44 protein-coding genes (2 of these 44 cut by a window edge) are annotated in these 57,671 nt (G+C 54.4%); 28 read left to right on the plus strand and 16 right to left on the minus strand.

From position 1 onward, the window contains the following. The 5 genes from trkA to GFH31_RS07655 form a co-directional block, all read left to right on the plus strand. Nucleotides 1-489: the 3' portion of a Trk system potassium transporter TrkA gene (trkA, locus tag GFH31_RS07635; RefSeq protein WP_101572019.1), read on the plus strand. 852 nt of this gene lie to the left of the window's left edge; the window shows 489 of its 1,341 coding nt (coding positions 853-1,341); its start codon lies beyond the left edge, outside the window; its stop codon occupies nt 487-489. Nucleotides 490-571: 82 nt separating this feature from the next. After that, nucleotides 572-2,077 (plus strand): GH3 auxin-responsive promoter family protein, encoded by a 1,506-nt coding sequence (locus GFH31_RS07640; RefSeq protein WP_101572016.1) that lies wholly within the window; start codon nt 572-574, stop codon nt 2,075-2,077. Further along, nucleotides 2,074-3,252, plus strand: coding sequence for a glycosyltransferase (locus tag GFH31_RS07645; RefSeq protein WP_306345973.1), 1,179 nt, complete (start codon nt 2,074-2,076; stop codon nt 3,250-3,252). Before GFH31_RS07640 ends, GFH31_RS07645 begins: the two co-directional genes overlap by 4 nt. A gap of 72 nt (nt 3,253-3,324) precedes the next feature. Next, a complete protein-coding gene (locus GFH31_RS07650) occupies nt 3,325-3,939 on the plus strand; it encodes a deoxynucleoside kinase (protein WP_055202901.1) in 615 nt (204 codons plus the stop codon). Beyond that, the gene (locus tag GFH31_RS07655) at nt 3,936-5,300 is read left to right on the plus strand and encodes a methyltransferase RsmF C-terminal domain-like protein (RefSeq protein ID WP_118655557.1); all 1,365 of its coding nucleotides are present in this window, start codon (nt 3,936-3,938) and stop codon (nt 5,298-5,300) included. Before GFH31_RS07650 ends, GFH31_RS07655 begins: the two co-directional genes overlap by 4 nt. Nucleotides 5,301-5,391: 91 nt before the next feature. Here GFH31_RS07655 and asnA read toward each other — a convergent pair whose 3' ends face one another. The 4 genes from asnA to GFH31_RS07675 all read right to left on the minus strand — a co-directional run bounded on the left by asnA (nt 5,392) and on the right by GFH31_RS07675 (nt 10,997). Beyond that, nucleotides 5,392-6,429 (minus strand): aspartate--ammonia ligase, encoded by a 1,038-nt coding sequence (asnA, locus tag GFH31_RS07660; RefSeq protein WP_101572012.1) that lies wholly within the window; start codon nt 6,427-6,429, stop codon nt 5,392-5,394. Between the two features lie 18 nt (nt 6,430-6,447). Then, nucleotides 6,448-7,737 carry a tyrosine--tRNA ligase gene (gene tyrS, locus GFH31_RS07665; protein WP_153497732.1) on the minus strand — a complete coding sequence of 430 codons (1,290 nt, stop codon included), beginning with the start codon at nt 7,735-7,737 and terminating at the stop codon, nt 6,448-6,450. Nucleotides 7,738-7,846: 109 nt separating this feature from the next. Then, nucleotides 7,847-9,718 carry a DNA polymerase III subunit gamma/tau gene (locus GFH31_RS07670; RefSeq protein ID WP_153497733.1) on the minus strand — a complete coding sequence of 624 codons (1,872 nt, stop codon included), beginning with the start codon at nt 9,716-9,718 and terminating at the stop codon, nt 7,847-7,849. Between the two features lie 64 nt (nt 9,719-9,782). Beyond that, nucleotides 9,783-10,997: a 6-bladed beta-propeller gene (locus tag GFH31_RS07675; protein WP_101572006.1), complete on the minus strand. Its 1,215-nt coding sequence runs from the start codon at nt 10,995-10,997 to the stop codon at nt 9,783-9,785. A 368-nt stretch (nt 10,998-11,365) separates the two neighbouring features. Between GFH31_RS07675 and clpB the strand changes: the two genes are divergently transcribed. The 7 genes from clpB to GFH31_RS07705 all read left to right on the plus strand — a co-directional run bounded on the left by clpB (nt 11,366) and on the right by GFH31_RS07705 (nt 20,256). Then, nucleotides 11,366-13,957: an ATP-dependent chaperone ClpB gene (gene clpB, locus GFH31_RS07680; protein WP_153497734.1), complete on the plus strand. Its 2,592-nt coding sequence runs from the start codon at nt 11,366-11,368 to the stop codon at nt 13,955-13,957. Between the two features lie 809 nt (nt 13,958-14,766). Continuing rightward, complete coding sequence (locus tag GFH31_RS07685; protein WP_153497735.1) at nt 14,767-15,096, plus strand: TIGR04076 family protein; 330 nt, start codon at nt 14,767-14,769, stop codon at nt 15,094-15,096. 542 nt (nt 15,097-15,638) lie between these two features. Then, a complete protein-coding gene (locus tag GFH31_RS07690; RefSeq protein WP_228385735.1) occupies nt 15,639-16,682 on the plus strand; it encodes a 6-bladed beta-propeller in 1,044 nt (347 codons plus the stop codon). A 41-nt stretch (nt 16,683-16,723) separates the two neighbouring features. Beyond that, the gene (locus GFH31_RS07695) at nt 16,724-17,836 is read left to right on the plus strand and encodes a 6-bladed beta-propeller (protein WP_153497737.1); all 1,113 of its coding nucleotides are present in this window, start codon (nt 16,724-16,726) and stop codon (nt 17,834-17,836) included. A 383-nt stretch (nt 17,837-18,219) separates the two neighbouring features. Further along, entirely contained in the window at nt 18,220-18,501 is a 282-nt protein-coding gene (locus tag GFH31_RS13060) for a hypothetical protein (RefSeq protein ID WP_410488885.1), read from the plus strand. 22 nt (nt 18,502-18,523) lie between these two features. Then, entirely contained in the window at nt 18,524-19,717 is a 1,194-nt protein-coding gene (locus GFH31_RS07700; protein ID WP_118458124.1) for a 6-bladed beta-propeller, read from the plus strand. Between the two features lie 8 nt (nt 19,718-19,725). Then, the gene (locus GFH31_RS07705) at nt 19,726-20,256 is read left to right on the plus strand and encodes a hypothetical protein (RefSeq protein WP_153497738.1); all 531 of its coding nucleotides are present in this window, start codon (nt 19,726-19,728) and stop codon (nt 20,254-20,256) included. 131 nt (nt 20,257-20,387) lie between these two features. Here the strand turns inward: GFH31_RS07705 and GFH31_RS07710 are convergent, their stop codons facing one another. After that, a complete protein-coding gene (locus GFH31_RS07710; protein WP_228385826.1) occupies nt 20,388-21,917 on the minus strand; it encodes an ATP-binding protein in 1,530 nt (509 codons plus the stop codon). Nucleotides 21,918-22,119: 202 nt separating this feature from the next. On the opposite strand from GFH31_RS07710, the gene folB reads away from it, so the two are divergent. The 3 genes from folB (at nt 22,120) to GFH31_RS07725 (ending at nt 25,679) form a co-directional block, all read left to right on the plus strand. Next, complete coding sequence (folB, locus tag GFH31_RS07715; RefSeq protein ID WP_055202885.1) at nt 22,120-22,476, plus strand: dihydroneopterin aldolase; 357 nt, start codon at nt 22,120-22,122, stop codon at nt 22,474-22,476. A gap of 129 nt (nt 22,477-22,605) precedes the next feature. After that, nucleotides 22,606-25,188, plus strand: coding sequence for an adenosylcobalamin-dependent ribonucleoside-diphosphate reductase (locus tag GFH31_RS07720; RefSeq protein ID WP_153497739.1), 2,583 nt, complete (start codon nt 22,606-22,608; stop codon nt 25,186-25,188). A 167-nt stretch (nt 25,189-25,355) separates the two neighbouring features. Then, nucleotides 25,356-25,679, plus strand: a complete 324-nt coding sequence (locus tag GFH31_RS07725) for a DUF3467 domain-containing protein (RefSeq protein WP_055203553.1) — start codon at nt 25,356-25,358, stop codon at nt 25,677-25,679. 22 nt (nt 25,680-25,701) lie between these two features. Here GFH31_RS07725 and ruvB read toward each other — a convergent pair whose 3' ends face one another. Genes ruvB through GFH31_RS07740 form a run of 3 tightly spaced genes read right to left on the minus strand, consistent with a single transcriptional unit; the run spans nt 25,702 to nt 27,934 of the window. Continuing rightward, nucleotides 25,702-26,706 (minus strand): Holliday junction branch migration DNA helicase RuvB, encoded by a 1,005-nt coding sequence (gene ruvB, locus GFH31_RS07730; RefSeq protein ID WP_153497740.1) that lies wholly within the window; start codon nt 26,704-26,706, stop codon nt 25,702-25,704. Nucleotides 26,707-26,753: 47 nt separating this feature from the next. Next, complete coding sequence (locus GFH31_RS07735; RefSeq protein WP_118655716.1) at nt 26,754-27,323, minus strand: UbiX family flavin prenyltransferase; 570 nt, start codon at nt 27,321-27,323, stop codon at nt 26,754-26,756. A 2-nt stretch (nt 27,324-27,325) separates the two neighbouring features. Further along, nucleotides 27,326-27,934 carry a polysaccharide deacetylase family protein gene (locus GFH31_RS07740; RefSeq protein ID WP_055202880.1) on the minus strand — a complete coding sequence of 203 codons (609 nt, stop codon included), beginning with the start codon at nt 27,932-27,934 and terminating at the stop codon, nt 27,326-27,328. Nucleotides 27,935-28,252: 318 nt separating this feature from the next. Between GFH31_RS07740 and GFH31_RS07745 the strand changes: the two genes are divergently transcribed. Then, nucleotides 28,253-29,647, plus strand: a complete 1,395-nt coding sequence (locus GFH31_RS07745) for an aminopeptidase P family protein (protein ID WP_101572077.1) — start codon at nt 28,253-28,255, stop codon at nt 29,645-29,647. 342 nt (nt 29,648-29,989) lie between these two features. Here GFH31_RS07745 and GFH31_RS07750 read toward each other — a convergent pair whose 3' ends face one another. From GFH31_RS07750 to GFH31_RS07760, 3 genes are all read right to left on the minus strand, one after another. Beyond that, nucleotides 29,990-32,026: an alpha-galactosidase gene (locus GFH31_RS07750; RefSeq protein WP_153497741.1), complete on the minus strand. Its 2,037-nt coding sequence runs from the start codon at nt 32,024-32,026 to the stop codon at nt 29,990-29,992. 239 nt (nt 32,027-32,265) lie between these two features. After that, the gene (efp, locus tag GFH31_RS07755; protein WP_055202873.1) at nt 32,266-32,835 is read right to left on the minus strand and encodes an elongation factor P; all 570 of its coding nucleotides are present in this window, start codon (nt 32,833-32,835) and stop codon (nt 32,266-32,268) included. Between the two features lie 87 nt (nt 32,836-32,922). Beyond that, nucleotides 32,923-35,238 carry a patatin-like phospholipase family protein gene (locus GFH31_RS07760; protein WP_055202871.1) on the minus strand — a complete coding sequence of 772 codons (2,316 nt, stop codon included), beginning with the start codon at nt 35,236-35,238 and terminating at the stop codon, nt 32,923-32,925. A 73-nt stretch (nt 35,239-35,311) separates the two neighbouring features. On the opposite strand from GFH31_RS07760, the gene pheS reads away from it, so the two are divergent. From pheS to thiC, 6 genes are all read left to right on the plus strand, one after another. Next, on the plus strand, nt 35,312-36,334 hold the full coding sequence (gene pheS / locus GFH31_RS07765) for a phenylalanine--tRNA ligase subunit alpha (RefSeq protein WP_055202869.1): 1,023 nt from the start codon (nt 35,312-35,314) through the stop codon (nt 36,332-36,334). A gap of 20 nt (nt 36,335-36,354) precedes the next feature. Next, nucleotides 36,355-38,082, plus strand: a complete 1,728-nt coding sequence (locus GFH31_RS07770; protein WP_118458132.1) for a tetratricopeptide repeat protein — start codon at nt 36,355-36,357, stop codon at nt 38,080-38,082. Between the two features lie 2 nt (nt 38,083-38,084). Beyond that, a complete protein-coding gene (locus GFH31_RS07775) occupies nt 38,085-39,287 on the plus strand; it encodes a murein hydrolase activator EnvC family protein (protein WP_055202864.1) in 1,203 nt (400 codons plus the stop codon). Between the two features lie 31 nt (nt 39,288-39,318). Continuing rightward, the gene (gene ybeY / locus GFH31_RS07780) at nt 39,319-39,813 is read left to right on the plus strand and encodes an rRNA maturation RNase YbeY (protein ID WP_153497742.1); all 495 of its coding nucleotides are present in this window, start codon (nt 39,319-39,321) and stop codon (nt 39,811-39,813) included. Next, nucleotides 39,810-41,681 carry a tRNA uridine-5-carboxymethylaminomethyl(34) synthesis enzyme MnmG gene (gene mnmG, locus GFH31_RS07785; RefSeq protein ID WP_153497743.1) on the plus strand — a complete coding sequence of 624 codons (1,872 nt, stop codon included), beginning with the start codon at nt 39,810-39,812 and terminating at the stop codon, nt 41,679-41,681. The genes ybeY and mnmG overlap by 4 nt, the downstream gene beginning before the upstream one ends. A 76-nt stretch (nt 41,682-41,757) precedes the next feature. Next, nucleotides 41,758-43,281 (plus strand): phosphomethylpyrimidine synthase ThiC, encoded by a 1,524-nt coding sequence (thiC, locus tag GFH31_RS07790; protein ID WP_101571984.1) that lies wholly within the window; start codon nt 41,758-41,760, stop codon nt 43,279-43,281. Nucleotides 43,282-43,428: 147 nt separating this feature from the next. On the opposite strand, the gene GFH31_RS07795 is transcribed toward thiC, so the two are convergent. From GFH31_RS07795 to GFH31_RS07815, 5 genes are all read right to left on the minus strand, one after another. Further along, on the minus strand, nt 43,429-44,091 hold the full coding sequence (locus GFH31_RS07795; protein ID WP_118458135.1) for a hypothetical protein: 663 nt from the start codon (nt 44,089-44,091) through the stop codon (nt 43,429-43,431). Nucleotides 44,092-44,140: 49 nt separating this feature from the next. Continuing rightward, entirely contained in the window at nt 44,141-45,829 is a 1,689-nt protein-coding gene (locus tag GFH31_RS07800; RefSeq protein ID WP_101571980.1) for a glutamine--tRNA ligase/YqeY domain fusion protein, read from the minus strand. Nucleotides 45,830-45,911: 82 nt separating this feature from the next. Then, nucleotides 45,912-48,050, minus strand: coding sequence for a S46 family peptidase (locus tag GFH31_RS07805; protein ID WP_153497745.1), 2,139 nt, complete (start codon nt 48,048-48,050; stop codon nt 45,912-45,914). Between the two features lie 34 nt (nt 48,051-48,084). Then, complete coding sequence (nadA, locus tag GFH31_RS07810; protein WP_262884473.1) at nt 48,085-49,029, minus strand: quinolinate synthase NadA; 945 nt, start codon at nt 49,027-49,029, stop codon at nt 48,085-48,087. Between the two features lie 500 nt (nt 49,030-49,529). Further along, nucleotides 49,530-50,591 carry an Mrp/NBP35 family ATP-binding protein gene (locus GFH31_RS07815; RefSeq protein WP_118458143.1) on the minus strand — a complete coding sequence of 354 codons (1,062 nt, stop codon included), beginning with the start codon at nt 50,589-50,591 and terminating at the stop codon, nt 49,530-49,532. A gap of 333 nt (nt 50,592-50,924) precedes the next feature. Between GFH31_RS07815 and sppA the strand changes: the two genes are divergently transcribed. From sppA to GFH31_RS07845, 6 genes are all read left to right on the plus strand, one after another. Then, the gene (sppA, locus tag GFH31_RS07820) at nt 50,925-52,721 is read left to right on the plus strand and encodes a signal peptide peptidase SppA (protein WP_153497746.1); all 1,797 of its coding nucleotides are present in this window, start codon (nt 50,925-50,927) and stop codon (nt 52,719-52,721) included. A 118-nt stretch (nt 52,722-52,839) separates the two neighbouring features. Continuing rightward, complete coding sequence (gene lpxK, locus GFH31_RS07825; protein WP_101571973.1) at nt 52,840-53,913, plus strand: tetraacyldisaccharide 4'-kinase; 1,074 nt, start codon at nt 52,840-52,842, stop codon at nt 53,911-53,913. Next, nucleotides 53,870-54,673, plus strand: coding sequence for a purine-nucleoside phosphorylase (locus GFH31_RS07830; RefSeq protein ID WP_055202844.1), 804 nt, complete (start codon nt 53,870-53,872; stop codon nt 54,671-54,673). The genes lpxK and GFH31_RS07830 overlap by 44 nt, the downstream gene beginning before the upstream one ends. 57 nt (nt 54,674-54,730) lie before the next feature. After that, the gene (locus tag GFH31_RS07835; RefSeq protein WP_101571970.1) at nt 54,731-55,219 is read left to right on the plus strand and encodes a single-stranded DNA-binding protein; all 489 of its coding nucleotides are present in this window, start codon (nt 54,731-54,733) and stop codon (nt 55,217-55,219) included. A 25-nt stretch (nt 55,220-55,244) separates the two neighbouring features. After that, nucleotides 55,245-55,592, plus strand: coding sequence for a translation initiation factor (locus GFH31_RS07840; RefSeq protein ID WP_101571968.1), 348 nt, complete (start codon nt 55,245-55,247; stop codon nt 55,590-55,592). 2 nt (nt 55,593-55,594) lie between these two features. Beyond that, nucleotides 55,595-57,671, plus strand: the 5' portion of a protein-coding gene (locus GFH31_RS07845) for a DUF2268 domain-containing protein (protein WP_228385736.1). The gene runs 770 nt beyond the window's last position; 2,077 of the gene's 2,847 nt are visible here — the first part of the coding sequence; the start codon lies at nt 55,595-55,597; its stop codon lies off the right edge, out of view.

Genomic DNA, 57,671 nt, shown 5'->3' on the forward strand with positions numbered 1-57,671 from the left:
ACCGACGCCATGATCGAAGAGGGCCTCAGCAACATGGACGCTTTCCTGGCCGTCACCGGGCGCGCCGAAACCAATATCCTGGCGGCAATGCTGGCCAAACGCCTCGGCGTAAAAAAAGTGATCGCCGAAGTGGAAAACCTCAACTACATCAACCTGGCCGAGAATATGGGTATCGACACGATCATCAACAAAAAACTGATCATGGCCAGCAACATCTTCCGGTTCACGATGAGCACCGACGTGCAGGCGATCAAGTGCCTGACCGGATGCGACGCCGAAGTGCTGGAATTCATCGTCAAACCGAATTCGCCGGCCACCAAGGGAAAAATCAAAGACCTCGATTTCCCGCACGACGCGATCATCGGCGGGATCGTCCGCGGCGACAAAACGTTCATCGCCGTCGGCAATATGGAGATCAACGCCTACGACCGCGTGGTGGTCTTTTCGCTGCCGTCGGCCATCTCGCGGATCGGCAAGTTCTTTAACTGACGATCCGTTTTTTTGATTATTTTGCACCCCCGTATTCCCGTCGAACGGAATACGATCCTGTAAAACAACGACTTTACCAATTATGCCTCTGCTCACACAGCTCGTACGCCTGTTTTTCCTACGCCGCCTACGGGAAATCGACCGCTTCCGGTCGCACCCTGCGGAAGTACAGCAACTACAACTGCAAAAACTGCTGCGACAGGCATCCGCAACCGCTTTCGGAAAGGAATACCGTTTCGACGAGATCCGCGACGGACGTCAATTCGGCGAACGGATTCCCGTGACGGACTACGCGGCGTTCGGCAGCTACATCGACCGTATCCGCCGCGGCGAGAACAACGTCACGTGGCCCACGGACATCCGCTGGTTCGCCAAATCGTCCGGAACGACCGCATCGAAAAGCAAATTCATCCCGGTCAGCCGCGAAGGTCTGCGGAATTGCCATTTGCGGGGTCCGATGGACATCGTCTGCATGGTCGCCGACCGCTATCCGGAAAGCCGCGTATTTTCGGGCAAAACGCTGACGCTCGGCGGCAGCCACCGGCTCGAAAATACCGGAGGGACGGCCCAGGAAGGCGACCTGTCGGCCATCCTGATCGAGAATACCCCGCGATTCGGCCTCCGGATGCGGGTTCCGAAACCCGAGACGGCGCTGATCGCCGATTTCGAACGGAAAGTCGAAGCGATCTGCCGGGAAACCGTCTCGCAGAACGTCACCTCGTTCGCCGGCGTCCCGTCGTGGAATCTCGTGATGCTGAAAAAAATACTCGAATATACCGGCAAGAACAACATCCTGGAGGTATGGCCGAACATGGAACTGTTCGCCCACGGCGGTATGAACTTCAAACCCTACCGCGAGCAGTACCGCCAGATCATCCCGTCCGACCGGATGAAATACATCGAAACTTACAACGCCTCGGAAGGCTTTTTCGCCATCCAAGACGATCCGGCGACCGACGACATGCTGCTGATGCTCGACTACGGGGTCTACTACGAATTCCTGCCGATGCAGCACCTGAACGATCCGTCGCGCGCAGTCCCGCTGGAAGGGGTCGAACGCGGCGTGAACTACGCCCTGATCATCTCGACCTGCAACGGCTTGTGGCGGTACATGATCGGAGACACGGTCGAGTTCACCTCGCTCGCCCCGTACAAGATCAAAATTACCGGCCGCACCCGCCATTTCATCAACGCCTTCGGCGAAGAGGTGATCGTCGACAACGCCGAAACGGCGCTGCAGGCCGCGTGCGAAGCCACCGGCGCCCGGATCGCCGAATATACGGCCGGCCCGGTCTACATGACCGGCCAATCCAAAGGATCGCACCAGTGGATCGTCGAGTTCAGCGTGCCGCCCGCCGACACGGAACGCTTTGCCGACGAACTGGACCGCGCGTTGCAGCAGGTCAACTCCGACTACGAAGCCAAACGTTTCAAAGATACCACGCTGCTGCGCCCCACGCTGACCGTCGCGCCGGAAGGCACTTTCTACCGCTGGATGAAAGAGCGAGGCAAAGTCGGCGGCCAAAACAAAGTCCCCAGACTCTACAACGACCGCACTTATATCGACCAATTAATCCGCCTGCTATGAACGAAATGAAATCCGCCGTTATCGTCGGGACGGCCTATCCGTACCGCGGAGGGCTGGCCGGAATCAACCAGACGCTGGCCCGCACGTTCATCCGTTGCGGCATTCGCTGCCGGATTTTCACATTCACGGTGCAATATCCTTCTTTTTTATTCCCAGGTAAGAGCCAGTATGCGGACGGCCCGGCGCCGGAAGGACTCGACATTACGCGGATGCTGAATTCGGTCAATCCGTTGAGTTGGATCCGCACCGGTCTGAAAGTACGGCGCGAACGGCCCGACGCGGTGATCGTTCGCTATTGGATTCCGCAAATGGCCCCGGCCCTGGGCACCGTATGCCGGATCGCGCGGCGAAAAGGGATCAAAACCATCGCGCTGCTCGACAACGTCGTTCCGCACGAAAAACGGCCGATGGACACGCTGCTGACCCGTTACTTCCTCGGATCGATCGACGGGTTCGTCTACATGTCCGAACAAGTGCACAGCGACCTGCAGTCGTTCCGACCGGACAAACCGGCCGTCTTCTCGCCGCATCCGATGTACACGAACTACGGCGAAAAAATCGAACGGGAAGAGGCCTGCCGCCTGCTGCGGCTCGACCCCGGACTGCGCTATACGATGTTTTTCGGTTTCATACGAGACTACAAAGGACTCGACCTGTTGCTCGACGCATGGGCCCTGCTCAGCGAACAGGGCAAAACAGCCGGACACCGGCTGATCATCGCCGGCGAATATTACAGCGGCAAGGAAACTTACATGAACCAGATCGAACGGCTCGGGATCGGGGACGAGATGATTCTGTTCGACTACTTCGTGGCCGACGAAGAGGTGGCCCGTTTCTTCTCGGTCAGCGACCTGGTCGTACAACCGTACCGTAGCGCCACGCAAAGCGGCGTAACGCAGGTGGCTTACTTTTTCGACGTCCCGATGGTCGTGACCGGCGTGGGCGGACTGCGCGAGATCGTCCCGGACGGAGAGGTCGGTTTCGTGGTCGACCCGAAACCGCAGGCCATCGCCCGGGCGATCGACCGTTACTACTCCGAAAACCTGTCCGAAAAATTCAGGGAGAACATCCGCAACTACAAAGTCCGATTCACCTGGGAACGGATGGCCGAAAATTTTCAAAAGCTTTACCGGACGATCTGCGAAAACGCGAAAAAAACCGAGAAAGCCGGATAAACCGGATAAAAATAATAAATTTGCAAAAATGTGTTTCCCGGAAAAAGATCCGGGCACCTCGAAAAATTTGAAATGTATATCGCCATTGCCGGAAATATCGGGTGCGGAAAGACCTCGCTGACCAAGATCCTCTCCGAAAGAACGGGCGCCAAAGCCTATTTCGAGGAGAGCGACAACCCGTATATCGGCGATTTCTACGACGACATGAACCGCTGGTCGTTCAACCTGCAGATCTACTTCCTGGGACAGCGCATCCGGCAAGCCAAAGAGATCTTGGCTACCGGCAGCGACCTGATCCAGGACCGTACGATCTACGAAGACGCGTATATTTTCGCCGCCAACCTGCACGAAAGCGGGCTGATGACCACGCGGGATTACAATACTTACCTGAAAATCTTTGACCTCGCAACGGGACTGATCGCCCGGCCCGATCTGCTGATCTACCTGAAAGCGAGCGTACCGACGCTGATCCACCAGATCCGCAAACGCGGCCGCGCCTACGAGATGAGCATACAGGAAGAGTACCTCGAACGGCTGAACCGGAAATACGAAGAGTGGATCGGCCGCAACTACGACGGAGAAATTCTGACGATCGACGTGGACCACACCGACTTTATCGCCGATCCGTCGTCGCTGGACGACCTCGTGTTACGGATCGGATCGTTCAAAAATACCGAAAAGGAATGACCCTGCCGCTGCCCGAACTTTTTCGCAGCCGGACGACGGAGTCGCTCGGGACTTCCGAAGCGGAACGATTGTTCGCCGCGCTGGACAACGGCGAATCGCCGGTCAGCATCCGTTTCAACCCCTACAAAATCGGGTCGCAACCCGAAGGCAGGCAGGTTCCGTGGTGCCGTTACGGCTACTACCTCGACGAACGCCCGCAATTCACGCTCGACCCGGCGTTCCACGGCGGCGCCTATTACGTCCAGGAAGCCAGTTCGATGTTCCTCGAAGCAATTTTCAGGCAGATTTTCGAGCCGGACGCCGCTCCCAGGATACTCGACCTGTGCGCGGCCCCCGGCGGCAAGACGACGCTTCTTTCGACCCTGGCCGGAGCCGAAGGCCTGGTCGTCGCCAACGAGGTGATCCGCCAACGGGCTTCGGTATTGGCCGCAAATGCGGTCAAATGGGGGATCGGAAACATCGTGGTGACCAACAACGACCCGGCGCATTTCGCCCCGTTCGAACACTATTTCGACCTGATCGCCGTGGACGCTCCGTGCTCGGGCGAAGGCATGTTCCGCAAAGATCCGGCGGCGCGCACCGAGTGGAGCGAACAGGGCGTCAAACTCTGCGCGGCACGCCAGCGACGCATCCTCAGCGACATCTGGGGTTCGCTGCGTCCCGGCGGAATCCTGATATACAGCACCTGTACGTTCAACGCCGCAGAAAACGAAGAAAACATCGCCTGGCTGTGCGGCGAATACGACTGCGAACCGGTCGAAATCGCCGTCGATCCTTCATGGGGCGTCGTAAAAGGAGAAACGGACGGGATCAATACGTTCCGGTTTTATCCGCACCGGGTGAAGGGAGAAGGCTTTTTCGCAGCCGTAATCCGCAAAAGCGACGGACGGCGGCGGGAACGTACGCCGAAGCCGCGCAAAGCGATCTTTTCGGCGCTCAATCGCCCCGAAACCGACATCCTGTCGCAATGGGTGGCCCAACCCGAATACATGCGCTTCGCGAAGGTCAACGGCACCGCCTACGCCTACTACCGGGAAGCGTTCGGAGCCGTCCGGCAGATTTCCGAGAGTCTGACGGTCATCCATTCGGGCATTCCCGCCGGACAGCTCTTCGGCGCGAAATTCAAACCCGAACATGCGTTGGCCCTGTTCCACGACGTATCGCGCGAAACGGTTCCGCAGGCCGAGTTCGACCTGCCGCAGACTCTCGATTACCTGCGTAAAAACGAAATCGACCCCTCCCTGTTGCAGGAAGGCATCAACATGGTCTGCTACAACGGCCTGCCGCTCGGATGGATCAAACGGATCGGCGGACGGTGCAACAACCTCTATCCGAAAGAATCCCGGATCGCCGCGCTTTAAAAACCACCCGGTAAACGGCAGACGCAAAAAAACCGCGCGGATCCCTTCCGGAACCCGCACGGCGGCATTTATAAACAATTATTCCTAAGAATCAAACCAACTCGATACCCGCTTCGGAACATTCGCGGCGCATCGATTCCGGCCAGATACTGCTCTGTATCTCGCCGATGTGGGCTTTGCGCAGCAGGTACATGCACAACCGCGACTGCCCGATCCCGCCGCCGATCGTGCAGGGCAACTCCCCGGCCAGCAGCTTTTTATGAAAATAGAGATCGCGTTTGGCCTGTTGCCCGCGTATTTCGAGCTGCCGCGCCAGCGACGTCTCGTCCACGCGAATCCCCATGCTCGACACCTCGAAAGCGTTTCCGAGCACCGGATTCCACAGCAGCAGGTCGCCGTTCAGCCCGTTGTAACCCTCTTCGTTCGGCGTACTCCAGTCGTCGTAATCCGCGGCGCGGCCGTCATGCGGCTCGCCGTCCGAAAGGGCCGCGCCGATCCCGATCACGAATACGGCGCCGTATCGCCGTACGATCTCGTTCTCGCGCTCTTTCGGTTTTTTGCCGGGATACAGGTCGAGCAACTGTTGCGCATGGATGAAATGGATCTCCTCGGGCAGCGACGGAACCAACTGCGGGAACTCGACGTACAATTTGTTTTCGGTCACTTTGATCGCCTCGTAGATACGGCGCACCGTCTGTTTCAAGAAAGCGATGTTGCGCTGTTCGCGCGTGATCACCTTCTCCCAATCCCACTGGTCGACGTACAGCGAATGGATATTGTCCAGCTCTTCGTCCGGACGCAGCGCGTTCATATCGGTATAAATCCCACGGCCGGGAGCCACTTTCATTTCGCCTAACTTCAGTCTTTTCCATTTGGCCAGCGAATGCACCACTTCGGCGCGTTGCTCGTTCATATCGCGGATCGGAAACGAAACGGGACGTTCCACGCTGTTCAGGTCGTCGTTGATCCCCGTTCCGGTCAGTACGACCATCGGGGCCGTCACCCGCAGCAGAGCGAGCTGTGCGGACAGGTTCTCCTGAAACATATCCTTTACATGCTTGATCGCCTTTTCGGTGTTCTCGACGTTTTCGAGCAGGTTGCGGTATCCGGAAGGTTTTATCAATGTCATCTTATCGGGCGTTTACGGTTATTTGACAACGATCAGGAAATAGTTCTTTTTTCCCTTTTGCACGAGCAGGTATTTACCGGAGATCAGGTCGGAGGCCGAAACGATCGCATCGACCGCGGTAACCTTCTCTTTGTTGAGCGATATGCCGCCTCCCTGAATCAGCTTGCGGGCTTCGCCTTTCGACGGGAAAACCGACGCATGTTCGGTGCACAGAGCGATGAAATTCACTCCGCCGGCAAGCGTCGAAGCCGGCACTTCGAACTGCGGAACTCCGTCGAAAACCTGTAGGAACGTCCGCTCGTCGATCCGGCGCAACGCATCGGCCGTCGCATTTCCGAATAGGATACCCGAAGCCTCGACCGCCTTGCGGTACTCCTCCTCGGAATGAATCATGCAGGTAATCTCGCGGGCCAGCGTCTTCTGCAACTCGCGCAAATGGGGCGCCTCCCGGTGCGCGGCGATCAGCGCATCGATCGTTTGCCGATCGAGCATCGTGAATATCTTAATATAACGTTCGGCATCTTCGTCGCTGACGTTCAGCCAGAATTGGTAGAACTGGTACGGCGACGTATAACGCGCATCGAGCCATACGTTCCCGGCCTCGGTTTTGCCGAATTTCGTCCCGTCCGCCTTCTTGATCAGCGGGCAGGTCAGCCCGAACGCTTCGCCGCCTGTTTTGCGGCGAATCAACTCGGTTCCGGTGGTGATATTTCCCCATTGGTCGGAACCGCCCATTTGCAATTTGCAGTTCTTATGCTGATAAAGATGCAAAAAATCGGTTCCTTGCACCAGTTGGTACGTAAATTCGGTGAACGACATGCCGTCGCCCTCGCCGCTGAAGCGCTTCTTGACAGAGTCTTTGGCCATCATGTAGTTGACCGTAATGCATTTGCCGATGTCGCGAATAAATTCCAGGAACGTGAAATTCTTCATCCAGTCGTAGTTGTTGACCAGTTCGGCCGCATTCGGAGCATCGGACTCGAAGTCGATCAGGTGACTGAGCTGCCTTCTGATCCCCTCCTGGTTGCGACGCAGGGTCTCCTCGTCGAGCAGGTTGCGCTCAAGCGACTTGCCCGACGGGTCGCCGATCATGCCGGTAGCCCCGCCCACCAGGAAAATGGGCTTATGCCCGCACCGCTGGAAGTGTTTAAGGATCATAATGCTGACAAGGTGCCCGATATGCAGCGAGTCCGCCGTCGGGTCGATTCCGACGTAAGCCGTCGTCATCTCCTTGTTCAATTGCTCCTCGGTTCCCGGCATGATATCGTGCACCATGCCCCTCCATTTGAGTTCCTCTACAAAATTCATCGGTTTTATGTGCTTTTAGCAGATTTTTAGTGGATCGTTCGCGGCCGGCTGCCGCGATCCGTGCAAAGGTAGTCAAATTCCGCGAAACACAACAATTTCGGGAAAGCCGCTATTCGATATCGAGGTCGAGGTCGCGACGGAGTTTGGCGACCAGCGGATTTTTTTCGGTCAGGTAACGCAGCCGGTCTTCGACTTTGATCGGTTTCAGGCCGGCCTTGTTTTCGCTGATCTCGACCTGAAATTCAATCGCCGAGCGGACATCGCCCAAGTCGCAAAGCCGTTTGCGGATATCGGTCAGGTGATTGGTCACCTCGTCGTACAGCGATTCGTTCGGCACTTTCAGAAGAATCCGGTTCCCGCGTATGCTGACATCCTGGAACGCGATCCCCAGCCGGGGCCGCTCCGCAAGCAATTCGCGGGTCAGCAATTCGCATCCCTGTTGCAAACGGGATTCGACATCCTCTTCGACCGCTTCATCCGCATCGGGCAGGTTCTCCGGATCTTCCGCCGGATCGGCATCTCCCGAAACGGGCGCGGCGGGGCGGCTCGTATTCAGCAACGACAGGATCGAACGGCCGGACAGCGAAACGCCCCCCGTCGTCGGCGCGGGACGGGACGGCCCCGGTTCGGCTTTTCCGGCGGGGCGGGACTGCGAAACGGCCGACGCAGGCGGCGAAGCAACAGGAACAGGGGAAACCGGCTTACGGGTTTCGCGGCCGGGATCCGGTTTTTCCGCAGCAGTCCCGGCAAGTGCCGACGACGGTTGTCCGTCCCGCGGCGGGACTACGGTCGCTGCGGCCGGCGCAGGCTGTCGCGCGGAACCGTCCGGAACGTTCCGGGAACCGCCCAGATCGGGCAGCGACGGCGTCAGGGCTTCGTCATTTTTTTTTTGACCGAGTCCGCAAAGTTTCATCAGACCCAGTTCGACATGCAATCGTTGGTTGGTAGCCGTCCGCAGCGACGCGTCGACCGCCGTCAGCAGATTGATCCCCTCGAACAGCAGCGGCACCGGACATTGTGCGGCCTGCGTCCGGTAACGTTCGGCCACGCTGCCCGTCACCTCAAGCAGCGGCAACGTCTGCGGATTCTTGCACATCAGCAGGTCGCGGAAATGGCTGTTCAGCCCCGCCACGAAAGTCTGTCCGGAAAAACCCTTGCGCAACACCTCGTCGAAAAGCAGCAAAGCGTTCGTATAGTCTCCGGCCAGGATCTGTTCGGCGATCGTAAAATAGGTATCGTAATCGAGCACGTTGAGCGTCGCGGCCACCTGGGCGACCGTCAGATTCTGCCCGCAGAACGAAACCACCTTGTCGAACATCGACAGCGCGTCGCGCATTCCGCCGTCGGCCTTACGGGCGATCAGGTGCAGCGACTCGTCGTCGTAGGTCACTCCTTCCTGCGAAGCGATGTATTTGAGGTACTCCACGCCGTCCTCGACGCGAATCCGGTTGAAATCGTAAATCTGACAGCGCGACAGGATCGTCGGAATGATCTTGTGCTTTTCGGTCGTAGCCAAGATAAACACGGCATGTGCGGGCGGCTCTTCGAGCGTTTTCAGAAACGCGTTGAACGCCTGCACCGACAGCATGTGCACCTCGTCGATGATATAGACGCTGTAACGACCGATCTGCGGCGGGATACGCACCTGGTCGGTCAGGTTGCGGATATCGTCCACCGAGTTGTTCGACGCGGCGTCCAGTTCGTGGATATTGAACGACCGGCCCTCGTTGAACGCACGGCACGATTCGCACTCGTTGCAGGCTTCGGCGTCGGGCCCCGGATTCAGGCAGTTGATCGCTTTGGCGAAGATCCGCGCGCAAGTCGTCTTGCCGACGCCGCGCGGCCCGCAGAACAGGTACGCATGCGCCAACTGGCGACGGCTGATCGCATTCTTCAGCGTCGAGGTAATATGCGACTGTCCGACGACCGATGCGAAGGTCGCCGGACGGTATTTCCGGGCCGATACGATGAAATTATCCATAATTTTCCTTTCCGGAAACAAAGATACGAAATTCGACCGGAATCGACAAGGCGGGTCGCTTTTTCTATTTCAGACGGGCGTATATGACTACGTTGTTATCCTCGTCGTCGAGTTCGGCATCCAGTCGCCGGATCTTTTCGACCGCCTGCGGATCGGCGTCGTATCCCGCGTCGAGAATCCCTCGCAAAGACTTTTTGAGCGTAATGGCCGGAACGTTCCAAAGAAAATAGCCGTCCTGCAAATGACCGGGCCAGACGGCGATATCGGCCAGTTCATCCAGTTTCAGTTTGAAATAAGCTCCGGTAAGGTCGTTTTTATCGACCAGAAAGAATACGGGAGCCGACGAAGTAAAAGAGTGCGCCCCGGTTTGTTCCATGGTCTGGCTAAACGACGCCCAGAAATAATCGCCCGTCTCGGCGTACTTCGGATAGATCGGCTTCCGTTCGGCAAGATGCCGAACGGCAAATACGGGCACCAGGCGGTTGGCCTGCGGATCGTAATAACGCAACGAATCGGGCCGGTGACCGTCGGAATACATCAGAACGGGTTCGAAACGGGTTGCGCTTCCGGACGCCATTTCATTCCCGAAATCCGCCTTGATCCGGAAGGGGGCCGCATCGATCCGGGCGACCACGTTTCCCTGCATATCTTGGTTCCAGACGAAACTTTCGATTCCCGCGTTTTCGAACGGCAGGACGCTTACCGAAACCGTCGAGTCGGGGTTCGCCCGGAAAATCCCTTTCGGAGACCTGCAAGGCAACGGTATCGACGGCAGCGACGACCCGTCGAGCCCGAAGACCAAAATCCGGTCGCTTTGCCACGGCAGGATAAACACGCGGCCGGAGCCCTCGTCGATCTGAGCCCAGTAAATGTTGCGGTATTCGTTGGGACCGCGCCCCTGCGTCCCGATATCGTTCAGGAATTTCCCATTCCCGTCGAACAGTTTGAAAGAGGCCGGTTCGTAGCCTACGACCCCGATGTAATTTTCGGAAACGAACGTTTTGGACGGCTTGAAAAATGCCTCGGGACGGGTTTCCAGTTTTACGATCCTCAGTTTTTCGGCGGTCAGTTCGCTCAGCGGGAGGTCGATCGTATCGCGGATCTTGTTCAGGTCGCAGACGACCACGGTATCCGCACCGATCACCACCCGCTCGGCCACGCCGTCGGAAACGGCAGCCGGCCGGCCGCAGCCAGCCGAAAAAGCCGAAAACGCCGCAACGGCGAACCAACGGACGACGACGCGTCCGGCATGCTCCGAATGAAAAAACGCATTTGCCATAATCTGAAGTTTTTAGGTTATTAGAACCCGGACAATCCGGACCCGTTTATCGTTTTTCTCCTTTCCCGTTCGACGCGAGTAATTCATTATTTATCAGCGTGATAATTCAATAACGTAAATATAACTATTATATTTTGGACAAACGATCGAAAATAGTTTAGAAAACAAATCCGTAGCATTCCGGAAAACAGGAAGGACCGTCCTGTCATTTAGGCAGGATTTATGCCACGGATATGTCTTCCGGACAGTTCGTTCTGTCATTTTTGTCCGGTATTCTGCGTCATTTTTTCACAAACCGTTCTCTGGCAGCCATTTTGCTGCTTTCCTGAAAAAACGGATAAAACACGAAAATAAAAGGAGAATAAGATATGAACATCAACAGTTTGACAATCAAAGCGCAGGAAGTCCTGCAAAGCGCCATGAACCTCGCGTCGGGCAACGGCAACCAAGCCGTCGAACCGATGCACATTCTGAGCGCCATTGTCGCCGAGGACGACAGCCTGGGCGTATTTCTGCTACAAAAACTCGGCGTAAACGTCGGGGCGCTGCGAAGCGTACTGAAACAACAAATCGACCGGCTGCCGAAAGTCGAAGGCGGCGACCCCTATTTTTCGCGCGAAAGTTCCGCGGTCATTCAGAAAGCCTCGGATTTCACGAAAACGTTCGGCGACAAATACGCCTCGGTCGAACACCTGCTGCTCGGTATCATCGCCGAAAAAGGGGAGGCCGGACGGCTGCTGAAAGACGCCGGCGCGACCGAAAAAGAACTGATCGCGGCGATCAAAGAGCTGCGCAAAGGTTCGACCGTCGACAGCCAGACCAGCGAGCAGGAGTACGACGCGCTCGGCAAATACGCGATCAACCTGAACGAACAGGCCCGCAAAGGCAAACTCGACCCGGTGATCGGCCGGGACGAGGAGATCCGGCGGGTACTGCAAATCCTGTCGCGGCGAACCAAAAACAACCCGATCCTGGTCGGCGAACCGGGCGTCGGCAAAACGGCCATCGCCGAAGGAATCGCGCACCGGATCGTCGACGGCGACGTCCCGGAGAATCTGCGAAGCAAACAGGTTTATTCGCTGGATATGGGCGCGCTGATCGCCGGAGCGAAGTACAAGGGCGAGTTCGAAGAGCGGCTGAAAGCCGTGGTCAAAGAAGTAATTTCGGCCGAAGGCGAGATCCTGCTGTTCATCGACGAAATCCATACGCTGGTCGGAGCCGGCAAAGGCGACGGCGCGATGGATGCGGCCAACATCCTGAAACCGGCGCTGGCGCGGGGCGAGTTGCGCGCGATCGGCGCCACGACGCTGGACGAGTTCCAGAAATATTTCGAACAGGACAAAGCGCTCGAACGGCGTTTCCAGAAGGTAATGGTCGACGAACCGACGACCGTGGACGCCATTTCGATTTTGCGGGGCCTGAAAGAGCGTTACGAAAACCACCATAAGGTGCGGATCAAAGACGAGGCGATCATCGCGTCGGTCGAACTGTCGCACCGGTACATCACGTCGCGCTTCCTGCCCGACAAGGCGATCGACCTGATCGACGAAGCGGCGGCCAAGCTGCGGCTCGAAATGAACTCCGTGCCCGAAGAGATCGACGAACTCGACCGGAAGGTACGCCAATTGGAGATCGAGCGCGAAGCGATTCGCCGCGAGAAGGACAAGGGTCGGATCGAAGAGCTGACGCGCGAGATCGACGAACTGAACGCCAAACGCACGACCCTGCGCGCCAAATGGCAGAGCGAACGGGATATTTTAGAGAAGATACAGAAGAACAAACAAATGCTCGACGATCTGAAGGTTCAGGCCGCCGAAGCCGAACGCAACGGCGACTACGGCCGCGTGGCCGAGATCCGTTACGGCAAAATGCGCGAGACGGAGACCGAGATTCAGAAACTGCAGGCCGAAGTGAACAAAAACGCCGAGGCCGGGGCGATGATCAAAGAGGAGGTCGATGCGGAGGACATCGCCGAAGTGGTCGCCCGCTGGACGGGCATTCCGGTCAGCCGGATGCTGCAGAGCGAACGTGAGAAGTTGCTGAAGATGGAGAGCGAGCTGCACGACCGGGTAATCGGACAGGATCAGGCGATCGCGGCCGTTTCGGACGCCGTGCGGCGTTCGCGGGCCGGGTTGCAAGATCCGCGCCGGCCGATCGGATCGTTCATCTTTCTGGGCACGACCGGCGTCGGCAAGACCGAGTTGGCCAAAGCGCTGGCCGAATACCTGTTCAACGACGACACGATGATGACGCGTATCGACATGAGCGAGTATCAGGAGCGGCACAGCGTATCGCGGCTGATCGGAGCGCCTCCGGGATACGTCGGTTACGACGAAGGCGGTCAACTGACCGAAGCCGTGCGGCGGAAGCCCTACTCGGTCGTACTGCTCGACGAGATCGAGAAAGCGCATCCGGACGTGTTCAACATCCTGCTGCAAGTGCTCGACGACGGCCGGCTGACCGACAACAAAGGCCGCACGGTCGATTTCCGCAACACGATTATCATCATGACGTCGAACATCGGTTCGCACATCATCATGGACCGGCTGTCGAAATACACCGACGATACGCCGCCCGAAAGCGTGCTCGAAGAGACTAAAAAAGAGGTTTTCGACCTGATGAAACAGACGATCCGGCCGGAGTTCCTGAACCGTATCGACGAGATCGTGATGTTCACGCCGCTGACCCGCGACGATGTACGCCAGATCGTCGTGCTGCAAATTCGCCAAATCAACGAAATGCTGGCCCAGAACAGCATCGCGCTGCAGGTGACCGACAAAGCGATCGACTGGCTCGCTGCAGAAGGGTACGACCCGATGTTCGGCGCACGTCCGGTCAAACGGACGCTGCAACGGTATCTGGTCAACGAACTCTCGAAGGAGATCCTGGCCGGCCAGGTAGACCGCAACAGCACGATCACCGTCGACGCCGGCGCCAAAGGATTGGTTTTCAAAAACTGATCATCCGGCGTTGCCGCACGACCGCCCGCCCGGCGCAAGGGCTATCCATAGGTTAATTTCATAAAAACACTCCGAAAAGTTTTTTTCGGAGTGTTTTTTATTCGTTCCAATTCAGATATTCATTCCGGCAAACAAAGTAAAACGCAATACCATAATCATTGTCCGTCCTTAAAAACGGATTTTTCTGTCTATATTTCTTAATTTATTTTCGACATATCAAATTTTAATTTATTTTCGTACTCAAAATAACTTTGGTATATTATGCGAATCAGGAGTTGGCTTCTTGATTCTAAAATTAAAAATTAACATAGGTTAGCATAACAACAGCCAACTTTCCAAAGGTATGTACTAACAGTCCTTTAGTAGCTCTAACCTTCGACGCTCTTTGAATTTCTGTTTTTTCATTCAGCCAGTTGAAAAATGACTCGATATGTTGCCTAATGTTTGGAAACAGCCTGTGAAAACGGGTCTCTGGCGGCTTTTCCCCTTTATTTGAGAATTTCCGCCTCTCCCTTAATCTCCTTATGCAGAGTAAGCACCTTTACAGAACTGGAGTTGTTGCTGAATCTCTAACAGTAGAAATGCAAAAAAAATTTATAGACAGATGTACAAACTAATTAATTTTAACTTTTTCTCTTTGGGAATCATAATTAGAAAAACAAGTGGAATTATTATTCTAATTCACTGATTTTCAATTACAACACAAAAGAAAATGAGATAATCAACTGAATTATAACGTTTTAACACAGAGCTGGAATTGATTTTTCAACTATTGATTCGCATTATTAATGAATTACAAATGAAACAGTATGAAGAAAGTAAAAATAACCGTATTGCGTTCCACTTTTAATGAAGATTTAGCCCGCGACTATGGAATGCCGGGACTCAAGCCATGTAGTCTGATGAAAGAAGGGCAGGTGTTCTATGCCGGATTAGGTAAACCCGAAGGTTTCTGCGATGGCGCGTGGCGAACCATCCATCCATACGTGTTTGCTCTTGCCAATGGTGCAAAGCATTTCTATTTCAATGATTGGGTACGCCAGCCGGGTGTTGCGATTACTTGTTGCAATGACGGGTTGCGTCCAGTCTTTTTCAAGTTGGAGGCAACCGACGAAGAGGTTAAATCTCCTTTTATATGATAATCAACAAAATAGTATAAGACAATGAAACCGAATCCGAATTATGACCAGTACATTCCTACCTGCATCCTTTTCGGGGCAGGACAGTTGAACAACCTTCACGTTCAACCTATGCCGGGCAAAAGGACATTGATTGTCATTTCCAACGGCAAATTCACACGATTAATTAATTTATAGCCCCTGCGACACTGGTTAGTCGTATCCACCATGAACCACACAATTTACGAGATTGAGTGAAACCTGATCTTTTGCAAGCCAATATCGAAGCGTTAGCCCGGGGTGAATCTGAAACAGGAGTAGCGGAAGCGATGATTTCTGTCACGAGAGGATCAGAAACCATCGAGAATGACAAAGGGGAAAAAGTTACTCTCGCATACACTAGATATACCACTACTGCTTGTATTGGCAAAGGCGAAGTATATTGTGTATCAGGACAAACGGTAACAGTTTACGACTAGCAGGCATCCTAGCTCATGAAGCGAATCCTTTTTTCTTTTTTTTCTATCCTGTTGTATTCGTGCACGTCTTCTCCTTTGGCGACGATGTCAATACCCGTCGTTGAACACAAACCGATCGACGATTCCGTATTATTCGATGCAAAGCGGATCGTTTTTTTGTCGTCCGATTCCTGCATGATAGGAAGCATCTCACGAATCGTCCTGTGTGACGACAGGATTTATTTATTAGACACTCAAACCGATGCGGTATGGATATACGACATGCAAGGGAATCATATCGGGCATATTCGGGCAGTCGGACGGGCTGCAAACGAATACATTAACCTAATGGACTTTTTCGTGGACAGGGAATCGAAACAAATCGTCCTATATGCGGACCCTTCTAAATTTTTGTTTTACGATTACAACCTGAAACCCACCCGAGTCATGAAAGCTCCGGCTTTATTTTACGAAACCGTGAATTCCGGAGAACAAATTGTCTGTTTCAATGCGCGAACTGCCGATCCGGAGTGCTGCATTTCAGTACTTGCCGAAAAAAATGGCGACCCGCTAAAAATAAAAACTTCCGTCCCCCTGGCACAGCAAGATTACAGCGACGTATTCGTGTCCGGTCGCCAGCTTACCAAAAGCAAACGCATCAATTTTTCGAAACGGTTCGACAATTCCATTTACAGCGTGGAAAACGGAAGCGTAACCTTGCGATACACGATTGATTTCGGAAAAGCGAATCTTCCGGACGGTTTGTTACAGAAAAAACTCCAATTGCAAGAATTTATCGACAAGGTTGCATCGAAAGGATATATTTATTCGATCGTCAATTTGAAGGAAAACGACTCGCACATTTATTTCAACACTTCTTCACCCGGATTATACCGACTTTCTAAAACGGCTTTCACCGTTCAACACATCCCGGAGATCACAGACAGCGAATCCGGCATCCGACACTCCATGATGATCGCTACCGAAGATAAAAATAACGAATGGATCTGTTTCTGCAAAAACATGATGGAATTGAAAAACGAAGTGGATCTCGATAAAGGTCAGCAAAAAAATAACCCGTTCGTACAAAAAGTAAATTCTTGCAATGAGTCAGACAATCCCGTTCTTTTTTTCTATCATTTGAAATAATCCGACAAATCAAGGAACTGCCAATCTCTTAAATTTGACTTATGAGATATTATTTCCTCTTTTTTCTATTGCTTGTATCGTATTCCTGTTCCCGGGAAGATCAAAATCCCGATTCGATCCGGATCGACCTGTCGCGCAGCTACGGCAATGAACAACTGGAAAACATCGTAGACGATATCCGTTTGGTTCCTCTGGAAACGAACGACAGTTGCATCGTCGGGCAGTACGACCGGGTAATCGTAAAAGGCCGGTCGATTTTCATTCTGGACAAAATGCAAAACACCGTTTTTTGTTTCGATACAACCGGCAAATTCCGACAGAAAATCAACCGACAGGGACGTTCAGGCCAGGAATATATCACGGCAGACGATTTTATCGTACAGGACAATACGCTTATTGTTTTCGACAACAACAAATCGCAATTACAATTTTACGACTTTCAGGGAAACTATGTAAAAACAATACCCGTTTGCCAGGGAGATCAAATCGCGGTTAATCCGGCAGGCGGCTACATCGTTTATTCATCCGTCGCGGACAAATACCATGTCCACACATTCAACGACAAGGGAGAAAAAACCGGCGAATACCTACCCGTCGAATCAAAAATAATCAACCTCCCGAGCGCATTTTGCAATAACAAATCCATCCTCTCCTATAATGACGAAACATTCATTCTCAATTTTTTCGACTACAATGTTTACTCATTGAAAAACAACGAGCTAAAAATCAAATACCGTTATGACTTCGGGGTGAAAAATATGCCCGACGACCTACTCGAAGTATCCGATCCGGCTTCATTCATGCAAAAAATAGCAAAAGACAAGAGCGTTCAACAAATTGAAAACTTTACCGAAACACGAAATTGGATAACATTCGATGCGCGCTATCCTGTCTATTACAACAAAAATGCACAAGTCTATTATGTATTCAACGAGTTGAAATTTCCTTACAGTCTTTTCTTTTGGCAAGCTCCTTTGGCAATAAACGACGACAATGAATATTTCTCGATCGTTTCCATCAACCAAATCCAGGCTTTGGTCCCGGCTGTGAAAAAATATACCGGACAATACCCTTTCATCGAAACCGTCGCAAGTGCGTCGATTAATGATAACGACAATAATTGGGTCCTGTTTTTCCGGCTGAAAAACAATTAATAATAAACAAATCAACCTTATAAATCCCCGAAAAGAGATCTCGGCCGGCAAGGTGGCCGCAACAGCACGATCACCGTCGACGCCGACGGCAAGGAGGGATTGGTTTTCAAAAACTGATCGCGCGGCGTCGCCGCGCGACCGCCCGCCCGGCGCGAGGGCAGCCCTTAGGCTAGTCATAAAAAACACTCCGAGACCGTTCGGAGTGTTTTTTTATAATCCATTAGCCTTTCTATACTATATTTAGACCTGAATAAACAAATAACGCTGATATATTCTTCTTACATTTGTTAATATATTTTATATCGGAATCAAAAATTTAGACAATAACCTTATTTAACAAACTAACATAATCACTAAAAACAAAAATCATAAAAAAAAGAACTATTAAATTGTTTTGTGTCGGGATCGCCGGAGCTTTAGCGGTTTCAGCTTATATCCAAAAATTTCACAAATCTGAAACCGATTTACTGTTTTCCAACATTGAAGCATTGGCCGACCCTGAACAGTCGACAAATAAGTTTGATTGGGTTCCTCCCACAATAAATTGTTCAGTCTATGTTTCAAATAAACAAAATCCCACGCAAGAAGGAACCTATATTCCAGGGACAAAAGATACCTGTATTTCAGGATCACAACACTCAGGATGCCCCGACTGTTCAATATAATTGGCAAAACATCATACCATAAATGAAACTTTGGAAATCAATTCTACCTGTTATTGGTATTGCAGGATTATTTTCCTGCAATACCAATAACTCCAAATATAAAGTGGCGACATCGGACTCAATCACGATATTGCATGTACACGATATCGACCCGGACTTATCCATTGAAAACCTGATAGATTCGGTCGGGTATATTCAATTGGAAACGACCCCCGAATCCCTGTTTGCAGACATGCGAGGGTTGGAAATCTTGAATGACAAATTTTATATCCTCGATTTTAAAGGAACGACTATTCTGTCTTTCGACAAAAATGGAAAATTTCTCAGAAAAATTTCAGCCCAAGGAAGAGGACCAAATGAGTATATCATGCTGGACTGGATGCGTACGGATCCTTACACCAATAAGGTTCTGGCCGTCGATGGATTTTCGAATAAAATACTCATTTATGATGAAAACCTGAAGTTGGAAAAAATCGTGCATACCGATTTCCGTCCCCGAATCGTCATTGCGTTCCGCGACCAAAAACTAATCCATTACAATTATGTAAACAAGGAGCAAGAACCTCCCGGTCTACTTAAAGAGTTTGATCTGCATATTATCGACATGACGGGAAAAACGACGGGAGGTTATATCAAAAACCGGACTCCTGAACACAATATCTTAGGTACTCATGCAACCTCTTCACATGCAGACGGTAGTATCTCTTTTTTGCCCATATTCGGCGATACTGTCTATAACATATCGGCCGACGGAACCATAAAGCCATCCTACATATTGGAGATGGAAGGCAAACATATCAAAGGATTATCGGAACGACAACGAAACGAAATCGAATCGGACGAAAATAACCCGTCCCACCGTTACGATTCCTGGGAAGAAAAGGGTTATCTCCTTCCTTTTGAAATATTCGATAACGGAACCCCGATCTCAATTACGTTCAATTCCAGAGAAAGCCTTCGTTACCTCTATTCACCGCAAAGCGGAAAATCATATTTATACAACCCGATGAAAATAGAGGGTAACAGTACGCTGAAATTTTTAACGCAGTCCGCCATGGCCCAACAAGGAGAATGGTTTTATCAGCCGCACAATGCGATCACAATGCAAAACCTGAGCGACTATTACAAATTCTCCGGCAAATACCTCGATATGATCAACGGAATGGAACCCGATGCCAACCCTGTGATTATCTATTACAGATTCAAACCGTTCTGAGCCGACGTATGAAAATTTCGCACCTTTTGTTGTGGGCGATCGTGTTGACGGCGCCGACCGGTTGCCAAAGGCGGATCGCCGAAAAGGATAAGTACATCGTAGAATTTCTGTCCCGCCCGGTTCGTTTCGACCATACGTATTCACCGGATCGGGCGGCCGATTCCCTCCTGTTCGGAACAAAACCGAAACTAATCCACTACATCGATTCTTCGGGATGCATCAGTTGCAAATTCAGCGATCTGAAATTATGGTCGGTAGTCCATAAGCACTTCCGGATTCCGGTCGTATTGGTATGCGAAACACAAGACATCCCGTCGACACGATACAGACTGCAAAGCATAAACTGGCGGTTCCCGGTAGTGTACGATACGGCCGGCCTGTTTCGTACGAACAACCGGATCAGTACTCCGGTACTCCAAACGTTTTTACTGGACAGCGGCAATCATCCGCTGATCGTAGGAAATCCGATCGGAAATACGCAACTCTGGAATCTTTATGAAAAAGAGATCGCCCGGTTGACGGACATCCGGGAACGGTAAGAAGCAAATCACAATATCGTTACGGTCGAACTATTCCCGCGCCCCTCTTCATTTGATTACAAAGTCCTCATTATTAAACTGTTTACTTGTAGGCAAATAGCGATGAACGAATCCCGATCTCCGGTCGGAAATCACGATTCGCCGTCCAGCGGCAGCGTCACCGCAAAGCGGGAACCCTCCCCGAACCGGGATACGAACGACACCGTTCCGCCGAGCCGCTCGGTGATCGTCCTGCAAATCGGCAGGCCCAGCCCGGCACCCTGCACGAAGCTGTCCACTTTGAAAAAGCGTTTGAAAATGTCTCGCTGCTTATCTTCAGGAATTCCGCAACCGGTATCTTCGACGAACAGCTCCACGGTACGTACGTCCGCAGCGATCGCATAACCGAGGCCGATGTGCCCGGCAAAGGTGAATTTCGCCGCATTCGACAGCAAGTGGTCGAGCACCTGCCGCAACCGCACGGCGTCGGTCGTAATTTTCATATCCTCATCCGGAAGCATCAGATCGAACCGTACGTCCGGACGCATATCCAGCAAATAATTGTGATAAATATCGGACAACAACCGGCCGAGCCCGCATTCGGCGAAATTGTATTCCATCGTCCCGGACTCGATTTTCGACAGATCGAGCACGTCCGAAATCAAAGCCAGCAACTGGTTGCTGTTGGTATTGATCAGACTGACGAATTCCTGCCCCTCGGAACTGTCGATAGCAATATCTCCGTGTGTCAACAGATTTGAAAAACCGACGATGGCATTCAGCGGAGTACGGATCTCATGGCTTATATTGGTCAGAAACGCCGACTTGAGCCGGTCGCTCTCCTGCGCCCGATCGCGCGCGGCAATCAGGTTCTGCTCGACGATCTTATGATTCTGGATGCTCTGACAAACTCCCACGATCCGGTACGGAGCGCCCTCCGTCCGACCCAGGTAAACGGATTTCTCCTGGAACCATTCCCAGGTTCCGTCGGCGCGCTGCAAACGGTAGGTGAAAAGATCCGTATTCAATTTCCCGGCTATCTGGGACATCAGCGCTTCGATCAGGCCGTCCCGTTCCTCGGGATGCACCCTGGCGGCAAATTCGTCGGCCGTCAGCGTACAGTCTCCCACCGGAATACCCAGATGAGTGAACCAGCGGGCGTCGATGATCATTTTGTTTTGTTCGATATCGAAAAACCAGGGAAAAATCTTCGCATCGGTCAACGCCATTTCCAGAACGTATTCCCGGGTCAGTTCTTCCTCGATATTCCGGAACAGGAAAAATATCCGGATTAGTCGTCTGCCGTCATATTCTCCGATGAATTGACCTTTGACATAGAATTTATCTTCCGACCCCAACTTACGAACGTATGTATTCACAGGCAACTCAATGGATTGCTCTCCGCTGACAATACGCTCCATCAACTCGGAAAGAATATTGCGCCCGTCGTGGAAAATTCCGAAGAACTCCTGCATCTCCCGACCGGACACCTCGTATCGGTCCAACTTCAAATCACTCAGCGCCTGGGTATTGATCCTTCGTATTTTTCCGGATGCGTCGACGGCCAAAAGTCCCACGGACAATGTACTGAGCATATTGTCCTGCTGCATCTGCGAAACGCTCTGCGATCCGGAAGCACCGGACGAACGCCTGTTTTTTTTAAAGAACCGCATCCGACTCATCACTCGTAGCTTTGTTTGCCGGTACTAAGTTATACTAAAAAAATCGAATTGACCTGAGAATCTGAATAAAATATTGTATCGGCAACGATATCCGGCTCTTTCCGGGAGTCCGCTGCCGATAAAATGTCAATAAGTTCACACGCCGAAACCGGAAAGACCGGACAATTATACATTCCTTTGTATGCATAAAAACCGAAACGCAATGTCATTGACTGTTATCGAACTGGAAAACATGGAATTCCAGGCATTTCACGGCTGCTACCCGCTCGAACAAGTAGTGGGAAACCGTTTCCTGGTGAACGTTACGATCGAAGCCGACCTGTCGCTGGCCGCCGAAAGCGACGACGTGGCCGACACGATCAACTACCTGCACGTCTACGAAACCGTCCGCGAACAGATGGCCGTCAAATCGCACATCCTCGAACACGTCGCCCGGCGCATCATCGACGCGATCTACCGCAGATTCCCGCCGACACGACGGGTGCGGGTCAAAGTCTCGAAAATGGCGCCGCCGCTGGGCGGAAAAATCGAACGCGTTTCGGTAAGCCTTGAGAAATAGGGCATTCCGGAAAGTGTTGATAAAATATTGATAAGATTCGCCACCGGCGCTTCCGGAAAAAACAAAGAGTTCGTAATCTTGTAACGCCGAACCCTGACGAACACGGGACGGTTAACCGAGTTATTGATCATGTCTGAGAAAACACAAAACAACAGCAAGACCGACGCAATGAAGACGTACAACTATGCCGACGCCGTAGAGGTCGCCAAACGATATTTCAAGGGCGACGACCTGGCCGCAACGGTATGGGTGAGCAAGTATGCGCTGAAAGATTCGATGGGAAATCTTTACGAAGAGTCTCCGGAGCAGATGCACCGCCGGATCGCCGACGAAATCGAACGGATCGAACGGCGCTATCCGAATCCGATGACCGCCGCACAGGTGTACGACCTGCTGAAAGAGTTCCGCTACCTGATTCCGCAGGGGGGGCCGATGACCGGCATCGGCAACAACCTGCAGATCGCGTCGCTATCGAACTGTTTTGTGATCGGACACCGCCATCCGGCCGACTCGTACGGCGGCATCATCCGCATCGACGAAGAACAGGTGCAGCTGATGAAACGCCGCGGAGGCGTCGGGCACGACCTGTCGCACATCCGGCCCACCGGCAGCCCGGTGCTGAACAGCGCGTTGACCTCGACGGGGATCGTGCCGTTCATGGAGCGATATTCGAACTCGACGCGCGAAGTGGCGCAGGACGGACGGCGCGGCGCGCTGATGTTGTCGCTGTCGGTAAAACACCCGGACGCCGAGAACTTCATCGACGCCAAAGTCGAAACCGGCAAAGTAACCGGAGCGAACGTTTCGATCAAGATCGACGACGAATTCATGCATGCCGTAATCGACGGCAAAAAATACCACCAACAGTTCCCGATCGATTCCGACAAGCCGATGTACGAAAAAGATATCGACGCGCGCGCATTGTGGAACAAAATCGTCTTCAACGCATGGAAGTCCGCCGAACCGGGCGTGCTGTTCTGGGACACCATCCTGCGCGAATCGGTGCCGGACTGCTACGCCGACCTCGGATTCCGCACCGTTTCGACGAATCCGTGCGGCGAAATTCCGCTGTGCCCGTACGACAGTTGCCGCCTGCTGGCGATCAACCTGTACAGCTACGTCGACAAGCCGTTCACGAAGGAGGCTTCGTTCAATTTCGATAAATTCAGGCAGCACGTCGCCGCAGCCATGCGGATGATGGACGATATCATCGACCTCGAACTCGAAAAGGTCGAAGCGATCCTCGAAAAAATCTCGAAAGATCCCGAAGACGAGGACATCCGCCAGGTGGAAGTGAAACTGTGGGAGAAAATCCGCGAAAAAGCGCTTCAAGGACGCCGTACGGGCCTGGGCATCACGGCCGAAGGCGATATGCTGGCAGCCTTGGGCCTGCGCTACGGAACCGACGAAGCGACTGATTTCGCCGTCGAAATACAAAAAACGCTGGCAGTGGAAGCCTACCGCACATCGGTCAAGATGGCGCAGGAGCGCGGTAAATTCCCGATATACGACGCCGGGCGCGAAGAGGGCAACCCTATGATCGAACGCATCAAAGAGGCGGACCCGGCCCTTTACGAAGAAATGGTGAAACACGGCCGCCGCAACATTGCGATGCTGACGATCGCCCCGACCGGAACGACCAGTCTGATGTCGCAGACCACCTCGGGCATCGAACCGGTATTCCGTCCGGTCTATACGCGCCGGCGCAAAGTGAATCCGGGCGACAAGGATGTCAAAGTGACTTTCGTGGACGAAGTAGGGGATTCCTGGGAAGAATACAACGTATTCCACCACAAATTCCTCGTCTGGCTCGAAGTGAACGGATACGACATCGAAGAGGTCAAAAACATGCCGATGACCGAAATCGACAAACTGGTGGCCCTGTCGCCCTATTACAAAGCGACGGCGAACGACATCGACTGGGTCAGCAAGGTCAAGATGCAGGGCGCCATTCAGAAATGGGTCGACCACTCGATCTCGGTAACGGTCAACCTGCCGAACGAAGTGACCAAAGAACTGGTCGCCAAAGTATACCTGACGGCCTGGGAGTACGGCTGCAAGGGCGTCACCGTTTACCGCGACGGATCGCGCGCCGGCGTGCTGGTCGACAAGAAGAAGAAAAAGGGAGCCAAGACGGAGGAAGCTCCGGTCAATCCGGACGGATACCGGCCGCCGCTCAAACGCCCGCTCGAATTGTCCGCCGACATCGTTCGCTTCAAGAACGGCGAGGAGGACTGGATCTCGTTCGTCGGCATTTACAACGACCGTCCCTACGAGATTTTCACCGGAAAGATCGAGGAGGATGCGATGTTCATCCCGCAGAAAATCAAAAAAGGCGTGATCATCAAGGTCAAGGACGCCGAAGGCAACAAACGCTACGACTTCCAGTACAAGGACAAATACGGGTACACGAACACGATCGGCGGCATCTCGCGCCTGTTCGACGAAGAGTTCTGGAACTACGCGAAACTGATTTCGGGCGTGCTGCGCAACGGTATGCCGATTCTGGACGTGGTGACTTTGATCGAATCGCTGCACCTGAACAGCGAGAGCATCAATACGTGGAAAAACGGCGTGGCACGTGCGCTGAAACAATACATTGCCAATGGAACCAAAGCCAAAGAGAAGTGTCCGAACTGCGGACAGGAAACCTTGGTTTATCAGAACAGCTGTCCGGTTTGCATGAGCTGCGGTTACTCCAAATGCGGATAACCGGCTCCCGGGAAACCGGGTTCGTCACAGCCGGCGAGTCGCGGACGGTTGATTCCCCGCGGGTCTTGGAACGGGCGTTTGTCGGGAGGCATCCCGAAACGGCGCCCTTTCCCGGACTAACGGGAAAAAACGGGAACCAACACACCCACACCTATAAAACGCGAAACATGATCGAACATAAATTTCCGGAAAGCCGGGAACTGGATATCGAACTGAACGACGAAATCGCCGAAGGCGAATATTCCAACCTCGTCATCATCTCGCATTCCACGTCGGAATTCGTACTGGACTTCGTCCGGATGATGCCCGGCGTATCGAAAGCGCGGATCAAAAGCCGGATCGTCCTGGCTCCGGAACACGCCAAACGGCTGCTGCTGTCGCTGCAGGAGAACATCGAACGCTACGAAGCGGTCGTAGGCACCATTAACCTGCCCAAAATGCCGTCCGAAGAGACCAGCATGGCCATGAGCTTCATCGGGGGCGAAGCCTGAAAAAACGGACGTTTAAAACGGGTTAAAACAGGGTATCCTGCCGGGTCGGCGGAATGATTCCGAGATGCGCGTAAGCCAGCTCGGTCGCTTCGCGTCCGCGGGGGGTGCGCTTCAGAAAACCTTCCTTGATCAGGAACGGTTCGTAAACTTCTTCGATCGTGCCGGTATCTTCGCTGACAGCCGTGGCGATCGTGCCGAGGCCGACCGGGCCGCCGCCGAACTTGTCGATGATCGTCGTGAGGATCTTGTTGTCCATCCGGTCGAGTCCCCGCGCGTCGATATTCAGCGCATTCAGCGCATAGCGCGTAATTTCCAGATCGATATGCCCGTCGCCCTTGACCATTGCGAAATCGCGCACCCGGCGCAGCAGAGCGTTGGCGATCCGCGGCGTACCGCGGCTGCGTAGCGCCACTTCCCGGGCCGCCTGATCGTCGATCGGGATGTTCAGGATACCGGCCGAACGGCGGACGATCCCGCTCAAAACACGGCTATCGTAATATTCCAGGTGACACTGTATCCCGAACCGGGCCCGCAACGGACTCGTCAGCAATCCGCTGCGAGTCGTAGCGCCGATCAGCGTGAACGGGTTCAACTCGATCTGGATCGAACGGGCGCTCGGCCCCTTGTCCAGCATGATGTCGATCTTGTAGTCCTCCATCGCCGAATACAGGTACTCCTCGACAATCGGGCTGAGCCGGTGTATTTCGTCGATGAAAAGCACGTCGCCGGCATTGAGATTCGTCAGCAAACCGGCCAGATCCCCTGGTTTGTCGAGCACCGGCCCGGAGGTCATCTTGAGGGTCGCCCCCATTTCGTTGCAAATGATATTCGCGAGCGTCGTCTTGCCGAGTCCCGGAGGCCCGTGCAGCAACACGTGGTCGAGCGATTCGCCGCGCATCAGCGCCGCCTGGATGAACACCGTCAGGTTGTCGACGATCTTGTCCTGTCCGCTGAACGTTTTGAGTTCCTGCGGGCGGATCTTGTTCTCGAAATCGAGGTCGGTCTCTATGTTCCGGATATCTTTCATCGGTTCGGCTTGACGCTGCAAAGATAACGATTATTTGCCGAAATACGCTACCGCTCGGCTCCCCATTCGTAATGCGGGGCATCAACGCCGAGCAGCGACAAGACGCGTTCGACGATCGTTCCGCACAGTTGTTCGACAGTCGCCGGCTTCGAATAGAACGACGGCGACGCCGGACAGACGATCGCGCCGGCCTCGGTCAGCCGCAAGAGGTTGTGCAAATGGATCGCGCTGAGCGGAGCCTCGCGCGTGACGAGAATCAGCCGCCGCCGCTCCTTCAGCATCACGTCGGCCGCCCGACACACCAGGTTGTCCGAAACGCCCGAAGCGATCCGTCCGACCGTACCCATCGAACAGGGAATCACCGCCATCGCATCGTACGAAGCCGAACCGGAAGCCGGCGCGGCGAACAGGTCGTCGTCGTCGTAACGGGTAAAACGGCTGTCGGACAGCCATTTGTCGCCGTCCTCGAACGCAGCGACGCGGCGGCCGTTCCCGGTGACGATCAGCGCGATCTCGCCCAATTCCGCGACGCGGGAAAGCGCTTCGCACAGCAGGCGGGCATAGACGGAACCGCTGGCTCCGGTCACCGCTACGATGATTTTTCGTCGTCCGTCCATCTTCATAATTCGATTACGGAACATTCGAGTCCCTGTTTTTGCAAATACTGTAAGGTGCGCGGCAACGCGTAACGCAGGTTGCGGAACGACTTGACCGAATCGTGGAATACGACGATCGAACCGCCGCGCACGTGTCTGGTAACGTTGTGCAGACACTGCCGCGGCGAGATCAGCCGGCTGTAATCGCGGCTCAGCACGTCCCACATCACGATGTTGTAACGTTCGCTGATGCGGTGCGCCTGCGACGGCTTGATCCGCGCATAGGGCGGACGGAACAGGTCGGTATGCAGGATATCGTTCGCGAAATCGACGTCTTCGAGGTAACGTTCGAGACTCATGCCCCAACCTTTCTGGTGACTGTAGGTATGGTTACCGATGGCGTGTCCGGCGTCCACGATCATGCGGTACAGGTGCGGGTACTGCTCGGCGTTTTTGCCGAGGCAGAAAAACGTAGCTTTGGCGTCGTACTCGGCCAACTGGTCGAGAATCCACTCGGTAACGCCGGGCGTGGGGCCGTCGTCGAACGTCAGATAAACCCGGTCGCTTTCGGGCATCGACCAGATCAGCGAAGGAAACAGGCGTCGTATGAATTTAGGCGGTCGTATGTACATGGTCCGTTATATCCGGATAAAGCGTACCGGCGGATACGCGATACCGTAAAAAAGCGTTATTTTATACTGCACGGAGCAGGCCGGAACCTCCGGAAAATTTTCGCAAAGTAAGCTTTTTTGCTTCAATTGTCAAAACAACGCGATTTTTGCACGTTTTGTTGTTCCGCCGTCCGCAACCGCGCGCCCGAAGCGACGGCCGCCTATCGAAAAAATGAAGGTTCCCCGTTCCGATTCCGGCAAAAAAAGCCTACTTTTGAAAACATGCCGCCGCCGTCCGGCACACCGGCGGCGCGGCGTAAAACCTCAACCGAAAAAGCCATGTTCGACAAACAAACCTATATCGCCCGCCGCAAGGCGCTGCACGCCAAATTGTCCGGCGGCCTCGTGCTGCTACCGGGCAACGACGAATCTCCGGCCAACTATCCGGGCAATACGTTCCGATTCCGGCAGGACAGCACGTTCCTGTATTTTTTCGGGCTGAACCGCCCGGGCTGCTCCGGCCTGCTCGATCTGGATTCCGGCGAAGACGTTCTGTTCGGCGACGACCCGACCCTCGAAGACATTATCTGGACGGGGCCCCAGCCTTCCCTGGCCGAACTGGCCGGCGAAGTCGGCGTCGAAAAAACACAGTCGGCCGCCCACCTGCAGAAGCGGATCGAAGCGGCCGTCGCCAAAGGCCGCCGCATCCTCTTCCTGCCGCCGTATCGCGGCGAAACCCGTTCGACGATGAGCCGACTGCTCGGCATCCGCGCCGACCGGCTGGCGTCCTACGCTTCGGCGGAATTGGCGCGCGCCGTCGTCGCGTTGCGCGAGGTAAAAGAGCCTGCGGAGATCGAAGAGATCGAACGGGCCTGCGAGACCGCCGGCAAAATGCACCGCCTGGCGATGCGCATGTGCCGTCCGGGGATTACCGAACGCGAAATCGCCGGGGCGATCGAAGGCGTCGCCCTGCAACACGGAGCCGGAGTATCGTTCCCGTCGATCGTAACGCAGCACGGCGAAACGCTGCATAACCACGATTACGACCATGTCCTGCAAAGCGGCCGGCTGATGCTGATCGACGCCGGCGCAGAGACGGCGATGAACTATTGCAGCGACTTCACGCGGACATTCCCGGTCAACGGACGTTTCACCGGCAGGCAAAAAGACGTTTACGACATCGTGCTGGCGGCCAACGACCGCACGTTCGAACTGGCCGGGCCGGACACGTTCTACTACCGGATGCACAACGAAGCGTCGATGGTGATCGCCGAGGGACTCAAATCGCTCGGCCTGATGCGCGGCAACATGCAGGACGCGGTCGGGGTGGGGGCGCAGGCGCTGTTCATGCCGCACGGGTTGGGACACCAGATGGGGCTCGACGTGCACGACATGGAGAATATCGGCGAAAAATACGTCGGCTACGACGAAGAGACGCTGCGCAGCTCGACGCCGGGGCTTTCGTCGCTCAGAATGGGCAAACGGCTGAAAGAAGGCTTCGTCATCACGGTCGAGCCGGGCATTTACTTTATTCCGGCGCTGATCGCCAAATGGGAACGGGAAGGACTCGGCGGCGGGTTCATCGACTTCGAAAAAGTGCGGGAATACCTCGATTTCGGCGGTATTCGGATCGAGGACGACATGCTGATTACTTATTACGGCAACCGGATGCTCGGCGGTAACCGCCCCCCGGTAACGACCGCCGGGATCGAAGCGTACATGAACGGCGGATAACGGCTCCGCCCGCCTGCCGCGGAGCGCAAAAAGCGGTTCCGTTTTTCCCGTCGATTTTCATTCGATAGAACAGCGGGGACAAGAATGTTTCGTTCGGGGTACGGAACCGCTTTCAGGCAAAAGTAAATAAAATTCCGTGCATTCCGTCCGGCCCCGAAATTTTTCCGAGACGGCACCGTTCGGAAAATCCTCGCCGCCGGAACGGGGCGGAGCGTCGGAACCCTTGCGAACGGAGCAACCGTCCCGGCAACCCGTACAGGACCCCGAATAAAAAAGATTCCGCCCGGCGGGGCGGAATCTTTTCCGTTTTCGTTTTCGGGAGCGCTCCTTCCGGCCGACGCATTACGGCCGGTCGACTTCGGAGATCCGGATCAATTTCGACTCCGGAGCCTGCGTAAAAGTGAACCGCAGCCCCTGGCCGAGCAGCTCCTCGCCGCCGAGCAATACGCTTTGCTGCGTATCCATATCGGTAACCCGGTACCGTTTCTGCGGATCGAGCCCTTTCAGCCGGCATACGCCCGAATCGTAGATCGACCCGGCCCGGTTGAACATCTGCACGAAGCCCGTACCCGTCTCGGGACGGAAGAACATCCAGCCGATCCACACGTCGTCCTGCAAGCTGTACGCAGTCAGCGGATAGAAGTCGCCGCGGTAGTCGCCGCGCACCTCCTCCCACTGCGCCAGCAATCTGCGCAGCAACGGGTAATCGGCGTCCTTGACCCGCGAGTCGAGATTCAGCACGATCGACGGGCTCATGTTGCTGCGGAAATCGTAAGCCGTGATCCGGTTGACCCCGGCGCCGGAGAACGGAATCCAGGCCGAAAGTCCGTAAGTCTGTCCCTGCACGCCGACCGGTTCGAACGCGTAGTCGCTGCGCCACAGCGGTACGGCGCGCCGCAAGTTTTCGAGTTCGAGCCGCTTGCCGCCGGCGGCGCAGATGTCGATCAGCATCCCCGGATGGCGGCGTTGCAGCTCGTCCATGTATTTCAGGTAACCGATTACGTGCTTGATTTCGGCGATCCCCTGCCGGTCGGGATTTTTGCGGTCTTCCTCGTTCCAGTAATCGGACGACATGACGGCGAAATCCTGACGGTACAGGTCGATATCCTCGCTTTTGAGCAGACTGTCCACATGATCGGTCATCCAAGCCAGCGCTTCGGGATTTCCGTAGTTGAAAAAGCGGGTAGTGCCGTCGCCGAGCGTCCACTCCGGATGGTTTTCATAAATCCAACTGCCGGCCGTCACGCGCTCCGGCTCGAACCAAAGCAACGACTTGACCCCTTTCGCATGGGCGTGGTCGCTGATCGCCCGCAGTCCGTTCGGATAACGTTTCGGGTCGGGATACCACGTTCCGAGCAGATCTTGCCACGAACCTCCCCGGTTCGGATACCAGCCGGCGTCCATCCACCAGTAATCCAACTTCACACCCTCTTCGAGGTAACGGTCGATAAACTCCATCTGGTCTTTATCCGTAGCATGGAACATCTCGGCGAAATAGGCCGAACTGGCCGCTTCGAGGATCGGTTCGGGCAAACGGCCTCCCGGACGCGGCAGGTTATGGTCGTACATCCAGCCGCGCCACATGTTTTGCGCCGCGTCGCGCGTCCCGTTCCAGAACATCACTACGACCAGCGGCGTGCGAATCTCCTCGCCCGGTTCAAGGTACAAGCGCGTTTTAATCTGTCCGATGCGAACGTTCAGCGTCGTGTCGGCCTTCCTGTCGAACGAAGCTTTCCACTGCGCAGGCCAACCTACGGCGGTCATCACGCCCCGGGTTCCGCCGTTCCACTCCGCATTGAAGAACGGCAGGTTCTCGGCCGTCGGGAAACCGTACCAGAAAGCGCCGACCTCTTTGGCCTCCTGCCGGCCGAGCTTCATCCGGTTCGGCTGGAAATCCTTCGCTCCAGAGTGCCCTCCCTCGTTGTAGTTCAGGTAAACGTCGTCTTTCCCGTCCAATCCGAACGGAACGTCCAAAGGCAACAGGTTTTCGAGGATTCCGGTTTTCGTCCTGCCGTTATTTTTGAAATAGACGACCCACTCCACGGCCGGGTAATCGGCATAACGAACGATCTCGCAGCGCACCTCCAGGCCGGAAGCGGGATCGGTATAAGTCCGCGCCTCCCGTTCGCGGGCGGCATCCGCCGAACCGGTTTTCACTTTCAATTTGCAGCCGCTTAAAAATTCGCCGGAAGATTTCCCGTCGTAAACGAAACTGAACGGCAGCGGTCCGCCGACGGCAAACTGCCGATCGACCCATGCGCGGCAAGCATCGATCTGTGACTGCGGAACGGCAACAGACGCTTCCGCCTTTTTCGCGGAAAGCGAAACGGCCAGACCGCACGATGCGAGTAAAATAAGAAAAACGCGTTTTCTGAACATAAATCTATTTTATTGAACGTTAAAAAAGAATCCGTACCGCACGGAAAATTTCCATAAACGACGCATACCTCCGTCCGCGGTGACAAAACGGGCGACGGCAACCCATACACGTTCCAAAAAACGGCCCTCTTATCCGAAACAATCGCCGTGCACGTTTTCAAAGATACCGAAATTATTCCGAAACGGCACAAAAAAGCCGCATTTTTACAAATGCGGCTTGCCAATCGTAAGTTCGAGACCTATTCTTTGATCCGTTCGTTGTACTCGCGGGTACGGGTATCCACGCGGATTTTGTCGCCGGTATTGATAAACAACGGCACCTTCACAGTAGCTCCCGTATCGACCGTAGCCGGCTTCAGCGAATTGGTCGAAGCGGTGTCGCCTTTCACGCCGGGTTCGGTGTAAGTCACTTCCATGTCCACTACCGGAGGAAGTTCGGCCGAAAGGACGGTTTCCTTTTCGGTATGGAACATCACCTCCACGACCTGTCCTTCGCGCATCAGGTCGGAATTATTGATCAGATTGCGGTCGATATGGATCTGCTCGAACGTTTCGGTATGCATGAAATTGCAGCCCAAATCGTCTTCGTAAAGGTACTGGTAGGGACGGCGTTCCACACGAACCGGTTCGATCTTCTCGCCGGCCGAGAACGTTTTGTCGAGCACGCGCCCGTTTTCGAGGTTTCTCAGTTTGGTGCGGACGAAGGCCGGGCCTTTGCCGGGTTTTACGTGCAGGAATTCGACGATCGAAAACGTTTTACCGTCCAGTTCGATGCACATTCCGTTTTTGATATCTGCTGTCGTTGCCATTGCATTGAATTGTTTTAGGTTGCAAAAGTAGTTTTTTTTTCCGAAAAATGAAAACCGAAGATCCATCGCCCACTACAACACTGAAAATCAATAAAATAATCCATTACGATTGAAAATCGTGAACCCGAAATTGAACGTCAGGAACCAGTTGTTTTTGTTGGTGACGTCGTATTTCGACAGGGTCAAGCTGACCGGGCCGAAAGCCGTCTGATAGACCAGCGACGAATTGAACATGTAGCGCACGCGCTTGTGGATATTCTCTTTCACCTTGTTGTTGTCGCCGGGCAGGAAGGCGTAGGCGCTGTTTTTCAGGTAGAACTTCGGGGCGAACTCGAACGTCGGCATAATGCCGAGTCCGATGAACGAATTGCTGCGGAACTCCTTGATATACACGAACCGGCTGTGCGGAGTCGGCGTGAAAGCCGGCGAAGAGATGTTGGTCGCGTACTCGTTTGTGAACGAAGGATGATTCGTCACGACCAACTGCGCCAGGTATCCGACCGAGAACCATTTGCACACCGGATAATAGTGCTCGCGGACGAACTGCGCCCCGAACCAGTGCCGCGAATCGCCGCTGCGCCTCGGGACCTGATCGGGCGACCGGGTTCCGGGAGCGTACATTTCGTTGCCGGTAACGAAAATGGCCGATATCGTCTGGCGGATACCCCGCGTCGGGTAGAGCAGGTAGTTCAGGCCGTTGCGGTCGAGTTCCAGCTTCAGGCCGAAGAACGGGAACTGCGTCCGGTCCATCACGTCGTCGTCCGTATAGTCGGTCGTCTGGAAATAACTGTAACGGTCGTAACCTCCGTTCATGCGCAGCGACAGCACCGAATAACGATCGACCGGTACGGTCAGCGCGGCCGTCGCATACGTGTCGATATACTTCGAGTAGGTCAGGTCGGTCTTTTTGGCGATCCCGCCGAAATTGCTTTTAAAATAGTTGTAATAGTTGAAGTTATACCCGTAATCGAGCGAAAACAGCGCCTTCATGAAAAAATCGGTACGTCCCCGCAGCGACAACGAGGAGTAGAGCGGACTGAAATAACCGTCGAAATTGTAGGTCTGCGAACTGAGGCCGATCCGCCGGTATTCGAGTCCGACGTAGGCCTGGTTCATCGACGTCGACGACACGTTGCCGCCGAACATCACTTTGAAGCTCGGTTTGGTCTTCATCTCGATGTCGAGCTTGAAAAATTTCGAGGAATCGTCGTAGGTCACGTCCGGATAATTTCCTTCGATATCCCCGTCCGACAAAATCTTGAAATAACCGGAACGGAATTTTTCGAGGTCGAATGCTCGGTCCTTCTTCTTTTTAGCGTTTTTCGGCCCGTCCAGTTGCAGCAACTCCTTAACATACATCGTCTGGTTATCGTTCAGCCCGGAAATCTCGTACTTGTCGAAAAACAGGTTCGGCAACGAAGCCCGGTAAGCCTTCCGAGCCGCCGACAGCGAATCGGGGTCCACGCGGCGGGTAATGCGCTCCTTGATCAGCGGCATCGCGTCGATGGCGTCGCTGTAACCGCGGTTGATCACATACTCCACCTTGCCGAAATCGAGCGTCGACACATCCTCGAAAGCGTGTTCGATCAGAATGTCGCTGTCCGACGGCAATTTGTAGTCGGTATGCATCATCGTCAGCGCCAGGATCTGGTCCACCACGTTGTCCTCGCTGGGCTTGGTATTGCCGGCCGTGCACTTGCTTCCGATCAGCACCTCCGGACCGAAATCCTCTTTCAGCACCTGCCATGGGAAATTATTGTACATGCCGCCGTCGTAGAGCAGCGTCGAATCCTGTTTCAGCGGTTTGAAAACGAGCGGAATGGTCATCGAAGCCCGGATCGCCTTACCCAGGTCTCCGTTGCGGTACACCACCTCCTTCTGCGCGGCCGCATCGGTCGCCACGCAACGAAACGGGACGAAAAGCTTATCGAAATCGCCTCCGCACTGCGCGTTCGGCGCTGCGAAGAACTCCACGAACGACATGTCGATCTGGTCGGACGGGATCAAGTTGGTGGGCAACTGGGCCACCATCTTTTTGTTGCGATTACGCAGATCGAGCCGCAACGACACCATCGCCGCATTGGGTTGTTTCTGCCGGAAATAATAGATATACTGCGGCTTGATCTTGCCGCTCATCCAGTATTTGATCTGATCCGATTTGAAAACTTCGGCCATTTCGTCGGGCGTGTACCCGATCGCGTAAAGCCCCGCGATAATCGATCCCATCGACGTGCCCGAAACGTAGTCGACCGGAATCCCGTTCTCTTCCAAAGCCTTCATTACTCCGATGTGGTACAATCCCTTAGCCCCGCCGCCGCTCATCACCACACCCACTTTTTGCGCTGACGCCGATATTGCGATCCATACCGACAAACCGGTAATTATGCTTTTTATGCGCGTCATTTATAAAATATTCTTAACTTTGTTCGTTAAATCTATCGGGTAAAAATAGCGATAAAAACATAAACCACCAACGATGATCGACAAAATAAACGATTTGCTGAAGCGGGTCGAAGCGTTCAAACCGCAGGCCGCCGCCGAGGTCGAAGAGTTCCGGGTGCGAATGCTCGGACGCAAAGGGGAAATGAACGACGTGTTCGAAGAGTTCAAGAAAGTGGCGCCGGAGTTGAAAAAAGAGCTCGGCCAGAAGATCAACGCGCTGAAAACACGCATCAACGACAAAATAGCGGAGATGAAATCCGCTCTGGAAAATACCGAAACCGACTCGGACGCGGCCATCGACATGACCCGTCCGGGATCGAACGACCCGATCGGCAGCCGGCATCCGATCTCGCTGGTAAGGAACGAAATCGTCGACATCTTCGCGCGGCTCGGCTATACGGTCGCCGAAGGGCCCGAAATCGAAGACGACTGGCACGTATTCTCGGCGCTGAATTTTCCGCCGGAGCATCCGGCCCGCGATATGCAGGACACGTTTTTCATCCGCAAAAACCCGGATATCCTGCTGCGGACGCACACCAGTTCGATCCAGGTGCGCACGATGGAGCGTCAGAAACCGCCGATCCGCGTGGTTTGCCCGGGGAGGGTATTCCGCAACGAGGCCATTTCGTACCGGGCGCACTGCATTTTTCACCAGGTCGAAGGACTTTATATCGACGAAAACGTATCGTTCGCCGACCTGAAACAGAGCATTCTGTATTTCGCCAAGGAGATGTTCGGCGAAAAGGCGCAGATCCGGATGCGCCCGTCGTACTTCCCGTTCACCGAGCCGTCGGCCGAAGTGGACGTGTCGTGCAACTTGTGCGGAGGCAAAGGATGCAACGTATGCAAACATACCGGCTGGCTCGAAATCATGGGCTGCGGGATGGTCGATCCGAACGTGCTCGAAGCGTCGGGCATCGACCCGCAACGGTATTCGGGCTTCGCATTCGGCATGGGAGTTGAACGGATCGCCATGTTGAAATACGGCGTCAAGGATCTGAGGCTCTACTTCGAAAACGACGCGCGTTTCTTGCGCCAGTTCGATTCTGTTTTCTAAAAAACCCGGAGGGGCTGTTTATGACGAAACTGACAAAATCTCTTTGCGTGGGTGCCGCCGCTGCGGCGCTGCTGTTTTGCGGCCCGTCCCGTCCGGCCTATGCTTCGAAACCGGAAGCGCGGACAGACCGGGGATATTCGCCGGAGCAGACGGCTTCTTATTATTACACCGAAGGGATCAAGAACAACATCATGAACGGCGATCCGCAACAGTCGGTAGACCTTTTCAAAAAGGTGCTGGAGATCGATTCGACGCATGCGCCGACCCTTTTCGAGTTGGCCACGCTCACGATGTCCGAGCCCGAAACCGCCCTCCGGTACAGTCTGCGGGCCAATGCCGCCGACACGGGCAACATCTGGTACCGAACCCAGCTCGGACGGCTGCTGATCGCCACGCAGCGCTACGACTCGGCGATGACGGTTTACAATTCGCTGCTGAAGGCCGCTCCGAACAATCCGGACAACTACCGGCTGATCGCCATGCTGTACGAACAGAAAGGCGATCCCGAGAAAGCGCTGATCATCCTCGATTCGGCCGAACGCCAACTCGGCGCCGTCGAAATGCTGGCGGGGTATAAGCGGCAACTGCTGCTGAACATGAAACAGTACGACCGGGCCTTGGTCGAGGCGAAAGCCATGGTGGAAAATTTCCCTTACGACGAAGACAACTACGTCGAACTGGCGGAACTCTACACCACGCTCGGACAGCTCGCGCAGGCGCAGGAAGCTTATCGGAAAGCGCAGGAGATCAATCCCAACAGTCTGCGCGTCATCGCGTCGCTGAATGATTTTTACAAGCGCACGAACGACAATGTCCGCTTCCTGTCGACGGCTGCGCAACTTTTCCGGTCGAAAGAATTTCCGCTCGAAACGAAACTGAAATTTTTCGAAGAACTCACCCAAACGCCGAATTATTACCGCGACTATTACGTCCAACTCGGAGAACTGGCTTCGTCGCTGGCGATCACTTATCCCGAAGACTACCGGACGGTCGAACTGTACGCCAAACACCTGATCGCCGGAGGATTTCTGGAAGACGCGCTCAGTCTGTACAAATCCTACCTGAACGATTCGACCGACCGCAAAGAGCCGTTCAACACCGTCATCGAGATCGAAGCATATCAGAAACGGCCCGATTCGGTGGCCAAATACACGGCAATGGCCTTACAGCGCTTCCCGTCCGACCCGGAGCTCTACCTGCGCAAGGGATCTATTTCGGCCTACATGCTGAACAACCCGAAAGAAGCCGAACCGGCCTACCGCGAAGCGCTCAAATACGCTAAAACCGACTCGCTGCGCAGTGTGATCTACGGCGTGCTGGGAGACAATTACCAAACGCTCGGCGACTACAAAAACTGCTTCAAATCGTATGAAAAAGGCATGAAGCTCGATACGACCAATGCGGTCATATACAACAACTACGCTTATTTCCTGAGCCTGCGCAACGAGCGGCTCGACAAGGCGCTCGCGATGACGGAAAAGGCGATCCGGCTGTCGCCGAACAACCCGACCTACCTGGATACCTACGCATGGGTGCTCTACCAGTTGGGCCGGTACGAAGAAGCACGGACGCCGATGCGGCAGGCCGTATCGCTCGATCGTACCGGCAACAAGGAACTGTTCCTGCACTACGGCGACATCCTCTATAAACTGAAAGACAACTTCATGGCTTCGATTTACTGGAAAAAGGCGCTGGAAAGCGGTTACGATCCGGAGCAGATCGAACAACGGCTTAAACAAATCGAATAACGATGACCCGGACAAGACTGTTGCTGACCCTTTTGTTTGCCCTTGCGACGCTGAGCGTGCCGGCCCAGCAGTTGGAATCGTTGCGCGAAGAGATCCGGCAAGCCGAAGAGGAGATCAAAATGACCAACCAGTTGCTGTCGAAAACGCAGAAAAACCAGCAAACGACCGACCGGCAGCTAAACCTGATCCGCAATAAGATCCGCAACCGGAAGAACATCATCTCGAACCTCGAAAAACAGTCGGGATTGATCGAAAACAACATCGGTGCGAAAAACACGACGATCCGGTCGCTGGAACAGGATCTGAATCGGCTGCGGCAGGAATACGCCGCGATGGTTTACGATTCCTATAAGAATTACAAGCTGAACAACTTCATGCTCTTTCTGTTCGCATCGCGGGATTTCAACGACGCTACGCTGCGGATCGCCTATATGCACCGCTACAACCGGATGCGGGAACAGAAAGCCGCCGAAATCGATTCGGTATCGGCCTCGGTCGGACGCGAAATATCCAGCCTGCAAAGTCAGAAGGAGGAACTCGACAAAGTGCGCCGCAGCCGCAACGAAGAGCTGACCTCGCTGGACAAGGACGAAACGCAGTACCGCACCTCGTCGCAGAAACTGCAGCAGGAAGCGGGCAAACTGAACTCGATCATCAAGGCGAACAGGAAGCGGATCGAACAGATGCAGAAACAGATACGGCAGATCATCGCCGAAGAATCGCGCAAAAACAAAGCGAAACCGCAAACGTCCGAACAACGGGAATTCGACGTCAAGCTCTCCGGACAATTCGAACAGAATACCGGCAAGTTGCCCTACCCGGTGCGGGGAGTCATCGTAAATAACTACGGACTCCACTCGCACACTGCGATCAAAGGCGTCGTCGAAAAGAACCAGGGCGTCGACATCGCGGCCGAACCGGGAGCCGAAGTGCGCGCCGTGTTCGAGGGAGAAGTCAGCCAGGTGCTGCTGAACCAATGGACGAACAAGGTCGTCCTGCTGCGTCACGGAAACTACCTGACCCTTTACAGCAACCTCGCTTCGGTCAACGTCAAGGTGGGCGACCGGGTCACGCTGAACCAGCCGATCGGGCGGATCGCTTCGTCCGAAGACAGTAACGATTGCACGCTGCATTTCGAAGTATGGAAACTCGACGCGCAGAACAATCCCGTCAACCTGAATCCGGAAAAATGGCTGAGACGATAACCCGAAAACGAATTAAACTACGATACGAACAATGCCGGTAAATTACTGCACCGAAGCGTGCGACTTCATATTCAGGGGCAAAAGAAAAACCTCCGCATGGATCAGGCGAACGGCCCGGACGGAGGGGTGGGACACGGGAGCCGTATCGGTCGTCTTCTGTTCGGACGAACGGCTGCTGGAAATAAATAACAAATACCTGAACCACAATTACTTTACGGATATTATTACGTTCGATTACAGCGATCCGGAGAAGAAAAAGATCGCCGGAGACCTGATGATCGGAATCGGTACCGTGCGCGATAACGCGGCCGCTTTCGGAACGACGTTCGAAAACGAACTGCAGCGCGTGATCATTCACGGTATTCTGCATTTGTGCGGCTACGGCGACAAAACGCCCGAAGAAGCCGCACGGATGAAAAGTCTGGAAAACAAATACCTGGACCTGTTTTACAACGAAATCCCCGGGTCCGCGCCGCGTCGGGTAGACAAGAAGCGGAAAGGGGAGCCGGAAAAACAAAAAAAATGAAATTCGAATACGATATCATCGTCGTCGGAGGAGGACATGCCGGATGCGAAGCGGCGGCGGCGGCGGCCAATATGGGCTGCCGGACGCTGTTAATCACAATGGACATGGGCAAATTCGCCCAGATGTCGTGCAATCCGGCCATCGGGGGCGTAGCCAAAGGACAGATCGTCCGGGAGATCGATGCGATGGGCGGTTATACGGGCATCGTCACCGACCGTACGACGCTGCAATTCCGTATGCTGAACCGTTCGAAAGGGCCGGCGATGTGGAGTCCGCGCGCGCAGTGCGACAAGGCGCGCTTCTCGCTGCTGTGGCGCGAAATGCTCGAAAACACGCAAAATCTCTACCTGTGGCAAGACGCCGTAACCGCCCTTCAGATCGAACAAAATACGGTCGCCGGGGTCACGACTCGGATGGGAGTGCAATTCCGCTCGAAAGCCGTTATTTTGACCGCAGGAACCTTCCTCGAAGGGTTGATGCACATCGGCCGGACGCATGTTCCGGGCGGTCGCGCCGGCGATCCCGCTTCGCACGGGCTGAGCGCCCAACTGGCCGGACTCGGTTTCGAAGTCGGACGCATGAAAACCGGCACTCCGGCCCGGCTCGACGCCCGTTCGATCGACTTCAGCCGACTCGAAGAGCAACAAGGAGACGAAACACCCGGTAAATTTTCATATTCTACTTATACAGAGTGTATTAAAAAACAAATTCCTTGTTATCTCGTTTACACATCGAAAGAAGTGCACGATATTTTGAGGAGCGGATTCGCCGATTCGCCGTTGTTCAACGGCACTATCAAGGGGATCGGACCACGCTACTGTCCGAGTATCGAAGATAAGTTGCGGACTTTCGCCGGCAAGGATTCCCATCAACTTTTTCTCGAACCCGAAGGAGCCGACACCCACGAATACTACCTGAACGGTTTTTCGTCGTCGTTGCCATGGGATATTCAGGTGGCGGCGCTGCAAAAAATCAAAGGATTCGAAAATGTACAACTTTACCGGCCCGGTTATGCGATCGAATACGACTATTTTCCGCCGACCCAGCTCTACCATTCGCTGGAGACGAAACTGATCGGCGGATTGTTTTTTGCCGGTCAGGTGAACGGAACGACAGGATACGAAGAAGCCGCTGCACAGGGACTGATGGCCGGAATCAACGCCGTACTGAAACTGCGGGACGACGAACCGCTCGTACTGCGGCGCGACGAATCGTACATCGGGGTATTGATCGACGACCTGGTCACCAAAGGCGTCGACGAACCTTATCGGATGTTCACCAGCCGCGCCGAATACCGGATTTTGCTCCGGCAGGACAATGCGGATATCCGGCTTACGCCGATTTCGTATAAAATAGGGCTTGCGGATGAAAAAAGGTATCGAAAAACGATGCAAAAAAAATCGTCCGTAGAATCGCTTATTTCATTCGTTCGTCAACTGAGTGTCACTCCGGCCGATTTGGAGGAGTATTTAAAATCGATCGAATCGACGCCGCTGACCCAGGGACGAAAACTTTACGATATCATTTTACGCAATAAAATCACGTTGAACGGACTGGCGGAATACCTGCCCGAACTGGCCGATTTCATTTTTGAAAACGGGTGTTCGCAGGAAGTGATCGAAGAAGCCGAAATCCAGATCAAATATCACGGATACATCGAGCGCGAAAGGCACATCGCCGACAAAATGACGCGACTCGAAAATATCCGGATCCGACCGGATTTCAATTACAGCGAACTGACTTCGCTTTCGATCGAATCCCGACAGAAACTGACGAGAATCCGCCCGTCTACCATCGGACAGGCTTCGCGGATACCGGGAGTCAGCCCGGCCGACATCAACGTACTGTTGGTTTATTTCGGACGTTAATTGTTCCACGTGGAACAAATCTTTATTTAAAACATCCATCGTGGAGAATGTTCCACGTGGAACAAATTTAAAAGAAATGAAAAACATTTTCGACCTATCAAAAAACGGAGCTAAAAAGATTTATATAGACGGGACGCTACATCCGATCAAAGTCGGTATGCGGGAGATATCACTGCAAAACGGGAAAAAAGTCTGCGTTTACGATACGACCGGCGCCTATACCGACGACAATTATCAAATCGACATCCGGAAGGGAATGCCGAAAGTCAGGGAACCGTGGATCAAGGAGAGGGAGAAAGAGGGCGAATTCCATACCCAGTTGTGGTATGCCCGGCACGGGATCATCACACCCGAAATGGAATACGTCGCCATCCGGGAGAATCAGAACAACGAACGGGAAGACCGCATCACACCCGAAATGGTACGGGAAGAGATTGCCGAAGGACGCGCCGTACTGCCGTCCAATTACCGGCATCCGGAAGCGGAACCGATGATTATCGGCAGTAAATTCTTGGTCAAAATCAACGCCAACATCGGTAATTCGGCGCTGGGCTCGTCGATCGAGGAAGAGGTCGAAAAAGCCATGTGGGCCGTCAAATGGGGAGCCGACACCGTGATGGATCTGTCAACGGGCAAGGAGATCCACCAAACCCGCGAAGCTATCCTGCGCAACGTTCCCGTACCGATCGGCACCGTACCGATGTACCAGGCGTTGGAAAAAGTAGGCGGCGAAATTGCCGATCTGACCTGGGAAGTGTATTACGATACGCTGGTCGAACAGTGCGAACAAGGGGTGGATTACTTCACTATCCATGCCGGTATCTTACAGCGCCACCTGCCCGCCGCACTGAAACGCGTGACCGGAATCGTTTCGCGCGGCGGGTCGATTCTTGCAAAATGGATGAGCATCAACAAACAGGAAAACTTTTTGTATACCCATTTCGAAGACATTTGCAAACTGCTTAAAAAATACGACATCGCTTTCTCGCTCGGCGATGGCCTGCGTCCGGGAAGCATTGCCGATGCAAACGACGCAGCCCAGTTCGGAGAGCTGGAAGTACTCGGAGAACTGGCTAAAATCGCATGGAAACACGACGTACAGGTCATTATCGAAGGGCCGGGACACGTTCCGATGCAAAAAATCCGTGAAAATATGGACAAGCAAATCAAATACTGCCACGGAGCCCCGTTCTACACGTTGGGACCGCTGGTCAGCGACATCGGAGCCGGATACGACCACATTACCTCCGCAATCGGCGCAGCGATGATCGGATGGATGGGGACCGCCATGCTGTGCTACGTAACCACCAAGGAGCACCTGGCCCTGCCGAACAAGGACGATGTCCGCGAAGGCGTCGTAACTTACAAACTGGCCGCCCATGCGGCGGACATCGCGAAAGGACATCCCGGAGCAGCCGAACGCGACCTGCAAATGAGCCATGCCCGGTATGAAATGCGCTGGAACGACCAGTTCAACCTGTCGCTCGACCCGGAACGGGCCCGCCGGATGCACTTCGAAATGATTCGCGAAGGATCCGACCACTGCTCGATGTGCGGGCCGCACTTCTGCGCCATGAAAATTACGAAGTCTATTTTATAAAACATTAATAATCAATTATATAAAAAAGAGAGACGATCTGTCTCTCTTTTTTTACGCCTTCGGAATCCGCAGTATGTTCCGCTTTCGATCCGAAATAACGTTATTTATAAAAATTTCTACCGGTTGTCCGCGCAAAAAAGCGATCGGTCAATTTTCGTCTATTACGAACCGAATCTGGGCTACCGTCCTGAAAGGCACTCCGTTACGTTTAGCCGGATTCCATCCGCGCACCGCAATATCGTAAATCTTATCGATAAACACCTGCGAATACTGCTTCAACGCCCCGCCCAGCTCCACGATCCGGTGCACGATCCCGTCTTCGTCGATATCGACTTCGAGTAAAAACACGTCCGGCCTGTCCGGATCGAGCAGGCTGCGGTCGTCAATCAGCTTTTCGATCTGCGGCCGCCAAAGCTCCGGTAATTTCAGCAGCGATACGCCATTAAAAGAGGGCGCCTCGTACTTGGCCTCGGTTTGCTCGATATAATTAAATCCCATGCCTTTAAACAGCCTTCTATTGCGGTCGTACTGCAGACGCACGACCGGCGCATCCGGCGATACGGCAAAACTGTATTCCCGCTGGCCGATCCGCAGCTTCACCAGCGAACAGCCGTCTCCTTTCGGCTCTTCGGTCACCGAAGCGTCGGCCACCTTGAAATCACAGGCCATCTGTTTGGCGAATTCCCGATCCGAATAGCGGTAAATCGACGTATAACCGGGCGTAGTAATGATGATGCGGCAACTATCCGCCTGTGCGAAGCAAACGGCGGAAATCCCCGCAAAAACCAGTAATAAAAGCAACTTTTTCAACTTACACAAGTCTTCAATTATTATGGAAACGGAAAACGGAGACCGTCTCTTATTTGGCAGCCATTTTAGCCCAACTGTCTTTCAACGTAACGGTACGGTTGAATACTTTCCCAGCCGCCGTGGAATCTCTGTCCACGCAGAAATAACCCAACCGTTCGAACTGGAAAGTATCTCCTTCCGCAGCTTCGTTCAGCGAAGGTTCGAGATATCCGGTTACGGTCTTCAGCGAATCGGGATTCAGGTAATCCTCGAACGTCTTCCCCTCCTCGATGTCGTTCATATCCTCTTTGACGAACAAGCGGTCGAACAGTCGCACTTCGGCCGGAACCGCATGCCGCGCCGAAACCCAGTGGATCACCCCCTTCACCTTACGCCCGTCGGAAGAGCGTCCCCCCTTGGACATCGGATCGTACGTACAACGCAGTTCGACCACCTTGCCGTCGGCATCCTTGATCACTTCGTCGCACCGGATCAAATAGGCGTACCTGAGCCGCACTTCGCCGCCCGGAGAGAGACGGTAATATTTCTTGGGAGGATTTTCCATAAAATCGTCGCGCTCAATATAGATCTCCCGCCCGAACGGAACTTCCCGTTTCCCGGCCGTTTCGTCCTCCGGATTATTGATACAATCGACCGTTTCGGTTTTCTCTTCCGGATAATTGGTAATCACCACGCGGATCGGGTCCAACACGGCCATGCGCCGCCGAGCCCGTTTATTCAAGTCTTCCCGGACGCAGAATTCGAGCAGTCCGAGGTCGATCACGTTATCCCGCTTAGCCACGCCCACCTTATCGGCGAACATTCGCACGCTCTCCGGCGTATAACCCCGACGCCGCAACGCGCAGATCGTCGGCATACGCGGATCGTCCCAACCCATCACGGTGCCCTGCCGCACCAACTGCAACAGTTTCCGCTTGCTCATCATCGTATAGGTCAGGTTCAAACGCGCAAACTCGTACTGATGGCTCGGATAGATATCCAACTTCTCGATAAACCAGTCGTACAGCGGCCGGTGCACATCGAATTCGAGCGTACAGATCGAATGCGTAACCTTCTCGATCGAATCGCTCTGCCCGTGCGCATAATCGTACATCGGATAGATGCACCATTTGTTGCCGGTGCGATGATGCTCGGCATGCAGGATCCGGTACATGATCGGGTCGCGCAGCAGCATATTCGGATGAGCCATATCGATTTTCGCACGCAGCACCTTTTCGCCGTCTCCGAACTCGCCGTTTTTCATCCGTTCGAACAGGTCGAGGTTCTCTTCCGCCGACCGGTTGCGCCACGGGCTCTCCTTGCCCGGCACGGTCACCGTACCCCGGCTCTGACGAATCTCCTCCTGCGACTGATCGTCCACATAAGCCAGCCCTTTACGGATCAATTCAACGGCCCAAGCGTACAACTGGTCGAAATAATCGGACGCATAGTGCACGCCGGCCCACTCGAAACCGAGCCAACGAACGTCCTGCTGGATCGAATCGACGTACTCGACATCCTCCTTAACCGGGTTCGTATCGTCGAAACGCAAGTTACACTTTCCTCCGTATTTGCGGGCTAAACCGAAATTCAGGCAGATGCTCTTCGCATGCCCGATATGCAGATAACCGTTCGGTTCGGGCGGAAACCGGGTCTGCACCCGTTTCTCGCCCCCGGCGATGCTTTCCTCTACAATTTCTTCCAGAAAATTCAAGGATTTTCCTTCAACCGATGCTGATTCTTCGTGCAAATCGCTCATAAAATACCAATTTTGCACAAAATTAATTCTATTTTGATAATATCTGCAAATTTTACAGACATTATAATATCCGGGACGGCCGTCACCGGACGATCGTCATCTCGTCGATCAACCGGGTGTCGCCCGCAAACCGGTCGATAATAAACAACACGTAACGGATATCCACGCAGATGGTCCGCTGCAGCCGGGGTTCGAAAACGGTATCCCCGCTCATCGCCTCCCAGTTCCCGTCGAACGCCAGCCCGATCAACTCTCCTTTACGGTTCATCACCGGACTGCCCGAATTTCCGCCGGTAATATCGTTCGTCGTGATGAAATTTACGGGCAGCACTCCCTTTTCGGCATAAGGCCCGTAATCGCGCTCGCGGTAAAGTTCTTTCAGTTTGTCAGGCACGGCAAATTCGTAAGCGTTCTGCGGATCCTCCTTGGCGATCACTCCGTCCAGCGTCGTAAAGTAATCGTAATAAACGGCATCCTGCGGTTCGTACGGCAATACCTGACCGTACGAAAGCCGCATCGTAAAGTTCGCATCCGGGTAGTACTTCTTGTCCGGATTCATCGCCATCAGGCCCGCCACGTACAGCCGATGCCCCCGGTAAAATACCGAATCGAACGCCCGAATCGAATCCACCAGCGCGTTATAGGTTTTCACCACCTCCCGCCGCATTTTATACGCCGGATCGTTCAGAAACGCATTCGCATCCGGACGCCGTAGGAATTCCTCGGCCTTTTCGGGCGATGCGAACAGCGAATTGTCGTAGACATAATCGATATAAGCGTCCGCATCACCGCCGAAATTTTCACGGATCACCGCAAAACACGAAGGCAGTTCCTCCGCGGAAAGACTGTCGAGCAACAGCCTGAACATCCGTTTGGCGATTTTCCGGTCGGTGGGAGGGTTGTAATCTTTATAAAAAGCCTGCAATTTGCCGGCGATTTCACCGATTCTCGACGTATCGACCTGCTTTTCGGCGTTGATAAGCGGTATCGCCGCACCGACCGCGCCGATGATCTCGGTACCCCGTATCAGCGCTTCCGAAAAGTACTGCAACCGATCCCGCAGCGGCGCCGACCCCTCGACCGCTTTGCGGATCAGCGGAAGCGCCTCCCCGTATTTCGCCCGCCGTTCCGGATCGGCATTCGCCCATTCGGTGAATTTTTCTTCTTCGGCGAGTTTCCGCTCCCGAACGCGCTGCCGCTTCAACCCGCGGTTTTCCCCGATCGAATTTTTCCAGTAATTCGACGAAGAGCTATATTTCGAAGCGTACTGGATACGCACCCGGTCGCTCGCGAGCATGTCCTCCATCATCAACTTCTGCCGCTCCCCGCGGATAAAAATCCGGTTCGGATTGGCCACGTCCAGCGTATAGTCGATTTCGTAAGAAGTCTTGTACCGCTCGGTCGATCCCGGAAAACCGATAATCATCGTAAAGTCGCCCGGCTTATACCCCTTTACCGATACCGGCAAATGTACGGGAGGCCGATAGGGAACATTCTCTTCCGAATAATCGGCCGGAGCGCCGTCCGGAGAAGCATAAATCCGGAAAATCGAAAAATCGCCGGTATGCCGCGGCCACATCCAGTTGTCGGTATCGCCGCCGAACTTACCGATCGACGAAGGCGGAGCCCCCACCAGGCGAACGTCCGTATAAACTTCTTTCACGAACAGCAAGTATTGGTTCCCGCCGAAAAAATCCTTGATTTCCACCTCCTGTCCCGGCCGGTCGAGTTTCGTCTGGCTCTTGACCATCGCAATGGCCTGTACCACCTTCACGGTGCGGTCCTGCTCCGACAGCGAATCGTCCAGTTGCGACAGGATGCGATCCGAAACATCTTCGATCCGGCGGATGAACGTCACGGTCAGCCCCGGCGTAGGGATCTCCTCCCGGTCGGACATCGCCCAGAAACCGTTTTTCAGGTAGTCGCGCTCGACGGTGCTGTGCTGCTGAATCGCACCGAAACCGCAGTGGTGATTGGTCAGCACCAATCCCCGGTCGGAAACCACCTCTCCGGTACACCCGCCGCCGAAAATCACGACGGCATCCTTGATCGCATACCGGTTGACATCGTAAATATCCTCCGCGGACAATCGGAACCCGCGGGCCTTCATATCTTTTATATTCAACTTCTGTAAGTAGGGAAGCAGCCACATCCCCTCGTCGGCCCGGACTCCCGACACGCCCGCCCACAAAGCCAGGCACAGCACGATAAACCGTTTCATATTTTCTTCGCGTTCGTTTTTTTCGTTATTCGAATTATTTGCTTCGGCCGATCTGCAACATGCGGCGGATCGAACCTTCCGCACGCCGGCGCACCTCCTCGTCGATAACCACCTCGGGAGCCTCCCGCTCCAACGCGCTGCATATCTTCTCCAGGGTCACCATTTTCATGAAAGCGCAGTTGTTGCACCCGCAGGTGGAATCGACCGGAGGCGCCGGAATAAACCGTTTCTGCGGATTCTCACGCTGCATCTGGTACAGGATTCCCGCTTCGGTCACTACGATGAACGTATCGGCCGGATCTGTCGAAGCGTACTTCAGCAGAGCCGCCGTACTCCCGATGTAATCGGCCGTCAGCAACACCGCCCGTTTGCATTCGGGATGCGCCAGCACCTTCGCTTCGGGATACTCCTTTTTCAGTTCCAAGATCTTTTCCACCGAAAATTCTTCGTGGACGCCGCATGCGCCGTCCCATACGACCATATCCTGCCGGCCGGTCAGTTGTTTGATGTAATTTCCCAAATTCCGATCGGGAGCGAATACGATCTTCGCGTCGGCCGGCAGGCTTTCGATCACCTGCACCGCGTTGCCCGACGTGCAGCAGATATCGGTCAGCGCTTTGACCCCGACCGACGTATTGACGTACGAAACGACCGTATATCCGTTATAATTCCTCAAAAAACGCTCGAAATCCGGCGCGCTGCAGGAATCCGCCAGCGAACATCCCGCCTCGGGTTCCGGCAACAGCACTTTTTTGTCCGGCGAAAGGATTTTCGCCGTCTCCGCCATGAAATGCACGCCGGCGAAGAGGATGATTTCCGCATCGGTTTCGGCCGCCCGGGCCGACAGCGCCAGGCTATCGCCGGTGAAGTCGGCCACCTGTTGCACTTCGGGAATCGTATAGTAATGCGCCAGAATCACGGCGCGCTTCTCTTTTTTCAGACGAAGGATCTTATCGATCAGTTGACGCTCGTTTTCCACAGTTCTTTTCTTTTTAATTTTTTAAGATTAATAAATAAGGAAAAAAGAGTAATAATAATACCTGTTCATTCTGTTGGTAAATTTTCCGCACTTTTTTTATGCCGTGTTACGAATACTTTTTGAACAATGAGTAAACGAATCCTGTCGATTCATCTTTTTGATTTAAAGTTATTCATGTTTTGTTGTAAACATATATTGAAAACCTTTTCGGGGTTAATCGACAAAATAAGTTTCCGGTATTTTTCCGTTTTTTTCTGTTCATTTCATTGTCCGTAAGATTCTGTAAAATCCGGTATTTTTTCCTTGCGTTTGTACGGTTTTTTGATATACCGATCCGGAAGTCGAAAATGCAAGCCGTTTTTTCCGAAATCGGATATTTTTAACGAACAGTTTCATGCGGGTCGGTTTAACAGATTATTAACATTTTTGAAATGCATTCATAGTATTGGAAAACAAACGAATGCAAATAAAAAGCCGAAAAATTATCATCAATGGCCGGATTAGGGCAGTTCGCGTACGATATTATTTGCCAGCAAGTCGTAGTATTCGCTCGCAGCGTCGGTCTTTGCAGAGACCGGACGGCCCGCGTCGCCGGATTCCCGAACGCTCTGGATCAATGGAATCTGCGCCAGCAGCGGCAGTTTTTGCCGTTCCGCCAACATTTTTACACCCTCTTTTCCGAACAGGTAATAACGGTTTTCGGGCAGTTCGGCCGGAGTGAACCAGGCCATGTTTTCGACGAGTCCCAGGACGGGGATGTCGATTTTGTCGTTTCGGAACATCGCGATGCCGCGGACGACGTCCGCCAGCGCCACTTTTTGCGGCGTGCTGACGACAATGGCTCCCGTTATCGACATTTCGGAGATGATCGACAAGTGTACGTCGCCGGTTCCGGGAGGCAGGTCGATCAGCAGGAAATCGAGCGGTCCCCACAGCGTTTGGCGGATCATTTGCCGCAACGCGTTGGTCGCCATCGGGCCGCGCCACATCAGCGCGTCGGCCGGGTCGATGAAAAATCCGATCGACATGATCCGGATTCCGAACCGTTCGGCCGGAAGAATCCAATCCTTGCCGTCTTTTTTTTCCCCTTCCGGCCGGTAGTCTTCGACGCCGAACAGCATCGGCTGGGAAGGCCCGTAAATATCGGCGTCCAGAATGCCTACTTTATATCCCAAACGAGACAAGGCGACCGCCAGGTTCGCCGTAACGGTGCTTTTGCCCACTCCGCCTTTTGCGGAACTGACGGCAAGGATGCGACGGACGCCGTCCTCGCCGCCGAACGGTTTCTGTTCCTTTTTTTCGGCGGCTTTTTTCGGCGCGGCTTCCTTGATGAAGATGCTGATTTTCCCGGAATAATCCGGGAACCGCGCGGCGATTAGTTCTTCGCAGCGCTTCTTGATCGATAGCGCAAACGGATCGCGGCTGCGCGGGAAAAGCAGCGTGAGCTGGATTTTATCGTCGGTCACCACCGGATTTTCGACCATGCCCAGCGTGACGATGTCGTTATGCAGTTCGGGATGCGCGACCTCGTGCAGCAGTCCGAACAGTTCTTCCTGAGTCATTCGATTGTTTTTTTGTGTTCGATACAAATTTACGGTATCCTGCGGATAAATCAATCATTTCGGACAGCCGCTTTCGTTTTAAACGGGAAAAAGGCCGTTACAGGGATATTTTGCACCTAAATAATTATATCTTTTCCCGGAATGAAGACCACCGGATGGCAATGCGATTCGGTTCGGAGCGAAATTTTTTCGGTCCGAATCTTCTCGAACCGACCGAAAACCGGCCGGGACTGCGTTATGGAACGATATGTGTGTGTAAATGAAGAATAAATTCGTAATTTTACGCGCAGTAAACGGTTCGGATGAACCGCAAAGCGAAAAACAGGAGATAGAATGAAAAATTTTTGGAGTACGTTTCTGGCCTGCCTGCTTGCACTGGTGGTGGCCAATGTGGTGATCGGCGTCTTTTTAGTGATGGTGCTGGCCGGTATCGGGACGCTTTTTTCGGAAACGGTTCCCGACGTGCAGCAGAAAACGGTGCTGCGGCTCGATTTTGCCGAGCCGATCAGCGACGATCCGTCGCGCAACCCGTTGTCGGAGATGGGATTCAACGACCTGATATCGATGCGGGTCGCCCGCAATTACGCTTTGATCGACGTGTTGAAAGCTATCGAGACGGCTGCGACCGACGACCGGATCAGCGGGATTTACCTGAATGTCAGCCCAAATATGGGAATGGGAATGGCTACGCTGGAGGAGATCCGCGATGCGTTGTTGCAGTTCAAAGAATCCGGGAAATTCATCGTTAGCTATGCGGATTACTATACGCAAGGTTCCTATTATATGGCTACGGCCGCCGATAAAGTATATCTGAACCCGCAAGGCAATGTGACCTGGCTCGGTCTCGCTTCCGGAGTCGTATTTTATAAAGGACTTCTGGATAAGTTGGGCGTGCAGGTCGAAGCGATCCGCCACGGCTCGTTCAAATCGGCCGTCGAACCGTTTATCCTGGATAAAATGAGTCCCGAGAACCGTTTGCAGATGGATGCGCTGCTGGGTTCGATCTGGGGGCATGTCGTGAAAAGAGTCTCCGACGCCCGCGGCATCGATTCGGCTCAGTTGCAGCGATACGCTTCCGACCTGGCTCTGCGGAGCGCCCGCAATACGGTCGATCTGAAAATGGTCGATTCGCTGGTTTACGCGTCCGACGTCGAGCGGATGCTTTGCGAGATGACCGACCGGGACGAAGAGCCGGAATTCGTATCGCTGGGAACCTATATCGACCAGCCGAGGACGGCGGTTCAGAAGCTATCCCGGAATAAGATCGCCGTCGTGTATGCCGAAGGGCAGATCGTGGACGGAAAGAGCCGGGAAGGGCTGATCGGCGGCAGTTCGCTGGCGGCGAGGCTGGCCCGGGTACGAACGGACGACCAGGTGAAAGCGGTTGTGCTGAGGGTCAACAGTCCGGGAGGAAGCGCGCTGGCGTCGGAAGTGATCTGGCATGAAGTGGAACAGATCCGTCAGCTCAAGCCGGTCATCGTGTCGATGGGAAACATGGCCGCTTCGGGCGGGTACTACATTTCGTGTCCGGCGGATGTCATTCTGGCTTCTCCGGTGACGCTGACCGGTTCGATCGGCGTATTCGGCTTGATGCTGAACGGCGAAAAGGGACTTCAAGATAAACTCGGCATTACGGTGGATGTGGCCAAGACCAATCCGTCGGCCGATATGGATATGGCGGTCTTCGGGGCGGTCGGGGTACGCCCGATGAACCAGGCCGAACGCGATTTCATGCAGAATAGCGTCGAGCAGGTTTACAGCGCGTTCGTCGGTCACGTGGCCGAAGGACGCAACATGACCGCAGGGCAAGTAGACAGCGTCGGCGGCGGCCGGGTGTGGTCGGGTGAAAGCGCTCTGCGGATCGGCCTGATCGACGGCTTCGGCGGGTTGAGGGATGCGGTGGCCCTGGCGGCCGACCGGGCCGGCGTGGCGGACGATTTCCGGATCGTCTCCCCGGAGGAGTCTCCCGACCGGCTGACGCAGTTGTTGAAGTTGTTTTCGGCGGAGACCCGCGCGGAATTGTTCCGGGGCGAAATGGGGGAAGCTTATCGCGATTACGAAACATTGCGTAATATGTTATACCAGAACAGTATTCAGGCGTTGTCGCCCTACCGGGTAGCGATGCCGTAACCGGTAAAGCCGGTAAAAAAGGTTGTCCCCCGGAAATTTTCCGGGGGATAATTGTTTGTTAAAAACTTTGATATCCAATCTTTTTAATTTATTTTTGAAAATTGGATAAGTATGAGTTATGAAATTACCTCCGCTGATCTCCGTCCCGCTGTCGTGGCTGTACGGAATGGTCGTCCATATCAGGCATAAACTGTTCGATCTGAAGATTCTTCGGAGCGAGGAGTTTGATATTCCCGTAGTCTGTATCGGGAACCTGACGGTCGGCGGAACGGGAAAAACGCCGGTGGCCGAGCTGTTGATCGAACGGTTTTCGGAACATTACCGGGTCGGGGTGCTGTCGCGGGGATATCGCCGCAAGACGAAAGGATTCGTACTGTCTACGCCCACGTCGTCCGCACGGACGATCGGCGACGAGCCCCGCCAGATGAAACTGAAGTATCCGTCGGTACCGGTGGCCGTTTGCGAAAAGCGGGCCGAAGGGATCCGGTTGCTGCGGAAGGCGCATCCCGAGATCGAACTGATTATTCTCGACGACGCGTTCCAGCACCGTTACGTCGAACCCTGGGTCAATATCCTGCTGATGGATTACAACAACCCGGTTTACCGCGACCGGCTGCTGCCGTGGGGACGTCTCAGGGATACGCGCAATCAGATCCACCGGGCCAATTTCGTGCTGGTGACCAAGTGTCCCGACGATCTGAATCCGCTGGATATGCGCATCGTGATCAACTCGCTCGGACTGTTCCCGTACCAATCGCTCTATTTTACCAGGATGCGGCAGGGGGAGATTACTCCGTTGTTCGCCGACCGGGCCGTCGGAAAGGTCCGCGAGGGGGATCCGGTGATCGCGATGTCGGGCATCGCCAATCCCGTTCCGTTGCTGGAAAACCTGCGGAAACGCTTCGACGTGGTGGCCGAATTGACTTTCGACGATCACCACACTTACCGGCTCAGCGATATGAGGCGGCTGGAAGCGTTGTTCGCAGCGTATCCGGATGCGGTCGTGCTGACGACCGAGAAAGATGCCGTGAAGCTGACGAACCGTAAAAAAGTTCCGGAAGCCGTGCAGCAGCGGCTCTATTACGTACCGATTCATGTTTCATTCGTGGCGGATTCCGAATCGGAATTCCTGCGTCAATTGGAGTTATATGTCAGAACGAATCAAAAATACAGCCTCCTTCATCCGGAATAGGGTGAATTTCGAGCCGGAAGTCGGGATCATTCTCGGAACCGGGCTCGGCGGGCTGGTGGAGAGCATCGACATCCGTGCGACGCTCGACTATGCGGAGATACCTGATTTTCCGGTTTCGACGGTCGAAGGACATGCCGGCCGGTTTATTTTCGGTATGCTCGGCGGCCGGCGGGTCGTCGCGATGCAGGGGCGTTTCCATTATTACGAAGGGTACACGCCGCAGCAGGTGGTTTTTCCGGTGCGGGTGATGAAATTCCTGGGCGTCGGCCGCCTGTTCGTGTCGAACGCGAGCGGCGGGGTAAACCCGTCGTTCCGCACCGGCGACCTGATGGTGATTACCGACCACATCAACCTGATTCCGAATCCGCTGATAGGACCCAACGATCCGGAGCTCGGCCCGCGTTTTCCGGACATGAGCGAACCTTACGACGCCGGCCTGATCGCATTGGCCGCCGAGGTGGCTTGCCGGGAAGGAATCCAGTTGCAGTACGGGTGTTACATCGGGGTGACTGGTCCGACTTTTGAAACCCGCAAAGAATACCGTTTCTACCGTACGGCGGGAGCCGATACCGTAGGCATGTCCACGACGCCGGAAGTGATCGCCGCGAATCATGCGGGTTTGCCGGTATTCGCCGTGTCGATCATTACAAACATGGGGCTCGACGGGATGAAGTCGACGCACGAAGAGGTGCAGCGCGAAGGGGCGAAGGCCGAAGCGAAGATGACGCGGCTGTTCGTCGGTATGCTCGAAGCGCTTTAGTACGGCGGTTCCGGGTAAGACGTATCGTATTGTAATATAATTTAATCGGGATAAATCATGGTCAATAAAGTAATTCTTATCGGAAACGTGGGGATGGACCCTGAAGTAAGGGCTCTGGAAGGGGGCGCTAAGGTCGCGCGGTTGCGGATCGCAACGACCGAGCGGATCTATAATCGACAGACGCAGACCGCGACCGAGCATACCGAGTGGCATACCGTGACACTGTGGCGCGGGTTGGCCGACGTGGCCGACCGTTATGTCCGCAAAGGGAGCCAGGTCTATATCGAAGGAAGTCTGCGTACGCGCGAGTGGACGGACAAAGACAACAACAAACGTTACACGACGGAGATCGTCGCCAACGATATGAAGCTGCTCGGTCGTCGCGCCGAAGGCGCGGGCGCGCCGATGGACGGTAGCACTTACGGCGCCGCTCCGCGTCCTGCCGCCGCTGCGCCTGCGGAAGCGCCGTCGGGAGCCGCTCAGCCGTTCAGCGGCGGAGGCGCTGCGGAAACGTCGGCCGACGAGGTGGACGACCTGCCCTTTTGATTTTTCATAGCACGATCAGAACGCGATGACCAACAACGATTGGAAAAACCGGCTCAACGTGGTCTATTCGACCAATCCCGATTTTCGGTACGAGGAAGAGGAGAAAGGAGAGCGACAGACGCTTCCCGCCGCTCAGCAGCAGTTGAAAGTGTGGATCGATCGCAAACAGCGCGCCGGGAAACAGGTGACGCTGGTGCGGGGATTCGTCGGTACGGAAGACGACCTGAAAGAACTGGCGCGGTCGCTGAAGAGCAAATGCGGCGTCGGCGGAACGGCCAAGGACGGAGAGATCCTGATTCAGGGCGATTTCCGCGACCGGGTCGTCGATGTGCTCGTCAAAGCCGGATATAAGGCGAAAAAGGCGGGAGGATAGCGATGAAGCGGTGGATCGGGCGGTTGGTCGCCGGGTGGATGTGCGTGTTGCCGGTCGCGGGTTTCGGCCAGTATTACGACTGGGGGCGTTCGCCGTCGGGCATCCGCTGGAATCAGGCGAATACCGTTGCCGGAAAGATCGTTTATCCGGATTATTTTTCAGCGCAGGCCGCCCGGGTGGCGAATTATATGGACACGGTGCGGTCGCATGTTTCCTACGGGTTCAAGTACGGCCCGTTGCGGTTCCCGGTAATTCTGCATACCGAAAATTTCGTTGCAAACGGGATCGTGATGTGGGCGCCGAAACGGATCGAGCTGGAGGCGATTCCGCCGTCGGCCCCGTTCGCCGAGCCGTGGCTCAAACAACTGGTGACGCACGAATACCGGCACGCCGTACAGTACGGCAACCTGCACCGGCGGTTCATGAAATGGGTCGGTTACGTGGTCGGACAGCAGGCGGGTTTGCTTAGTTCGGTGCTGTTGCCGATCTGGTTCCTCGAAGGGGACGCTGTGATGAACGAGACGCAGATGGCGTCGTTCGGCCGTGCGCTGCAACCCTCTTTTACGATCGAATACCGCGCCTACCTGACCGAAGGGACGAAGAAATTCCCGCTCGACAAGTGGTTTTGCGGTTCTTATAAGAATTATATTCCGGATCACTACCAGTTCGGTTATCAACTGGCCGCCTGGTCGCGCGAACAGTACGGGGACGATATGTGGTCGCGGGTCGCGGAATACGGTTCGAAATATCCCTATACCATTCTGACGACGAAGTGGGCGCTGCATAAGTACTACCGCACGTCGGTCAACGAGATCGCGCGCAACACGCTCGACGAGTTGACTCGGTTCTGGCGTTCGCAGCCCGTCGAACCGAACAGCGGCGAAACGCTGCCGACGCCGATTACCAGTTATACGGTCTACGATGCCCCGATGGCGCTGAACGATACGACGCTGCTGGCGCTGAAACGCGATATGGACAAGACGAGCCGCGTCGTGGCGGTCGATCCGCGGACGGGCTGCGAACGCCGGTTGTTCTGGACGGGAAGCGTCAATACGCCTCCGGTGCTGTACGACAGTACGCTGTACTGGACGGAGTACCGGAGCAGCACGCTGTGGGAACAACGCGTGACGTCGCGGGCGTGCAGTTACGACCTGCGCACCGGCCGACGCCGGACCTTGCGCGAACGCGGTAAGACGCTGTTCCCGACGCCGTTGCCCGACGGCCGGCTGGCGACGGTCGGTTACGATTATGCGGGGCGTTACAGCCTCGATCCGGGCGACGGAAGGCGTTTCGATTTTCCGGATACCCTTTCGATACACGGACTCGCTTACGACGAGGTCACCGGAACGCTGGCCGCGATTGCGCTCGGCGACGCGGGGATGTCGATCCTGCGGATCGACCTACAGGACGGAGTGCTGCGGACGATCAAGGAGCCGACTTATGCGAGCCTCTATAACCTGCGGGCGGGAGCCGGAAAGCTTTCGTTCAATTCGATCCAGTCCGGTAAGGACGAAATCCACCTGTTCGACCTTACCGGGGGCCGGGAGTACCGGCTGAGCCGTTCGCGCTACGGTTCGGTGGCTCCGTCGGCTCCGGACAGTAGCGGAGAACTCTATTTTACGACTTACTCGCTGGACGGATACCGGCTGGCCCGCCAATCGGTTCGCAGCGATTCGCTGATTCCGGTGGAGCCTCGGAAACTGCCCGAGAATCGGGTCAATCCGCCGCGACGCAAATGGGACGTGATGAACATCGATACGGTGACGGTTTCCGGCGATTTTCCGGCGGAAACGCGGAAAAAACGATTCCGCAAAGGATTGCATCTGTTTAACCTTCACAGTTGGGCGCCCTGGGATTTCAACCCGTTCCATATCGCCGACGAGAACCGGATCGACATCAGTTTCGGCGCTACCGTCATGTCGCAGAATCTGCTGAGCAGTACTTCCGGGTACCTGGCCTACGGCTATGCCCCCGAATTCGGCAGCCGCCTGCGCGGAGGAATCAACTATTACGGACTTGCGCCGAAATTTGAACTGTCGTTCGAATACGGTGGAGGCAAGCAGTTGCTTTACGGCGTAA

The sequence above is a fragment of the Alistipes sp. dk3624 genome (assembly GCF_009557455.1).
Taxonomy (GTDB): domain Bacteria; phylum Bacteroidota; class Bacteroidia; order Bacteroidales; family Rikenellaceae; genus Alistipes_A; species Alistipes_A hominis.

Bases quoted from the DNA above. Each gene is read 5' to 3' on its own strand.
- GFH31_RS07640 (WP_101572016.1), top strand. From the start codon at position 572: ATGCCTCTGCTCACACAGCTCGTACGCCTGTTTTTCCTACGCCGCCTA.
- GFH31_RS07645 (WP_306345973.1), top strand. From the start codon at position 2,074: ATGAACGAAATGAAATCCGCCGTTATCGTCGGGACGGCCTATCCGTAC.
- GFH31_RS07650 (WP_055202901.1), top strand. From the start codon at position 3,325: ATGTATATCGCCATTGCCGGAAATATCGGGTGCGGAAAGACCTCGCTG.
- GFH31_RS07655 (WP_118655557.1), top strand. From the start codon at position 3,936: ATGACCCTGCCGCTGCCCGAACTTTTTCGCAGCCGGACGACGGAGTCG.
- asnA (WP_101572012.1), bottom strand. From the start codon at position 6,429: ATGACATTGATAAAACCTTCCGGATACCGCAACCTGCTCGAAAACGTC.
- tyrS (WP_153497732.1), bottom strand. From the start codon at position 7,737: ATGAATTTTGTAGAGGAACTCAAATGGAGGGGCATGGTGCACGATATC.
- GFH31_RS07670 (WP_153497733.1), bottom strand. From the start codon at position 9,718: ATGGATAATTTCATCGTATCGGCCCGGAAATACCGTCCGGCGACCTTC.
- GFH31_RS07675 (WP_101572006.1), bottom strand. From the start codon at position 10,997: ATGGCAAATGCGTTTTTTCATTCGGAGCATGCCGGACGCGTCGTCGTC.
- clpB (WP_153497734.1), top strand. From the start codon at position 11,366: ATGAACATCAACAGTTTGACAATCAAAGCGCAGGAAGTCCTGCAAAGC.
- GFH31_RS07685 (WP_153497735.1), top strand. From the start codon at position 14,767: ATGAAGAAAGTAAAAATAACCGTATTGCGTTCCACTTTTAATGAAGAT.
- GFH31_RS07690 (WP_228385735.1), top strand. From the start codon at position 15,639: ATGTCAATACCCGTCGTTGAACACAAACCGATCGACGATTCCGTATTA.
- GFH31_RS07695 (WP_153497737.1), top strand. From the start codon at position 16,724: ATGAGATATTATTTCCTCTTTTTTCTATTGCTTGTATCGTATTCCTGT.
- GFH31_RS07700 (WP_118458124.1), top strand. From the start codon at position 18,524: ATGAAACTTTGGAAATCAATTCTACCTGTTATTGGTATTGCAGGATTA.
- GFH31_RS07705 (WP_153497738.1), top strand. From the start codon at position 19,726: ATGAAAATTTCGCACCTTTTGTTGTGGGCGATCGTGTTGACGGCGCCG.
- GFH31_RS07710 (WP_228385826.1), bottom strand. From the start codon at position 21,917: ATGAGTCGGATGCGGTTCTTTAAAAAAAACAGGCGTTCGTCCGGTGCT.
- folB (WP_055202885.1), top strand. From the start codon at position 22,120: ATGTCATTGACTGTTATCGAACTGGAAAACATGGAATTCCAGGCATTT.
- GFH31_RS07720 (WP_153497739.1), top strand. From the start codon at position 22,606: ATGTCTGAGAAAACACAAAACAACAGCAAGACCGACGCAATGAAGACG.
- GFH31_RS07725 (WP_055203553.1), top strand. From the start codon at position 25,356: ATGATCGAACATAAATTTCCGGAAAGCCGGGAACTGGATATCGAACTG.
- ruvB (WP_153497740.1), bottom strand. From the start codon at position 26,706: ATGAAAGATATCCGGAACATAGAGACCGACCTCGATTTCGAGAACAAG.
- GFH31_RS07735 (WP_118655716.1), bottom strand. From the start codon at position 27,323: ATGGACGGACGACGAAAAATCATCGTAGCGGTGACCGGAGCCAGCGGT.
- GFH31_RS07740 (WP_055202880.1), bottom strand. From the start codon at position 27,934: ATGTACATACGACCGCCTAAATTCATACGACGCCTGTTTCCTTCGCTG.
- GFH31_RS07745 (WP_101572077.1), top strand. From the start codon at position 28,253: ATGTTCGACAAACAAACCTATATCGCCCGCCGCAAGGCGCTGCACGCC.
- GFH31_RS07750 (WP_153497741.1), bottom strand. From the start codon at position 32,026: ATGTTCAGAAAACGCGTTTTTCTTATTTTACTCGCATCGTGCGGTCTG.
- efp (WP_055202873.1), bottom strand. From the start codon at position 32,835: ATGGCAACGACAGCAGATATCAAAAACGGAATGTGCATCGAACTGGAC.
- GFH31_RS07760 (WP_055202871.1), bottom strand. From the start codon at position 35,238: ATGACGCGCATAAAAAGCATAATTACCGGTTTGTCGGTATGGATCGCA.
- pheS (WP_055202869.1), top strand. From the start codon at position 35,312: ATGATCGACAAAATAAACGATTTGCTGAAGCGGGTCGAAGCGTTCAAA.
- GFH31_RS07770 (WP_118458132.1), top strand. From the start codon at position 36,355: ATGACGAAACTGACAAAATCTCTTTGCGTGGGTGCCGCCGCTGCGGCG.
- GFH31_RS07775 (WP_055202864.1), top strand. From the start codon at position 38,085: ATGACCCGGACAAGACTGTTGCTGACCCTTTTGTTTGCCCTTGCGACG.
- ybeY (WP_153497742.1), top strand. From the start codon at position 39,319: ATGCCGGTAAATTACTGCACCGAAGCGTGCGACTTCATATTCAGGGGC.
- mnmG (WP_153497743.1), top strand. From the start codon at position 39,810: ATGAAATTCGAATACGATATCATCGTCGTCGGAGGAGGACATGCCGGA.
- thiC (WP_101571984.1), top strand. From the start codon at position 41,758: ATGAAAAACATTTTCGACCTATCAAAAAACGGAGCTAAAAAGATTTAT.
- GFH31_RS07800 (WP_101571980.1), bottom strand. From the start codon at position 45,829: ATGAGCGATTTGCACGAAGAATCAGCATCGGTTGAAGGAAAATCCTTG.
- GFH31_RS07805 (WP_153497745.1), bottom strand. From the start codon at position 48,050: ATGAAACGGTTTATCGTGCTGTGCCTGGCTTTGTGGGCGGGCGTGTCG.
- GFH31_RS07815 (WP_118458143.1), bottom strand. From the start codon at position 50,591: ATGACTCAGGAAGAACTGTTCGGACTGCTGCACGAGGTCGCGCATCCC.
- sppA (WP_153497746.1), top strand. From the start codon at position 50,925: ATGAAAAATTTTTGGAGTACGTTTCTGGCCTGCCTGCTTGCACTGGTG.
- lpxK (WP_101571973.1), top strand. From the start codon at position 52,840: ATGAAATTACCTCCGCTGATCTCCGTCCCGCTGTCGTGGCTGTACGGA.
- GFH31_RS07830 (WP_055202844.1), top strand. From the start codon at position 53,870: ATGTCAGAACGAATCAAAAATACAGCCTCCTTCATCCGGAATAGGGTG.
- GFH31_RS07835 (WP_101571970.1), top strand. From the start codon at position 54,731: ATGGTCAATAAAGTAATTCTTATCGGAAACGTGGGGATGGACCCTGAA.
- GFH31_RS07840 (WP_101571968.1), top strand. From the start codon at position 55,245: ATGACCAACAACGATTGGAAAAACCGGCTCAACGTGGTCTATTCGACC.